The organism is Streptomyces sp. M-16 (genome assembly GCF_052114405.1).
Lineage (GTDB): Bacteria > Actinomycetota > Actinomycetes > Streptomycetales > Streptomycetaceae > Streptomyces.
This window is the reverse complement of record NZ_JBFRER010000052.1, coordinates 1-47,579: the sequence shown is the minus strand read 5'-3', so window position 1 is coordinate 47,579 and position 47,579 is coordinate 1. Positions and strand designations below refer to the sequence as shown.

Here is a 47,579-nt window from a genome sequence, read left to right as displayed (position 1 = left end):
CGCTGACGCCGGCCGCCCGGCGCGGCAGCGGGACAACGGGCGGCGGCGTCGGCCCGTGCGTCAGCCCGTGGGCGTGGGCATCGCCGTGGGCGCGGCCGTGCGGCGGGCGAGGGCGTCCGAGGCCCGGACCGTCATGGAGAGCGAGGCCACGAGCGTGAGCACCAGGACGGCGCCCAGGGCGAAGACGCTGCCGCTCCACACGGCGGCCGCGCTGCCCGCCTCGGTGCGGGCCGAGCCGCCGAGGAAGGGGACGACGGCGAGGACGGCCGTCCCCAGGGCGACCTCGCCCCAGACCACCTTCGGGAAGTGCCGCAGCGTCAGGTGCGTGAGCGAGGTCCGGTCGTCGTCGCGGCGGGCCTTGACGATGCGGGGCATGAGCCAGAACTGGTTGACGCCGCCGGCCGTGACCATGCCGAGGACCAGGAGGACCTTGACGAGGAGGAAGAGCCCGTAGGTCGTCGTCCACAGCTGGCTGACGGCCCCGACGTGCTTCCAGCCCATCCACAGCCCGGAGGTGAACACGGCGCCGACGCAGATCAGGGCGACGAGGGAGAAGCGCCGCCAGATGTCGGCCCAGAGCGCGCCGGCGTTCTCGCCCAGCCGGCCGCGGGAGGCGGAGAGCGCCGCGAGGAGCGCGAGGCCGCCGGTCCACACCACGCCGCTGATGATGTGGGCCTGACCGAAGACGAGGTCCAGGACCTTGTCCGCGTCCTTCGGCTCGATGGCCGGGACCGCCGCGATGAGGGTGATCGCGAGCGTCAGGGGCAGCGCGGTGAGGACCAGGGCGTCCGTGTGCCGGCGTGCCCTGGGGAGGAACAGGGCGATCAGGGCGGCCGCGGCGAGGAGCAGCGCGAGGTTCTGGACGAGGTAGAGCGTGCCCTGGGCGATCCACGCCCCCTTCCCGGCGGGCGCCGTGAGGAAGTCCGCGATCCTGCCCGGCGCGAGGGCGTCACCGAACGGCATGCCCTTGCCGGAGCGGGCCACCCGGGCGGCGAGCTGGAAGTAGCCCGCGACGAGCAGGACGACTCCGGCCCAGGCCAGGTAGCCGGCGGTTCTGTCTCTGGTCACCTCGGCGTCCTCGTGCGGGACATCGGTCCCCCGCAGGGCGGGGCGCACCGACGCGGCGTACGTCGCCGTCGCGCCGATGGTTGCGCAGAGGCCGGCGAAGTAGCCGCTCTTGGTGAGGACGCGCCACAGGGGAGGCGTGGTGTAGCCGGTCGAGGCAGCCAGGTGTATAAGATTCACAAAGGGCAGGCTAACCTAAGTTCCAGCGGTTTCCGGCAGGTGGGTTCAAGCCGTTGTCTGATGGGTCATCCGTATTCGTGCGGGGGCGGCAGTGTGTTCCGCGGCTGGATCGGTGTGGTGCGGTTTGGGCCGGAAACCTGCTGTCGAGAACGGATGTTCGGGCCGTAGTAATTGCTCCTGGCCTGACCGGCCGTCCATCACCCGAAGGAGTCACGACCCATGACCCGCCTCCGCACCACCGGCATGGCCCTGGCCGGCGCCGCAGCGATGTTCGCCCTGACCGCGGCCCCCGCCGAGGCGGCCCCCGGGGACGTCACGACCTCCTGCGCGAGCGTGGTCACGCCCACCGGCTACGTCGACGTGAGCTGGGGGTACAGCGCGAGCTGCGGCACGCAGAGCTTCAACCCGAACATCAAGCAGATCAAGCAGCTGACCGGCCTCCCCGTCGGCACGGTGGTCCAGGCCTGCGCCTCCACCTACCAGCCCGTCGGCTGGATCCAGACCGCCTCGTACTACAGCGGCAGCTGCGTCTACGCCGCGAACGGCGGCTTCAACAACAACGCGTGGACGTTGAAGCGCGTCTCCTGACCACCCACGCGCCGGCGCCCGCCCCCTCCCGTGACGGAGGGGGCGGGCGCCGATGCGCGGGGCGGGCGCGGAGCGGAGCGGCACCCGCTCCGCGCCGTCCCGGTCAGTCGCGGACGTCCGGGACCGGCTCCGCGCTGCTGCGCTGGAGCGCGGCCTTGGAACCGGCGGCCGGGCCGAGGGCCCAGTCGGACAGGGCCATGGAGTCGGCGTAGCGTTCCTCGTCGTTCAGCAGGACGCCGATGATCGTCTTGCCGTTGCGGTTCACCGAGAAGACGAGGCACTTGCCCGCCGCCGTGCCGGTGCCGGTCTTGACGCCGATCGCGCCCGGGTAGCCGTATCCGGTGGGGCGCGGTTGCACCAGGAGGTTGGTGTTGCTCCAGGTGCCGAGGGTGGAGGTGCCGCCGCTGCTGTACGACGTGGTCTTCACCAGGGTCTGGAACAGGGTGTTGGTCATCGCGTACCGGGTGAGCTTGGCGAGGTCGCGCGGGGTGGTGCGGTTGTTCCCGGTCGGTGAGATGCCGTCGAAGGTGTCGTAGAGGGTGTTGGTCATGCCCAGCGACTTCGCCTTGGCGTTCATCTTCGCGATGAAGTCCGCCTTGCGGGCGGCGATGGTGGAGCCCGAGCCGAACGTGTCCGCGAGCGCGTACGCCGCGTCGCAGCCCGAGGGCAGCATCATGGCGTACAGGAGCTGACGGACCGTCGGGGTCGCGCCCGCCCTGAGCTGGGCCGAACTCGCTCCTTCCCGGTAGACGTAATCGAGGTACTCCTGCTTGACGGTGACCCTCCGGTCGAGGTTCAGGCCGGGCAGGGTGGTCACCACCGCCGCCGTCATGATCTTCGTGGTGCTCGCCATCTGGCGCCTGGTGTCGGGGGCCTTGGAGGTGAGCGTGGCCCCGGAGGACGCGTCGAGGAGGAAGGCGCCTGCGGCGGTCAGGGGCGGCGAAGCGGCGGCGTGGGCCGGTACGGACACCGTGAGCAGGGCTCCGGCGACGACGGTGACGGCGAGTGCCCCGCGTGCGCGGCGGAGCAGATGTGTGATCAAGTCGGCCCCCGTGGTGGGAGAAGAGATGGAGGGGCGGAGCGCCGCTGCGCCCGCGCCCACCGGGAGGGTACGCAGTCGGACGCGGCCTTGGGCATACCGCTGCACCGGCGGATCCGGATCGGGCCCCCGCGGACGTCCGTTCGCCGAAAGGGCGACCGCTGTCCGCATGAACTTTCGGGATGTCCGAACCGGGGTGCCGGAAGCCCCCGTGCTCGACCGGTACTTCTGGTGCGTCGTGACGGTGGCTGCCCGGCAGCCGGTCCTGGAACCGAGGATGAGGGAACCGCACATGAAGAACCGACTCCTGCTCGCCGGATCCGCCGTGGTGGCGGGCGTCGGCCTGTGCGCCGCGACGGCCCCCGCCGCGGCGGCGCCGGCCCCGCTGGGCATCGGCGTGGCATGCGGTGACTCCGCGGGACTCGTCACCGCGGTCAACCGGGCGAACGCCCGGCCCGAAGGCGCCACGATCACCCTGGCGGAGAACTGCGCCTACCGCTTCGAGGACGGCTACGGGAACTCGGGTACCGCCCTGCCGGCCGTCACGGGCAAGATCTCCCTCATCGGCGAGCACACGACCCTGATCCGCTCCGTACGCGGGGGAGTCCCCCGCTTCCGGATCCTCGCGGTGAACGAGCGCGGCCGGCTCACCCTGAAGGGCGTCACCGTGACCGGGGGCCACGCCGACGGCGACGGCGGCGGCATCGCCAACGAGGGAACGCTGTGGGTGGAGAACAGCAAGGTCGTCGGCAACCGGGCCGGCGGGGACGGCGGAGGCATCTCCAACGAGGGCGGCGAGGTGACGCTCGTCCACAGCGAGGTGCTCACCAACGTGGCCACCTCCACCTCCACCGCCACTTCCGCATCGCCCGGATCCGGCCACGGCGGCGGCCTCGACAACGGCGGGACCGGCCTGCTCACGCTCAGGAAGAGCATCGTCGCGGGCAACACGGCCGACGGGGACGGCGGCGGCGTCCGGAACCGCGGCACGCTGATCGTCGAGTCCAGTCACTTCAAGCAGAACGAGGCCCGCGACGCCGGCGGCGCCATCGGCAACCAGGGCTCCGCCCGGATCGAGGACAGCAGGTTCCTGGAGAACCGTGCGGGCCTCGACGGCGGAGCCGTGGACAACGGCGCGATCGCGACGCTGGAAGTCCACGGGACGGCCTTCGTCGACAACAAGGCGGGCCGGGACGGCGGCGCCCTCGGCAACGAAGGCGCCGCGATGCTGGAGGAGAGCGAGGTCGAGGGGAACCAGGCCGGCCGGGACGGCGGAGGCATCCGCAACGTCCAGGAAGAGGGCTCCGTGTCCACCCGCCTGACGCTCGACCACACGAACGTCTCGGAGAACCGCGCCGCCCGCACCGGCGGCGGCACGCACAACTCGGCCGGGGCCGAAGTGGTCCTCACGGAGAGCGACATCACCGGCAACGCGCCGGCGAACTGCGCCGGCACGGTACCCGGCTGCTCCTGACGCCGGCCCGGGTGAACCGGCTGCTCCGGGCCGCCGGTCCGCCGGTCCGGGGCCGCCGTGCCCCGGCGCGGAACCGCGGGTTAACGTATCCCTTCATTCGAGGGGGACAGTGATGTCGCACAACACGGGGTGGGAACACCACCACCCGGGACAGCCCGCACCGCAGTGGGGAGGCGGCTGGATGCCGCCCCCGCCTCCGCCGCAACCGGGCGTCATACCCCTGCGGCCGCTCGGGATGGGCGACTTGCTCGGCGGAGGCTTCTCCGCCTTCCGCCGCTACTGGAAGCCCCTGACCGGGGTCATCCTCGGCGTACAGGGCATCGGGATCCTGCTGGTGGCCGCCGCGATCGGGCTCGCCGTCCTCGGCGCGGGCACCCGGTTCGACGCCGTCTTCGACCTCGGACCGGACGAGCGGCCCGCGGGCGCCGACGTGATGGCCCTGCTGGTGTACTTCGTACCGGCCGTGGTGCTCATGCTGGTCACCATGACGCTGGGCATGGGGATGATCGCCGCCCTGTGTCCCGCGCTGATCCAGGAGGCGGTGCTCGGCCGCCCCGCGACCTTCCGCGCGATGTGGCGGCGGTGCTGGTCCCGGCTGCCGTCCGTACTCGGCGTCGTCCTGCTCATCGGGCTGATCGCGGGCGGGCCGATCATCGTCCTCTACGCGGTCTGCTTCCCCCTGATCATCATGGGCGCGGACGGCTCAGGCCCACCGCCCGCCGTGTTCCTGTTGTTCCTGGGCGCGCTGCTCTGGACGCCCGTGTCGGTCTGGCTCACCATCCGGTTCAGCCTCGCGCCCGCCGTGGCCGTGTGCGAGGGGCTCGGCCCCGTCGCGGCGCTGCGCCGCTCCGCCCGCCTCGTCAGCGGCGGCTGGTGGCGCGTGTTCGGCATCTCGCTGCTCGCGTACCTCCTGGCGATGGTCGTCGGGTACATCATCCAGCTGCCGTTCACCCTGATCGGTATGTTCGCGCTGTTCCCGGCCATGTTGACGGCGGGCGACGAGGCCTCGGACTTCACCACGCTGATCGTCGGCATCGTCGTGTACGCGCTCTTCGTGCTGCTCGGCGTGGCGATCAGCGGGGTGTTCCAGTTCGGCTACCCCCAGCTGGTCCTGTCCCTGCTCTACGTGGACCAGCGGATGCGCAAGGAGAACCTCGCCGAGGGCCTCATCGCCTCGGCCCACGCCGCTCCGGCGCCCGGCCGGGGCTGACGCCGGGCACCGCCCCCGCCCGCCCGGAAGCACGGTCCCGGGCGGGCCGGTTCAGTCCTCCCCGTCGAAGCTCCAGGACTCGATGTCCCGGTAGTGGATCGGTCCCGGACCGCGCCCGATGTTGCTGCCGACCAGGTGCAGGCGTTCGGCCGGCCACGGGCGGCCGGTGAAACCGGTCAGCCCGGCGGCGGCCTCCACGGCGCAGGAGTGCGCGCCCCGCCGCGACCGGGCGAGCGTCAGATGGGGGCGCAGCGGCCGTTCCTGGAAGGCGATCCCGCACTCCCGGACCAGGGCCCGCACGTCGGTGGCGAGCCGGTGCAGTCCTTCGAGCTCCCCGTCGATCCCGGTCCACAGCACCCGCTCGTCGAAGTGACCGCTGCCGCGCAGGGCCAGCCGCAACGGCCGTCGGGCGGCCGCCAGCGCGGCGAGCGCCGGCCGCAGCGGCGGAACGGCCGCCACCGGGAGCTCTCCGAGGAACGCCAGCGTGATGTGCCAGTCCTCGATCCGGTTCCACCTCATGCGCGGGTGGGCGTGGTAGGCCGGACCCAGTTCCCGCTCCAGCTCTTCCTTCGCGTCGTCGGGCGGGGCGAGGGCGATGAACACGCGGACGGTCGGGGCCGGTCCCCGTCCGTCCGCCGGGGACTGCGTCGCGTGCTCGGGCGTTTCGGTCATCTTCTGTTCCGTACGTGCGGTGCGGCCGGGGCCGGTCAGCGCGGTGCCCCCGCGTCCCCACGCGGGGAGCCTACCGGGGCCCCCGGACCCCACACGTGCCGGGGCGGCCCGCCGGGGGAGCGGGACGGTGGCCGGGTCCCGCCGGTACCCCTTCCGTCCTCGGACGCCGACGGCTATTGCTTGACGCGACACGGCGGCGGGGGAGGACGGTGCACGATGACACGGCCGGCGAACACCAGCGGGAACGGCATGCGGCACGACGGAGGCGGAGGCGGAGGCCGGGAGACGGACCGGGAGACGGACCGGGCGGCGGCACCGGACGGGCCCGCGATGACGTCGTTCGACGAGATCTACGACCGGCCGGACCCGAGGGACTTCTTCCGCGGCCTCGGCCGCTGGCAGTACCGGACCCCGCACCACGCGCAGGACGTCTTCCGCCGCCTGACGGCCGCACGCCGACGGGCCGCGGCCTCCGGGCCCCTCGCCGTCCTGGACGTCTGCTGCTCCTACGGGATCAACGCGGCCCTCCTCAACCACGACCTGACCCTGGACGACCTCTACGCCCACTACACGTCGCCGCGGGCGGCCGCGCTCACCACCGCGGAACTGATCGAACGGGACCGGGCCTTCTACGCGGCCCGGCGCCGCCCCGACGCCGTGCCGGTGATCGGGCTCGACGCGGCCGCCGGTGCCATCGCCTACGCGTGCTCCGTCGGCCTCCTGGACGAGGGTTTCGCCGTGAACCTGGAAACGGAGCCGCCCGGCGCCCGCCTCCTGGCCGCCGTACGCCCGGTGGGGCTGATCACCGTCACCGGCGGTGCGAGCTTCCTGTCCCCCCGCACCTTCCGGCCGCTCCTCGGTGCCGCGCGGGAGGAGGTGTGGGTCGCCGCGTTCGTCCTGCGCACCGGCTCGTACCGGACCATCGCCGACGGGCTGGCACCCTTCGGGCTGATCACCGAGAAGGTGGCGGAACCCACCTACCCGCAACGCCTGTTCACGAGCGCCGCCGAGCAGCGGCACGCCGTCGACGCGGTGACCGCCCTCGGCGAAGACCCCCGCGGCAAGGAGGACGCCGGCTGGTTCCACACCGCCTTCCACCTCTCGCGCCCCTCACGGGACACCACGGCCGTCCCGCTGTCCACCTTCCTGCGCGACGTCTGACCCGGCGCCCGGCCCGCCGACGCCCCGGACGCACGATGGCATGATCGGCCCATGACCAGCGAAAGCGAACGGCGCGCCGGCCGCCGGACCCACGTCCTGTTCGATGTCGACGGCACACTGATCGACGCCCTGGACAACCAGCGCCGCGTCTGGGGGACGTGGGCGGAGCGCCACGGACTGGACCCCGACGAGGTCCACCGGGTCGCCCTGCGGACACGGCCCGTGGAGACCTTCGCGCAGGTCGCTCCGGACCGCGATCTGCGGGAGTGCCTGGCGGCCCTGCACGAACTGGAGGACGAGGACGTCCGGTCGGGCGTCTACGCGGCCTTCGACGGCGCGGCGGAGCTGCTGTCCCGCCTGCCGTCCGCTTCCTGGGCGTTGGTGACCTCGAACTACGAGCACCGGGTACGCGGTCGCTTCGCCCGGACCGGCCTGCCCGTCCCGGCCCTGATCGTGGACGCGGCCGCCGTGGAGGAGGGCAAACCCTCACCGGCCCCCTACCTCAGTGCCGCCGCCCGGCTGGGCGCCGACCCGCGGGACTGCCTGGTCGTCGAGGACGCCCCGTCGGGAGTGCTGGCGGGCCTGCGCGCCGGGATGACGGTGTGGGGCGTCAACACCCCGGCCGCGGTAGAGGGTGTGCACCGCCACTACCCGACCCTGCGCGAAGCCGTCCCCGACATCCTCGCGTTCGCCTCCGGAGCGTGCGGGGAGGCGCCGCGCCCCGCACGGTAGCCCGCCGGACCCGCCGGACCCGCCGGACCCGCCGGACCCGCCGGACCCGCCGGACCCGCCGGACCCGCCGGACCCGCCGGACCCGCCGGACCCGCCGGACCCGCCGGACCCGCCGCGCGGCGGCTCAGCCCGTGAAGAGGGCCGTGAGATGGGCGTCGAGGACGTCCTGGGCCGCCCGGGGGGTGAGGTGGCCGATCAGGACGTGGGCGGTGAGCCCGTCCGCCAGGGCGAGGAGGGTGCGGGCCTCGCGCCGCGGGTCCACGGGAACGGCGCGGGCGGAGCCCTCGACGGCCTCCGCGACGAGACCGGCGAAGGATTCCTCCAGCGCGGCGTAGCTCGCCTTCAGGGTGCCGGCCAGGGCCTCGCTGACCGCGGCCTGGGCGACGAAGGCGAGCCAGACCCGGGCCTCGGCGCGGTGTTCCTCCCGCAGCAGGGCGACCTCCGTGGCCGCGTGCCCCAGCGCGGTGGCGGCCGACTGGGCCGGGCTCCTGACGAGGCGGGCCCGCACGCGGCGTCCGATCCGCTCGCCGATGTGCCCGAGTGCGAACACGAGCATCTCCTCCTTGGTGCGGAAGCACCGCTGCACGGCGCCCATCGACACCTGTGCGCGGGCCGCGACGTCGCGCAGGGTCACGCCCTCCAGCCCGTGCTCGTCGGCGAGTTCACAGACGGCCTCGGCGACGATGCGGCGCCGGTCCGCGTGGTCCACCTGTCTGGGCATGTCCGCCGCCYTTCCGGGGAGGGGTCCTCTTCCACTCCGGACTTTATCCGATGCGATCGCATCGGTTCGCGGGTTAAGGTTCCGATACGCACGCATCGGAACGTGCGTGCCCACGTGAACGCGAAGGCCAACGGGAAAGGAGGCGTGCCATGCGGGACGCCCTGTGGAGGATGTCGGCCGGCGAGCAGGCGAAGGCGGTGCGCGACGGGGAGGTCTCGGCCCTCGAACTGGTCGACGGCCATCTGGAACGCATCGCCGAGGCCAACCCGAGGGTCAACGCCGTGACCCGAACCCTCGCGGACCGCGCCCGGGAGGCCGCCGAGCGGACGGACCGTCGCCGGGCCGCGGGCGAGGCGCTCGGGCCGCTCGCGGGCGTGCCGTTCACCGTGAAGGAGAGCACGCCGGTCGAAGGCGTACCGACCACCTTCGGCGTCGAGCGTTTCCGCGACCTCGTCGCCCCGGCCGACGCGATCCCCGTGGCGCGGCTGCGTGCGGCCGGCGCCGTCCCCATCGGGCACACCAACATCCCGACCCTGATCCTCGCCGGGATGCACACGCGCAGCGAACTGTTCGGGGACACGGTCAACCCCTGGGACCCCGCCCGGACCCCCGGCGGCAGCAGCGGGGGCGACGGGGTCGCCGTCGCCACCGGTATGGCGGCCCTCGGGCTCGGCAACGACTCCGGCGGATCGCTCCGCATCCCCGCCCAGTTCTGCGGGGTGGCCGCGCTGAAGCCGACCACCGGGCGCATCCCGGCCGACCGGCGCGTCCTCGGCCCGGACGACCCCGGCCCCGCGTCCCAGTTCCTGGTCACCGACGGCCCGCTGGCCCGCAGCGTCGCCGACCTGCGGCTGGCCTACGAGGTGCTGGCCGGCCCCGATCCGCGCGACCCGCAGGCGGTCCCCGTGCCCCTCTACGGGGAGCCGCTTCCCGGCCCCGTGAAGGTCGCGGTCGTCGCCGACCCGGGTGGACACGGTGTGCACCCCACGGTCCGCGCCGCCGTCGAGAGCGCGGCCGCCGCCCTGCGGGACGCCGGATACGACGTACGGGAGGTGCCGGACGTCCCCAGGCTGGACGAGGCCCTCGACGCGTACGGGCGGATCACCGTCACCGAGTTCGCCCCGGCCTGGCCGGTGGTGCGCGGGCTGCTGGGCGAGGGCGGGGACCGCTTCATCGCCATGGCGATGGAACGGACCCCGCCCGCGACCGCGGACGAGCTGGTGAAGCTGATGGGCACCTGGTTGGGCATCCGCCGCGCGTGGGCCGAATTCCTCGACGAACACCCCCTGTTGCTGGGACCGGTGTTCACCGAGCCGCCGGTCGAGCCGGGCCTGGAATCCCGTGACCGGGCCGGCCGGGACCGGGTGGCGACGGCCATGCGCCTGTGTACGGTGACCAGTTTCGTCGGCGTGCCGGCCGTGGCCGTCCCGACCGGGGTGACGGACGGGCTGCCGTGCGGAGTCCAGATCGTGGGGCGCGCGTTCCGCGAGGACCTGTGCCTGGCCGCGGCCGGGGCGATCGAGGAACGGCTCAGGGGCCTGACCCCGATCGATCCGCGCTAGGAAGCCCCGGCGGGGGCCGCGCTCCTACGGGTACCGGACCTGGCCGGGGCCGGTGCGGCCCGGACGCCCGTCCGTCGGGGAGGCCGTCGGGCCCCGGTGGGGCAGGCCGGTTCGCGAAGCCGGTCCGCCAGGGTGGCGAACGCGTGGTCGGACGTCCCGAAGAGGTCGGCGTCCGCCCGGAAGGTGACCGCGGTCCCGTGCCCGTCCGTCGCCTCCCGCCGGGCCGGCGGGGAGACGGGGACGCTTTCCCGACGGGTCCGGCGCCGGGCGGCCGCGGCCGGTCAGTACGGGAGGTCGACCGACACGTACGGGGCCAGCGCCCGCAGGAAGTCGGCCGCGTCGAACACGGCGCCCGCCGAGGCCACGCCCGTGGTCCGCGTCCGGCCGGTCAGGAGGCGCTGGACGGCCTCCACCGCCAACGGGGCGGTGACCGCGTAGATGTCCTGCCCTCGGGCCGTGGCCCGCCGCTCGACGCCATCCGCACGGACCAGCACGTCGACGGCGAAGAGCTGGTCCGAGCGCCCCAGCGCGTCCACCGCCTCGGGAGCGGGCGTGTCCGGTGCGGCCAGGTCCCCGGCCGCCTCGACGCTCATGTACGTGCGCACGTCCGGCACTTGAAGGTGGCTCGGCACGGTGACGACATCGGCCATCGTGAACTCCGCGATCACCGACCGCCGTCCGAGCGGCCCCGGGAAGTCCCAGTCCACCACCCGCGGCTCGTCGTCGTGGTACCGCAGCGCGCCGTCCGCAAAGCGCACCCGACGGCCCGCGCGGCGCTCGTGGGACACCGCGCCGGCCGCCCGCGTGCCCTCCGTGGGATGCCAGCTGCTCAACCCGTACGCCACGTGCACCTCGTCCGCCGCCGTCCGGTCACCCAGGGCCGCGGTCACCAGGAGGTCGCCCAGGCCGCCGTAGAACGCCATCGCCGGCACCACCGCCACCCCGGCCTTCCGGGCGGCCTCGGCGTGCTCGGCGAACGTGGCGGCGTTCGCCTCGATCTCCGCCGCCACGTCCACGTACGGGATCCCCGCGCGCAGCGCCGCCTCCACCACCGGGCCGGCCGTCACCGCGAACGGTCCGGCGCAGTTGACGACCGCCGCCGCACCCGCCAGAGCACGGTCCAGGGAATCCGAGTCGTCCACGGTGGCCGGCCGCACCACCACCCCGTCCCACTCGGCGGCCAGCTCCTCCAGGCGCGCCGCGTTCCGCCCCGAGACCACGGTGGCGACGCCGCGCCTCAGGAGTTCGGCCACGACGAAACGCCCCGTGTGCCCGGTCGCCCCGTACACCACCACTGCCGCCGCTGTACTCATGGTTCCCCCTGCTCTCGCTGTGCCGATGCGGTAAGTCTCGTCGCGGGGGTGGCCGGGGTGTGATGGTCCGGAACGACACCACCCGTACACTTTCGGACATGCCCACTGTCGCGCTGCTGGCCGCTGGTGACCTGCTCCACTTCGAACTGGGGGTGGCCTACGAGATCTTCGGGAATCCCCCGCGCGAGGCCACGGACGGCTGGTACGACGTACTGCTCTGCGGGCCGGGGCCGGTACGGGTCGGGCCCTTCCGGGTCGAGCCGGACCACGGGCTGGAGCGCCTGGCCGCCGCCGACACCGTGATCGTGCCCGCGTGCGCCGACATCGACGTACCGCCGTCGCCGGATCTGGTCGAGGCCGTACGCGCGGCCCATCAGGCGGGTGCCCGGGTGGCCTCCCTGTGCACGGGGGCTTTCCTGCTCGGCGCCGCCGGGCTGCTGGACGGCCGCCGGGCCACGACCCACTGGGCGCACGCCGCGGAGCTGAGCGCACGTCATCCCCGTGCCGTGGTCGACCCGGACGTGCTGTACACGGACAACGGCAGTGTCCTCACCGCGGCGGGGAAGGCTGCCGCCGTCGACCTCTGCCTGCACCTGGTCCACCTCGACCACGGCGCGCTCATCGCCAACTCCGTGGCCCGGCGCCTCGTCATGCCGCCCCACCGGCCCGGCGGGCAGGCCCAGTTCGTGGCCTCGCCGGTGCCGGTGAAGGGAGACCACGTGCTGGCGGGCCTGCTCGCCTGGGTCCTGGAGCGGCTGGACCGGCCGCTGACCGTGGCCGACATGGCCCGCAAGGCGAACACGAGCCCGCGCCACCTCGGCCGGCAGTTCCGGTCGGTGACCGGGCAGACGCCCCTGCAGTGGCTGCTGACTCAACGGGTACGGCGTGCGCAGGAGTTGCTGGAGGCCACCGCAATGAGCGTCGAGTCGGTCGCCCTCGCCACCGGGATGGGCACCGCGACCACGCTCCGCCGCCAGTTCAAACGCACCGTCGGAGTCCCGCCGGACACCTACCGCCGCTCGTTCCGCAGCGCCAACCCCGCGCAGACCTCATAGCCTCCCGTACGCCGTGCTTCATGTGAAATGGTGCAGAAGTGATGAGGTGATGAGAACGTCCCCAACGGTGGGCGTCCCGTGATGAGATGGTCCATCTCGGGTACCTCGCCCCGGGTCGGCACCCCGATTTCGTGACAGTGATCGTTGCTCTCTGGTGGGCGCCGGTTCCGACGTGTAGCGTCTGCGGCAGCTGTCGTGGTTCGCAGTACCTGCCCGCGCCCAGGCGTGGGCGCTTTGCTGTGCAGTGCAGGACCAGGGCGATCACCTCCGGGTCCGCGCGGTGCGGATCCGACATCGACTGAGAGGCACGGCCATGGCCAGCGGCATCGTGAAGTGGTTCAACTCCGAAAAGGGCTTCGGTTTCATCGCGCAGGACGGCGGCGGTCCGGACGTCTTCGCGCACTACTCCAACATCAACTCCACCGGCTACCGCGAGCTCCAGGAAGGCCAGGCCGTGACCTTCGACGTCACGCAGGGCCAGAAGGGCCCGCAGGCGGAGAACATCACCGTCGCCTGACCTCGGTCGCAGGCACACCCAGCCGCCCCGGAGCACCTGCTCCGGGGCGGTTTCGGTGCCGGGCCCTACCGGAGCCCGGTGACCGGCAGCTCCCGCAGGGCGCGGAACCTGAAGGTGCTGTGCCAGCGGAGCCGGTCCGGCCGGCAGGCCGGCCGCAGGCCGGGGAACCGGTCCAGGACCGCGCCCAGAGCCAGCGTGAGCTGCAGCCGGGCCAGGGGAGCCCCCAGGCAGTAGTGCATGCCCTGTCCGAGGGCGAGGTGGGCCTTGTCGGCGCGGTCGATGTCGAAGAGGTCCGGGTCGGGGTAGCGGTCCGGGTCGCGATGGGCGGAGGCCAGGGCGAACAGCACGGTGTCCCCGGCCGGGATCCGTACGCCGCCGATCTCCACCGGCTCCGTGGGGAACCGGCGGATCGCCGTCTGGTTGGGGCTCGTGTACCGCAGGAGTTCCTCGACCGCGTCCGCCATGCGCGCGGGTTCGGCCCGCAGCCGGGCCGACTGCTCGGGGTGGTCGAGGAGGGCGAGCACGCCGGCGCTGATGACGTGCTGGACGTTCTCGCTGCCCGCCCCCAGGATCAGGAAGGCGAGCGAGACGAGCTCCTCCTCGGTGAGCCGGTCCCCCTCGTCGCGGGCCGTGATGAGGTCCGAAAGCAGGTCGTCGCCGGGGCGGGCGCGCCGCACGGCGACGAGGTCGGCCAGGAAGCGGTGGACCTCGCCGATGGATCGGACCAGTTCCTCGCGGGAGCCCGGGGCGAGCATCGCGGAGATCCAGCCGGAGAACCGTTCCCGGTCGTCGGACGGGACGTCGAGCAGGGCGCCGATGACCCGCAGCGGCAGCGGGCGGGCGAACTCCGCCACCAGGTCGGCCTCGCCGCCGCCGTCGAGCAGCCCGGCGAGGTGCGCGGTCCGCTCGTCGACGGCGGCCCGGACGGTGTCGCGCAGCCGGTCCACGTGCCGGGGGGTGAAACCGTGGGCCACCAGCCGGCGCAGGCGCAGGTGGTCCTCGGGTCCGACGTTCAGCAGGTTGCCGTCGAGCGCCGGCGGCAGGGAGAAACCGCTGAAGCCCGTGGCCGAGTGCCTCTTGTCCACCGAGAGGCGCTGGTCGGACAGGCCCGCGCGGACGTCCGCCTCGCGGACCACCAGCCACGCCGCGGAGCCGTCGGGCAGCGCCACCCGGTGCACCGGTCCGGCGGCGCGCAGGGCCGCGTAGACGGCGTGGGGGTCGCGTGCGAAGGGTTCGCCGAACGGCTGCGGCAGGGTGACGTCTTGCGATATCCGCGTCATGCGCGTTCCTTACGTGCCCGGGGCGGCCGGCCGCGGCCGCCGGTCGGGGCCTCGGTCCGGATGATCATCTCCATCATCGACGACGCATCCTCCCGACCGTCTCCCGCGGGGCGGGGGAGGAGCGACGGGCCACCGGAACCCCTTCGCGCGCGGGCCGGGACGAAGGCGTACCCGGTGACGGCCGTCACGGTCCGGGCCCGGTGCGTGCCGCTGGAGTGGCCGATCGAGAACCGGCACCACCTCCCGCCCGGCGCCGGACGGCCGCCCGGCTACGCTGACGCCGTGGGCAGTGCGGGGGTGAGTCGTCGACGGGTGATGGGCGCCGGGTGCGGCGCGGTCGCGGCGGCGCTGGCCGGATGCTCCGGGGCGTCCGCCCCGGCGCGGCGGCTGCGGTTCGCCACCGGACCCGAGGGCGGCCCGTACAACGCGTTCGGGCAGGCCCTGGCGCGGGCGGTCGCGGCGTACGGCGACCGCGGGGGCGGCCCGCCGATCCTCCCCGTGACCACCGCGGCGAGCGTGGACAACCTGCGGCAACTGGACGAGGGCACCGTCGATCTGGCCCTCGCGATGGCCGACGTGGCCGAGGACGCCGTCCTCGGCCGCGAGTCGTTCCCCCGGCCGGTCACCGGCCTGACGGCGCTGGCCCGGGTCTACGTGAACTACACGCACCTGCTCGTACCGGCGGACGGCCAGGTGCGCGAGGCCGGAGCCCTCGCGGGGCGGCCGGTCGCGACCGGCGCCGCCGGGTCGGGGGCCCAGGTGGTGGCGGGCCGGATCCTGCGGGCCGCAGGTCCGGACGCGGCCGCCGCGGCACCGCTCGAACGTCCCCTGGGCCTGGCCGAGTCCGTACGCGCCCTGCGCGGCGGCGAGGTCGACGCGCTGTTCTGGTCCGGCGGCGTACCCACAGCGGCCCTGACCGGGCTGGCACACGAACTACCGCTCCGCTTCCTGCCGTTGGACGGCCACGTGGGGCCGCTCCGGGAACGCTACGGGCCCGTCTACACCGCCGTCACCCTTCCGGCCGGGGTGTACGGACTCACGGAGCCGGTGGGCACCATCGGGGTCGGAAACTACCTCCTGGCCCGCGACGACGTACCGCGCGACACCGTCGAGGCCCTGCTGCGCGTGGTGTTCGACCGGTGGCGGGACCTGCTGCGCGAGGTCACGGCCGGGGTACGGCTGGAGCCCCGGTTCGCGATCTCGACGGGCAAGGTGCCGCTCCACCCGGGCGCCGTCGCCTACTACCGTTCGGTGTACGGCTGACCGCTCACGGGGGCGGCAGCCGGAGCTCGACGGCCAGGCCGCGCGGCACGTTCGGGCCGGCCGTCAGCCGGCCGCCGCTGGTCCGGGCGAGCTCGTCAGCGATGGCCAGCCCCAATCCGCTGCCCCGCACGTTCTGGTGCTCCGGGGAACGCGTGAACCGGCGCAACAACGAGGGAAGTTGGTCAGGTGCCACGCCGGGGCCGTCGTCGGCGACGCGCACGACGGCGTCCCCCGCGGCGGACTGCCGGACGCTCACCTCGACGCGTCCGCCGCCGGGCACGAACTTCACGGCGTTGTCGAGGAGGGCGTCCAGTACCCGGCCCACCGTGTCCGGCAGGGCCCGCACCCCCAGGGTGTCCGGGAGGCCGTGCGCCGTCAGCTCCAGTCCGGCGTCGCGGAACACCGGATGCCAGGCCGCCACCCGGTCCCGCACCGCACGCGCGGCGTCCTGGTCGCGCAGCTCCGCCGTGCCGGACTCCACCCGGGCCAGGGCCAGCAGTCCGTCGAGCAGCTCTTCCAGGCGTTCCGCCTCGTCCAGGGCGCGCGCGTGCTCGGTGCGGCCGGGTCCGGGGGCGATGTACGGCTCGACGTTCTCCATCTGCAGTACCAGCGTGGCCAGGGGATTGCGCAGCTGGTGGGAGGCGTCGGCGACGAAGTCGCGCTGGCGGCCGAGGGAATCGGCCAGGGCCTGCGCCATCGTGTTGAAATGCCGCCTGAGGTGACGCAGTTCGGGCGGCCCGGTGTCGGACACCGCCCGGGCCTGGAGGCGGCCCGCGGTCAGCCTCCCCACCACCCGGTCGAGATCGCGGACCGGGCGCAGCAGCCAGCGCGCGATCCCGACCGCGACCAGGGCGGCCGCGGCGAAGGCGGCGAACGCCCCCGCGGCGATGAGGGACCAGCGGACCGTCACGTCCCGGCGGGCCGCTCCGGTGGGCAGCGTCATCAGCACGGCCCCGCTCACCCGCTCGTCGCGGCCCACCGGCTCGGCCACCACCACGGTCGCGGGCCCCCAGGGGCGGATGGCCGGCAGCCGGTCGGTGGACCGGCCGGTGAGCGCGCGGGCCAGGGCGTCCGCCGCCGGCGAGGGCGCCCGGCCGGAAGCACCCTCCGGGGAAGGGGCCGTACCGGCCCGCGCGACCGTCCCGCCGGCCGTGTCGACCACGGCCACCGAAGCTCCGTATAGCTGCGCGTACCGCTCGATCTCGTCGGACAGCTCGCGGCGGTCGGCGGCGGTGCGCATCCGTTCGGCGAGGTCCGCGAACCGTACGGCCTCCGAGCGGCGTTGCAGCAGCAGGTGTTCGGTCCGCCCGCGCGCGTAGGCGTCGGCGAGGGGCAGGCAGAGCAACAGGGTGGCCGCGCCCATGAGCACCAGCAGCACGGCGAGGAGCCGACGCCTCACCGGGCGCGGTCCGCCTCGCCGTGGGCCGCGTCGTGGGCCCCGTCGTCCGCCGGGCTCCACGCTTCGTCCCGCGGGCCGCCGTCGCCGTCGCCGCCGCCGGTGGCGGGGCGGCCGAGCCGGTACCCGTACCCGCGGACGGTGCGCACCAGCCCGGAGCGGCCGGTCTTGGCGCGGATGCCCGCCACGTGGACGTCCAGGGAGCGGGAGGCGCCGAGGAAGGCGTCCCCCCAGATCCGGTCCATGATCTCCTCGCGGGAGTGCACCTCGTCCGGGCGTACGGCCAGGAAGGCCAGGACGTCGAACTCGCGCCGGGTCAGCCGGACTTCGGCTCCCGCCACCGTCACCGTCCGGCCCGCCGGATCCACCTCGACGTCCCCGGCGCGCACGGGACGGTGGTGGTGGTCGCCGTGCCCGGCGTCGGCGTCCCGGCGGGCGGTGCGCCGGTCCGTGCGGCGGCGCACGGTGTCGATGCGCGCCATCAGCTCGGCCATCCGGAACGGTTTGACGACGTAGTCGTCGGCGCCGGCCCGCAGACCCTGCACGATGTCGCGCTCCTCGCAGCGCGCGGTCACCACGATCAGCGGGGCGTCGCAGACGGTGCGCAGCCGCCGCAGCAGTTCGAGCCCGTCCAGGTCGGGCAGGCCGAGGTCGAGCAGGACGAACTCGGCCTCGCGCAGGTGCAGCAGGGCGTCCAGGGCCCGGCCCACCCGGCGGACGGTGTGGCCGCGCTGGGAGAGGGCGGTGCCGAGGGCCTGGGCCATCCGGTCGTCGTCCTCGACGAGAAGCGCGTGCATGGCCGGTTCCCCTCACCCGATGACCCGTGCCGTGGCCGGGGACAGCAGCCTACGGGAGCGGCCGCCCCGGGTCACCGGCGCGCGTCAGCGTGCGGCCCCCACCGACGGGGCCCGGGAATCCCCGGTGCCCGGCCGGGCACCGCCATCGCCATCGCCATCGCCATCGCCATCGGCTTCGGCTTCGGCTTCGGCGCGGCTGAGTGCGGCATCGCGGGTGTCGGGCATCAGGAGGTAGGTCACCAGGGAGACCAGCGCGCACCCGGAGACGTACCAGAAGAACAGCTTCTCGTGGCCGCCGCTCTTGAACCACAGCGCCACGTACTCGGCCGTGCCGCCGAAGAGCGCGTTGGCGATGGCGTACGGCAGCGCCACACCGAGGGCCCGGACCCGGGTCGGGAACAGCTCCGCCTTGACCGCGGCGTTGATGGAGGTGTAGCCGGTGACGATCACCAGCGCCAGGAGGGACAGACCCAGGGCGGACCAGTACGAGGACGCCGACCCGAGGGCCGTCATGATCGGGTACGTGCCGAAGGTGCAGCCCACGGCGAAGGTGATCAGCAGGGGCCGCCGCCCGATCCGGTCGGACAGCATTCCGGCGAAGGGCTGCAGGGCCGCGAAGAGGGTGAGCGCGGTGAAGCTGACGAGGGTGGCGGTCGTCTTCGCCATGCCGGCGCTGCCGACCAGGTACTTGGTGAGGTACGTGGTGTACGTGTAGTAGGCCACGGTCCCGCCGAGGGTGAGTGCCATGACCAGTCCGGCCTGCCGCCGGTGCTGCCACAGGACCTTGAGGGTGCCCCGCGTGCTGTCGTCGCCGGCGTCGTCCCCCTGTGACGTCTGCTCGGTGAAGGCGTCGGTCTCCTGGAGACGCCGCCGGAGCCAGAAGACGACGACTGCGAACAAGGCGCCGAGGACGAAGGGGATCCGCCACCCCCAGCTCTCCAACTGGGCGGTGGTCAGCGTGTGCTGCATCGTGATGAGGATGCCCAGCCCGAGCAGCTGGCCGCAGGTCATCGACACGTACTGGAACGAGGAGCCCAGGCCGCGCCGGTTCCGGGCGGAGACCTCGGTGAGGTAGGTGGCGCTGGCGGCGTACTCGCCGCCGATGCTCATGCCCTGGAGCAGGCGCGCGAGCAGCAGCACCAGGGCACCGAAGTAGCCGGCCTGCCCGTAGGTCGGGGCGACGGCGATGAGCAGGGCGGCCACCGACATCATGGTGACGGTGAGCGTGAGCGCGCTCTTGCGCCCGCGCCGGTCGGCGGCGCGGCCGAGGATCCACCCGCCGACGGGGCGCATGAGGAAGCCGACGGCGAAGATCCCGGCCGTGTTCATCAGCTGCGTGGTCGGGTTGTCGCCGGGGAAGAAGGAGTCGGCGAAGTAGATCGCGAAGCTGGCGTAGACGAACCAGTCGTACCACTCCACGAGGTTGCCGAGCGAACCGCCGATCAGGGCCGTGCGCCGCTTCCTGCGGAGGTCGGCGCCCTGCGGCAGCGGCGGGGGCGGTGCGGGGACTGCGGTGGACGAGGGCATGACGCCTCCAGTCGGAGGTCCCCGGCAGGGGACGGGGGAGGGGCCCCGGCGGTGGGGAGTGCCCAGAGCATGCGTCCGCGGCCGCCCCCGTACAACGTCCGGCCCGCAGATCTAACGTGCCGCTAAGAAAGGACGGCACGGGACCGGCACATTCCGCGGGAGCAGACCCCCGGCCTCACATTTCGGGGGCCTGCGTCGTCGGACCTCCGAGACACCGACGACGGATCGACGAGGGGACCGGGCCATGGCCACACAGATGACGACAGGACGACGCGGCCTCCCGTTCGTGCGGACGGCGATCGCGCTGCAGACCTCGGCCATCTTCTTCCAGGCGGCCACCGCCGGGCTGTTGCTCGCCTCGTCGCACGGCGAGCTGCTGCACGGTGTCGGAGCGCGCGTGATGTACGGCGCGTCGATGCTGTACCTGCTCGCCGCCATCCTGGCCTGGCGGCCCGGCGGCGGCCCGTTGCGCCCCGTCCTGCACGCGTCCGGATTCCTCGTCCTGGCCTCGGTACAGGTGGTGCTCGGCATCGCGCACGTGCCGTCGGTCCATGTCCCCCTGGGAGCCCTGATGTTCGGCCTGAGCCTGCTGGACCTGGGCCGGGTCGTGACGGCCCGTCCGTAGGCGCCGCGCGGAATCGGGAGGATGCTGGTAACAGCGTTACCTTTGGGTTATGTTGTTACCCATGACCACGCTCTACCAGGACGCCCTCCGGGCCGGTCAGGAAGCCGCACGGACCGCCGTTCTCGACCGCGCCATCGGGCTGCTGGTCGAGGAGGGGACCGCCGCCCTGACCATCCGGCGGATCGCCACCGAGATCGGCACCTCGACCAAGGTCCTCTACACCATGTTCGGCGGAAAGGAGGGCCTGGCCGACGCCCTGTACCGGGAGGGCTTCGCACGGCTGCGCCGAGCCCAGGAACACGTCCCGCCGACCGACGACCCGTTGGCCCACCTGGACAACCTCGGCAGGGCCTACCGGGAGCACGCGCTGGCCGAACCGGCCTACTACCGCGTCATGTTCGAACGGGCCATCCCCCACTACACCCCCGGTGCCGAGGCCCTGGCCGTCGCCGGGACCGCCTTCGACGCCTCGGCCGCGGCCGTCGCCGCCTGCATCGACTCCGGGGTGTTCCGGCCGGACGGTGACGCCCACGAGATCTCGAAGCTGTTCTGGGCCGCCGCGCACGGCGCGGTGAGCCTCGAACTCGCCGGCCACTTCCCGCCCGACACCGCTGCCCGCCGCTACACCACCCTCATGGCCGCGCTCGGCCAGGCCTTCCTGGCCCCGCCGGCCCCGTCCACCGACCCGGAACGGACCCCTTGATGACACCCCCGACGACACGTACGACGACGCGTACGACGACCAACCGCTACCTCTCGGGGAACTTCGCACCCGTCACCGAGGAGACCACGGCCCACGACCTGCCCGTCACCGGCCGGATACCCGACCACCTCAGCGGCCGCTACCTGCGCACCGGCCCCAACCCGCTGGGCATCGAGGACGCCGCCGCCCACCTGTGGACCCTCGGCGAAGGCATGGTCCACGGCGTCCGCATCCGCGACGGCCGCGCCGAGTGGTACCGCAACCGCTGGGTCCGCTCCGCCTCCGTCGCCGACCGGCTCGGCGAACCGCGCCGCGGCGCCCCCGTCGACCCGCGGACGGACTTCGCCCCGAACGTCCAGGTGGCGGGCCTCGCCGGCCGCACGTTCGCGCTCATCGAGGGGGGCTTACGCCCGTACGAACTCACCTACGACCTGGACACGCTCGGCCCCTGCGACCTCGGCGCGACCCCCGAGGGCTACAACGCCAACGCCCACTCCCTCTTCGACCCCCGCACCCGCGAGCTCCACTCACTCGCCTTCCGCTACGGCTCCGAACACGTCCAGCACATCGTGATGGACGACACCGGCACCGTGCTGCGCGCCACCACCGTGCACACCCCCGGCAGCCCCTACATGCACGACTTCGCGCTCACCGACCGCCACGTGATCCTCTTCGACGCCCCGGTGGTCTTCAGCGCGGCCCACCTCGCCACCGGGGTCCCCTTCGTCTGGGACGACACCCATCCGGCGCGCGTCGGCGTGATGCCCCGCGCGGGCGGCCCGGTGCGCTGGTTCCCCGTGACCCCGAGCCTGGTCGGCCACACCCTCAACGCCTACGAGAACGGCACGGACGTCGTCGTCGACCTCGTCCGCCACCCCGAGGGCTTCGACATCCGCGACGTCGGCACCAGCCGCCCCACCCTCTACCGCTGGACCATCGACCTCGCCGCCGGGAAGGTCCGCGAGGAGCGGCTGGACGACCGCACCCAGGAGTTCCCCCGCGTCAACTCCCGCTTCACCGGGCTCCCGTACCGGTACGGCTACGCCGCCGCGGTCGAGCTGTACGCACCGCCGGCCGGCCCCGGAGACCAGCGCCCCGACGCGGGCTTCAGCAACGCGCTCCTCAAACACGACCTGTCCCGCGGCACCACCGAGGCGCACGAGTTCGGACGCTTCGCCGCGGTCGGCGAAGGAGTGTTCGTCCCCGCAGAGACGCCCGAGGCCGAGGACGACGGTTACGTGATGGCGTACGTCCACAGCCCGGAGCGCGGCGCCGCCGATCTGGTCATCCTCTCCGCACGGGACTTCACCGGGGAACCGCTCGCCCGCATCCACCTGCCCGTACGCGTCCCCCTCGGCCTCCACGGAAACTGGGTCCCGGACGAGGACCCGGACGAGGACCCGGACGCGCGGCCCGCCGCCCGGACGCCGGGGGCCGTGCGCGGCTGACCCAAAGGGCGGGCTCCCCGGCGCGGACTCCAGAACTGCCACGCGGCCCCCGGCCGGGGCGGTGTATGCAGGAGGGATGCACCTTGGGCGCCCACGTGCGAGCAGTCATCCGGCAGGGGAGCAGGGCAACGCGCTCCTGGCGGTCCCGCTCGCGCTGATCACCATCGTGACCGTGGTCGACATCCTGGCCCCGCCCGAGGTGCACCTCGGGCCCTTCCTGGTGGCCGCCCCGGCCGTCACCGCGTCGTTCGCCGGCCCCTGGACCACCGCGGCCGTCGGCGCCGTCGCCGTCGTCGCCCAGGCGGTGACGGCGACGGTGCGCAGCAGCCTGACCGACCTGAACCACACCTTCCAGATCATCGCCCTCATCCTCATCTCCGTGATCGTGACGCTCTTCGCCCACCTGCGGGAAGTCCACGAGAAGGAGCTGATCCAACTGCGCTCGGTCGCCGAGGCCGCGCAGCAGGTGGTGCTGCGGCCGCTCCCCGAGCGGATCGGCCCGCTGCGCCTGGCATCCGTCTACCTCGCCGCCGAGGCCGAGGCCGAGATCGGGGGAGACCTGTACGCAGTCGCCCGCACGGCCCGCGGAACGCGACTGATCATCGGTGATGTCCGCGGCAAGGGGCTGGAAGCGGTCGGGGACGCCGCCCTCGTCCTCGGGGCGTTCCGCGCCTCCGCCCACCAGGAGGCCGACCTGTCGGGGCTGGTCGCCTACCTGGACGGATCCGTGGCCCCGGGCCCGGAAGGGTCGCGGGTGCCCGACGGCTCTCCGGACGACCCGGGCGAGGGGTTCGTCACCGCCGCCGTCCTGGACCTCCCCGACCACGAGCGGGCCCTGCACCTCATCAACTGCGGCCATCCGCCACCGCTGCTGTTCCACGGTCCCCGGGTCACCGCGCTGGAGGTGGAGCATCCGGCACCGCCGCTGGGCCTGGCCGGGCTGGTGGACGCGCGGGCCACCGCGCAGACCTTCCCCCTGGCGCCCGGGGACATCGTCCTGCTCTACACGGACGGGGTCATGGAGGCCCGCGACCGGGACGGGACGTTCTACCCGCTGACGGAGCGGGCCTCGGCCTGGACCGGGACGGGCCCGCACGCCCTGCTGGAGTACCTGCGCGCCGACCTGCTCGGCCACGCGGCCGGCGGCGTCCTGGGGGACGACGCGGCCATGGTCGCCATCCAGCGGCTCGGGCCGCCCTGAGACGGACGCGGAACGGCCGCCGCCCCGGCGGAACGAAGTCCACCGGGGCGGCGGCCGCCGACGCGCGTACGACGGGTGACCGGCCGTACGGAGCCGGCCGGCCCTCCCGGGGGCGGTCCGTCGGTCCGTCGGCCGGTCGTCCGTCAGTCCGTGCCGGACTCCATCGCGGCACGGTCCAGCATCGTCTCCTCGTCGGTGGCCTCGCCACGGGAGGCGATCGCCTCGGCGCCGCCCTCGTCCATGGCGCCGATCAGCCCGGTCGCGGCCGCCTGCGCGGCACCGATCGGCGTCGGGTGGGTAGTGCCGACCAGGCCGAGCCCCACGTACTGCTCCAGGCGGGCGCGGGAGTCCGCGATGTCGAGGTTGCGCATGGTGAGCTGGCCGATCCGGTCCACCGGGCCGAACGCCGAGTCCTCGGTCCGCTCCATGGAGAGCTTGTCCGGGTGGTAGCTGAACGCCGGGCCCGTGGTGTCGAGGATCGAGTAGTCCTCGCCGCGCCGCAGCCGCAGCGTCACCTCGCCGGTGACGGCGGTGCCGACCCAGCGCTGCAGCGACTCGCGGATCATCAGCGCCTGCGGGTCCAGCCAGCGGCCCTCGTACATGAGGCGGCCGAGGCGCCGGCCCTCGTTGTGGTACGCGGCCAGGGTGTCCTCGTTGTGGATCGCGTTGACGAGGCGCTCGTAGACGATGTGCAGCAGCGCCATGCCGGGCGCCTCGTAGATGCCGCGGCTCTTGGCCTCGATGATCCGGTTCTCGATCTGGTCGGACATGCCCAGACCGTGCCGGCCGCCGATCGCGTTGGCCTCCATCACGAGGTCGACGGCGGAGGCGAACTCCTTGCCGTTGATGGTGACCGGGCGGCCCTGCTCGAAGCCGACCGTCACGTCCTCCGCGGCGATCTCCACCGACGGGTCCCAGAACCGCACGCCCATGATCGGGTCGACGGTCTCGATGCCGGTGTCGAGGTGCTCCAGCGTCTTGGCCTCGTGGGTGGCGCCCCAGATGTTGGCGTCCGTGGAGTACGCCTTCTCCGTCGAGTCCCGGTACGGCAGCCCGTGCGCGAGCAGCCACTCGGACATCTCCTTGCGGCCGCCGAGCTCGGTGACGAAGTCGGCGTCCAGCCAGGGCTTGTAGATCCGCAGGTGAGGGTTGGCGAGCAGCCCGTACCGGTAGAACCGCTCGATGTCGTTGCCCTTGAAGGTGGAGCCGTCGCCCCAGATCTGCACCCCGTCTTCGAGCATCGCGCGCACCAGCAGCGTGCCGGTCACGGCACGTCCCAGCGGCGTGGTGTTGAAGTACGGGCGCCCGCCCGACCGGATGTGGAACGCGCCGCACGCGAGCGCCGCCAGGCCCTCCTCGACGAGGGCGGCACGGCAGTCGACGAGCCGGGTGATCTCGGCGCCGTACGCGGAGGCGCGGCTGGGCACGGAAGCGATGTCGGGCTCGTCGTACTGGCCGATGTCGGCGGTGTACGTGCAGGGGACGGCGCCCTTGTCGCGCATCCAGGCGACGGCGACCGAGGTGTCGAGCCCGCCGGAGAAGGCGATGCCGACGCGCTCGCCGGCGGGAAGGGACGTGAGGACTTTAGACATGGGAAGATTATGCAGCACTGCGCATGGTCATGCAACGCGGCGTCGGGGTGGACTTTCCGGAACCGGTCCGCGGGGGCGGTGCCGGGCCCTTGCGTGCCTGGTCGGAGCCCTGGACGCAGGGGCCGCTCGTACATGCGTCCCCGCGACCGGCGCGCCGCGCCCACGGGGCCCCGCCGGCCCACCAGTGATCATCCGCGGCCGGCCCCTGCGGCGGCCCGGCGTCCATGCGGTGCGGCCACCTCGACGTCCCGCTCGACCATGCCGACCCGCCGAAGGGCGCATCGGCCACGAGGTGACCACCCCGGCCCCCACCCGTGACGGAGCCCCCGCGCCCCACCACCGCCGACGAGCCCGCCGCCGGACGGGGGGCGGCCCCGCGCGGGCGCCCGGCGGAGGCTAGCGTGGGCCCACGTGGCCGATGTCTTCGAACTCATGCTGGCGCTGGACCTGCGCGCCGACCCGCCGGAACCCGAACTCGCCGAACTCCGCTGGCACCTCGGTCTGGGCCCGCAACCGGAGGCGCTCCGCATCGTGACCGAGTTCCCCTGGGTGGTGGAGGACGACGAGGGGCGGCCGGTCGTCGAGAACCACCCCGAGCCCCTGCTCGCCCAGCGGGGCGAGGCGTACGCGATCGGCGGCGCCCTCGTCTCGCTCCTGCTCCCCCGGGAGCGCACCGGACGCGGCACCTGGGCCCTGACCAGCCGCCAGGAGATCCACCCCGACGGCTTCGAACGCACCGGTGAGCTCCTCGCCTGGCTCGCCACCTGGGCGGCCGACGCCCACCGCCGCCACGACGGCGGCGTCGACCTGGGCTGGACCCGCTTCCACGAGGAGCGCCCGCCCACCCCCCTGACGGTCCGGGACGGCGTGGTCGTCTGGCCCTCCTGAGCCACGGCCCGGGGGGACGGGCCCGTGGTCACGACGCGGACGCGGGCCCGCCGGGGTCGTTGGGGTGGGGCTCGACGGGGGTGACGGCGTGGGTCATCCACGCCCGCAGCGGCAGCGTGCCGAGCACCTCCTCCCGTAGCGCGGCCTCGTCGGCGGCCCGCCACAGGCCGATGCTCCGCAGCTCACCGACGGGGCGCCACAGTCGTACGAGGTGTCCTGCGGCGGYCAGCTCCCGGGCCCGGACCGCTTCGGCGGCGCGGCGCTCGTCCACGAGGGCCGGGTCGGTTCCCTCGGGGATGGTGGTGGTGATCTCGACCAGGAACTCGCGCATGCTCCCTCTTCCTCCGCGGGGCCGTCGGCCAACAGACTACGGCCGCCCCGGCCGGCGCGCGTGCCGTCGGGTACCGGCCGTCCGGGGGAGAGCCCCGCGTCGCGACCGCCCGCTCCCCGTCCCGCCTCCGCTCCCGTCCGGGCCCCCGCGGATCCGGTCGGTGCCGGCGCTCTTGACGGATGGTCTGGACCAACTTTACGTTGTGGCGCAACGGGCCGCCCGCGCCGCCGGACCCCTTTCCGCCGGCGACCGCTCCCGCGGCCCGCTCCGCACTCCGGCCCACCCCGCTCCTCCCCCCACTCAGCCCCGTCCTCCCGCCGCGGGCGCCCAGGGCACCCGCGCGGAACGGCACGAAGGGAGCCCACTCCATGATCCGCCGGACCATCCGCCTGCTCGGCGCGGGACTCGCGGCCGCGCTCCTCGCGCAGTTACCCGCCGCCGCGGCGGCACCGCCCCCCGCCGCGCCCGCAGCGGCCGACACCTGCCCGGTGAAGTCCAGGCCCGCGGGCAAGGTCCTCCAGGGCTACTGGGAGAACTGGGACGGCTCGGCCAACGGGGTCCACCCGCCCCTGGGCTGGATACCGATCACCGACGCCCGCATCCGCGCCCGCGGCTACAACGTCGTCAACGCGGCCTTCCCGGTCATCCGTTCCGACGGCACCGTGCTGTGGGAGGACGGCATGGACAGCACCGTGAAGGTGCCGACCCCCGCCGAGATGTGCCAGGCCAAACAGGACGGCCTCACCGTGCTGATGTCCATCGGCGGCGCGGCGGCCGGCATCGACCTCGGCTCCAGTGCCGTCGCGGACCGGTTCGTGGCGACGATCGTGCCCCTCCTGCAGAAGTACAACTTCGACGGCATCGACATCGACATCGAGACCGGCCTCGTCGGCTCCGGCTCCATCACCCGGCTGTCCGCGTCACAGGCCAACCTGATCCGCATCATCGACGGCGTGCTGGCCCGGATGCCGGCCGGCTTCGGCCTGACGATGGCACCCGAGACGGCGTACGTCACCGGCGGCAGCGTGGCCTACGGCTCGATCTGGGGCGCGTACCTCCCGATCGTCAAGAAGTACGCGGACAACGGCCGGCTGTGGTGGCTGAACATGCAGTACTACAACGGCAGCATGTACGGCTGCTCCGGGGACTCCTACTCCGCGGGTACCGTCGCCGGCTTCACGGCGCAGACGGACTGCCTCGACCGCGGTCTGGTCGTCCAGAACACCACCGTCAAGGTGCCGTACGACAAGCAGGTGCCGGGGCTGCCGGCCCAGCCGGGCGCGGGCGGCGGCTACATGCCGCCGAGCCTGGTCTCCCAGGCGTGGAGCCCCTACGGCGGCCGGCTCAAGGGGCTGATGACCTGGTCGCTCAACTGGGACGGATCCAGGAACTGGACCTTCGGCGACAACGTGCGGGCGCTGCAAGGCCGTTGACCGCGTGCCCCCCGGGCGTGACATTTGCCCGAGGGGGCTCCACGGTTGGAGAGTTGCACTATCTTACTTCCGTGGAGCAGCTGATCGCCGAAGATCCGGCGCGCATCGGTCCGTACCGTCTGATCGCCCGGCTGGGCGCGGGCGGGATGGGCCTGGTCTACCTCGGGCGCTCCGAAGACGGGCGCACCGTCGCCGTCAAGGTCGTGCAGGCCGAGTACGCCGGGCACCCGGAGTTCCGCCGGCGTTTCGCCCGCGAGGTGTCGGCGGCGCGCAGGGTGGGAGGAAGCTGGACGGCGGCGGTCCTCGACGCCGATCCCGAGGCCGCCGTGCCCTGGGTCGCGACGCAGTACGTGCCGGGACCCGACCTGCACACGGTGGTCGCCAGGGACTTCGGTCCGCTGCCCGAACACTCGGTCCACGTCCTCGCCAACCGGCTCGCCCTCGCCCTCGGGGCCGTGCACGGGGCGGGCCTGATCCACCGCGACCTGAAGCCGTCCAACGTCCTCGTCACCGTCGACGGCCCCCGCGTCATCGACTTCGGCATCGCCCGCGCGATGGACAGCCTGGGCGGGGACAGCCTGCACACGCGCACCGGCATGCTGATCGGCTCTCCGGGCTTCATGTCGCCGGAGCAGGTCCGCGGTCTGGCGCTCACCCCCGCCAGCGACGTCTTCTGCCTGGGCGCCGTCCTCGTCTACGCCGCCACCGGCCGGTTCCTCTTCGGCGCCCGGGACACGGGCCTCAACGTCCACCTCTTCCGGGTGGCCGAGGAGGAGGCGGACCTGACCGGTGTACCGCAAGCGCTGGCCGAACTCGTCGGCGCCTGCCTGGACAAGGACCCGGCCCGGCGGCCCACCCCGGCGGAGGTGGCCGCCCATACGGCGACGGACCCGGCGACGGAGTGGCTGCCGGGCCCGGTGCTGGCCCGACTCGGCCGTCATGCGGCCCGGTTGCTGGACTACGCCCCCGCGCGGCGCGCCGAGGCGGTGGCCCCGGCCGCCCCTGCCGCCCCTGCCCTCACACCCGTCGCGCCGCCGCCCGTGCCCGACCCGCGGGCGCGGTCCCCGCACACACCTCCCGCGTACGCCCCGGCCCTCCCGGTCCCGGCCGGTCCCCCGCCCGGATTCGGTCCGGCCCCGAGCCCGGTCGGCGTCCCGGTGCAGGGGGTGCCCGCCGCCACCGCCCGGGACCAGTCGGCCCCGCCCGCCGGACGGCGCCGGAGCCTCGTGGCGGCCTCCATGGCGCAGCTGGTGGTGGTGCTCGACGGAGCGGTGTTCCGGTCGGCCCGGGCCGACCTGGGCCTCTCCTCCGACGGCCTGTACGTGGTCTTCTGCGTCTACCTCCTCGCCCTCGGGGGGCTGCTCCCGCTCGGCGGACGCGTCGTGGACCTCGTGGGCCGCAGGCGGGTCATGCTCGTCGCCCTGGCCGGGTTCGCCACGGCGGCCGTGCTCGGCGGCCTGACCCGTGTCCCTGCCGTGCTGATCTGTGCCGCCGCCCTGCAGGGCGGCGCCGCGGCGTTCCTGCTGCCGGCCGCCCTCGCCCTGGTGGTCGCGGGCTCCACCGAGCCGAACGCGCGCCGCCGGGCCCTCGGGATCTACGCCGCGGTCGTCGGCAGCGGTTCCGCCCTCGGGGTACTGCTGGTGGGAGTGCTCGTCGAGGACGTATCGCGGCGTTGGTCCCCGTTCGCGGGCGCCCTCTTCGCCGTGATCGCGGCCGTCATCGCACGCGGTCTGCCGGCGGACCGTCCGGGCCGCCCCGGTGCCCGCCTCGACGTGCCGGGCGTGCTGCTCGGTGCCGGCGGCCTCGTCGGCCTCACCTTCGGCTTCGGCGAACTGGACCGCCGCCATGGGTTCGTGCCCCCCGTCACGGCCTCCCTCGTGCTCGGCGTCATCCTGCTCACGGCCTTCCTGAGGCGGCAGACCCGGACGCCGGATCCCCTCCTGCCGCCGTACCTCTTCAGGGCTCCGGGCCGCACCGGCTGCCTCTGGACCTCGGTCCTGGCCGGCGCGGGCCTCCTCGTCCTCGTCCCGGTGTTCGAATCCTGTCTGGGCCCCTACCTCGGCTACCGGCCGGAGATGGTCGGGGCCCTCCTCCTGCCGCTGGTCGCCGCCGTCGCCCTCGGCTCCACCCAGGTCTCCGCCCGCCTCCTGGACCGCGTCGCGCCCCGCGTACTGATCGTCGGCGGTCTGCTGACCACGACCCTCGGTCTCCTCTTCTTCGCCAGGGCGGGCGACGCGGGGTACGCCGGCTGGGTGCTGCCCGGCATGCTCCTCGCCGGCTGTGGCGCCGGCGCGGCCCTCGTGCCGGTTCTCGCCGTCATGACCGAAGCCGTCCCCGAGGAGCACTCCGGCGCGGCCTCGGCCGCCCTCGCCGCGGCCCAGCACATGGGCGTCTCCCTCGGCACCGTGCTGCTCGGCGGCCTCGTCCACGTCGACGACCAGGCGCTCGCCTCCCCCTTCACCGTCTGGTGGGCGTGCGGATTCCTGTTGCTGGCGGCCCTCGTCGCCGGGCTGACGATCAAGGTCAAGGCGCCCGGGGCGTCCGGGGGAGCGCAGGTCCGCCCCTGACCCGCGGGGAGCGCGGTCAGTCGACGCCGTAGCGGGCCGCGATGCCTGCCAGAACCAGGTCCAGGCCTTCCTCGAAGCCCTCGTCGTAGTCCTGGAAGAGGTCGGCGCCGGCGGTCGCGGCGAGCGGGTGGTCGGCCAGCCGGGCGGCGCGTTCGTCGATGTCGTAGCCCTCCCGGCGCTGCCCCGGCAGGGGTTCCACGCCCTGTTCCTCGGTGACGAAGCCCAGGGTGAAGAAGTAGGCCGTGGAGGTGGCGCGGACCGCCTGGGGGAGGGTGAAACCGGCGTCGACGAGGGCGCGCAGGTTCGCCTCCAGCTGGACCGCGTGCTCGGTGCCCGTGAAGCGGGAACCGCTGAAGACCTTCGCGCCGTCGCGGTACCCCAGCAGGGCCGCGCGCAGGCTCCGGTTGCCCGCCAGGAGCCGCTCCCGCCACGTGGCACCGGGGGCGAGCCGCGCGTCGGCGTCCGCGGCCATCCGGCGGTACATCTCCGTGGCCATCTCGTCGAGCAGCTCCTGCTTGCCCTTGAAGTGCCAGTACAGGGCGGGTGCCTGGACGTTCAGCTCCGTGGCGATGGCGCGCAGGGTGAGGCCGTCGAGGCCGGTCTCGTTGAGGAGCCGCAGCGCGGTCTCCACGACCTGCTTCTTGTCGAGTCGGGGAGCTTTCCGGGTCGTCACGCTTGACAGCTTAACAGCGTTAAGTCAATGCTGTGCGGCGACGGAACTTAACAGCGTTAAGGAGAAGGTCATGCACAAGGACGGATACGACGCACGGGACGTACTGGTCATCGGTGCGGGTCCCACCGGCCTCGCCCTCGCCGTGGACCTCGCGCGGCGCGGTGTGCGGGCCCTCGTCGTGGAACGGGCCGAGGGCCTCTTCCCCGGTTCGCGCGGCAAGGGCGTCCAGCCCCGTACCCGGGAGGTCTTCGACGACCTGGGCGTGGGGGAGGCCATCGGCGCGGCCGGCGGTCCGTACCCGGTCGCGGCGATCTGGCAGGACGGCGTGCGCCGGGGCGAGCACCGGATGTTCGACGGGAGCGAGGAGACGGGGGACTCGCCGTACCGCGAGCCCTGGATGGTCCCGCAGTGGCGCACGCAGGAGATCCTCGCCGCCCGCCTCGCGGAACTGGGCGGTGAGGTCGCCTTCGGCCGCGAGCTGGTGGGCATCACCCAGGACGCGCAAGGGGTGACGGCGGAGTTCGCCGCGGGCCCGCCGCTGCGCGCCCGCTACGCCGTCGCCGCCGACGGCGGCCGCTCCACCGTGCGGCGGGCGCTCGGCATCGGCATGGCCGGCGAGACCGTGGACCCCAACCCGGTCCTGGTCGCCGACGTCCGCGTCGACGGCCTCGACCGCGAGAACTGGCACGTCTTCCCGCCCGCCGCCGGCGGCGGCGGGTACCTCGCGCTCTGCCCGCTCGCCGGGACGCGGGACTTCCAGCTCACGGCGCAGTTCCCGGAAGGCGCGGACATCGACCTCTCCCCCGAAGGGGTCCGGGCCGTCGTCGCCGCCCGTTCGCACCTCGCCCCGGAAGCCGTGACGCAGGTGCGCTGGGCCTCGGACTTCCGGCCGCGCGCCGCACTGGCCGACGCCTTCCGGCAGGGGCGGATCTTCCTGGCCGGGGACGCCGCGCACGTCCACTCGCCCGCGGGCGGCCAGGGGCTCAACACCAGCGTCCAGGACGCGTACAACCTGGGCTGGAAGCTCGGCGCCGTACTGGGCGGACGCGCGCCCGAGTCCCTCCTGGACACCTACGAGGAGGAACGGCGTCCCGTCGCCGCCGAGATGCTCGGCCTGTCCACCCGGATCCACCGGGGAGAGGCCCGGCGCGGTGCGGCCACCCGCCAACTGGGCCTGGGCTACCGGGAGTCGTCCCTCGCGGTGGAGACCCGTACGGACCTGCCCGAGGACGCGGTGCGCGCGGGCGACCGTGCGCCGGACGGCGAAGCGGGCCACGGCGGACGGCTCTTCGACGCGTTCCGGGGCCCGCACTGGACCCTCCTGGCCGTGGGCACCGCACCGGGGGACGCCCTGCCGGCACTGCCCACCGTCCGCACGGTGCGGGCGCCGTCGCAGGCGGCGTACGGGGACGGCCTCTTCCTCGTCCGGCCCGACGGCTACGTCGGCTGGGCGGGCGCCACGGCCGCGGGCGCCACGCGGTACGCGGCCCGGACCGGCCTGTAGGCCGCCCCGTCCCGCCCCGGGCGCTATAGGCTGAACCGGTGATCATCCCCCTGCCGCCCGGCGAGTTCCGTGCCTACCTGTTCGACTGCGACGGCACCGTCGCCGACTCCATGCCCCTGCACTACCGGGCCTGGACGCAAGCCCTCGGCGAGTGGAACTGCACGTTTCCTGAGGACCTCTTCTACGCCTGGGGAGGCCGGCCGGTAGCGGACATCATCGCCTCGCTCAACGAGGCCCAAGGGCTGTCCATGCCGGTCGCAGCCGTCGCGGACCGCAGGGAACACCTCTACCGGGAACTCCTGCCCCAGCTCACGGCGGTCCCGGGAATCCTGGCGCACATCGAGGACTCCCGCGGGCGCGTACCGACGGCCGTGGTGTCCGGCAGCACCCGCGATTCCGTCACGGCGTCGCTGACCGTCCTCGGCCTCCTCGACTCGTTCGACGTGCTGGTGTGCGCCGGCGACTACACGAGGGCCAAGCCCGACCCCGAGGCGTTCCTCAGGGCGGCCGGTCACCTCGGCGTCCCGCCGGAGCACTGCCTGGTCTTCGAGGACACCGACCTGGGGATCCAGGCCGCAACGGCGGCGGGCATGGCGTCCGTACGCGTCCCGCAACCCCGCCTCGGGTGAGCGACGCGCCCCGACGCCCCGCACCGTAGGGCGCGCCGTCCCGTCGGACGCGTACCGGCTAGCAGGCGCTGAGCCACCAGACCCAGGCCCAGGGGGCGTTGCGGTCCTCGCTGTACCCGCCCGGTGAGGTCCAGCCGAGGTTCTTGTTCCGGTCGTAGAACTTCGCGTGGTCCACGGCGCTCTGGTTGTTGATCCACGAGCCGGTCGTGTTCCAGGTGATGCGGACCAGCGTGTCGCAGTAGTAGAGGATCACCTGGTCGCCCGTGAAGTCCGGCAGGCTGTACGCGCACACGTAGTTGTACGGGCACGGGACGGCGGACGCGCCACGGGTGTCGCGGGGCGCGTCCAGGTCGCGCGCCCGCCGCTCTCCGGGCAGCGCGAGGAGGAGCACCCCCGCCCCGCCCTTCAGGACGATCTTGTTGGCGGCCACCTGGGTGCCGCCCGTTCCGGCCAGGTAGGCATCGGCCCTGTCCTGGAGGCTCCTGGCCTGGGCGCCGCTCAGCCCGAGGCTCCGGGCCTGTGCCGAGAAGTCCCGGCCCGTGGCGGCTCCGGCCGTGCCGGTCGTGGCCACCAGGGCGAGGACCGTCATCACGAGCGCGATGACGGCCTTCGCCCACTCGGTGGGCCTGGGAGTCCTGTGCTCTGTCACTGGGTCACCTCTCCGAACGCGGACCTTCGGGTCGTGGGCGACCACTGTCACCCGCGCGGCCGGGTCCGGCGTTGTCGCGGAGCGCACGGTTTCCTGTCCCCGCGCGCACGGCGCGGGCCGCCACCCCGCGCGGCCGGTGCGGTCCCGCGCTCCGGGCATGGGGCGCGTGCTGCGGGGTAGGCGTGCAGCGACGGGCGTCCGAGGGAGGCGTCATGCCCCACGAGACCAGGGCCGGGCGGAACGAGACCGTGGAGGAGCGCGCGGACCGGCAGTGGCAGGACCTCCTCCAGGAGATCCGCGTCGCCCAGACCGGCGTCCAGATCCTCTTCGGCTTCCTGCTCACGGTCGCCTTCACCCCCGTCTTCGCGGGGCTCGCGCAGACCGAGAAGGCGATCTACATCATCACCGTGGTCCTGGGGTCGCTGGCGACCGGCGCGCTCATCGGCCCGGTGGCCTTCCACCGCCTCGTCGCGGGCCGGCGGATCAAACCGGAGGCCGTGCTGTGGGCCGCGCGTCTGATCTCCACGGGCCTCGTCCTGCTCCTGGCCACCTGCACCGCCGCGCTGCTGCTCGTCCTGCGGGTCGCCACCCACAACGCGCTCGTGCCCTGGATCGTGGGCGGGGTGCTGACCTGGTACCTGCTGTGCTGGTTCGTGCTGCCCCTGTGGGCGCGGATCCGCTACACGTCCGAGCGGTGAGCGCGCCCGCGCGCGGCGGCCGCGTCGGTGACGTCCAGGAACACCTGGTCCAGCCCGGGCCAGCGACCGCGCGCCTCGCACCGGATCCGTACCATCGCGTCCTCGACGGTCTCGCTGTCGTACCCCGGCGTCAGGTCGATCCGTGCGGCCAGCAGGACGGAGTCCGGCCCCAGCCGCATGGTGAGCATGGCGGCGACGGTGTCGATCTCCGGCTGCCGCACCAGGAACTCGCGCACCTGCCGCTGGAAGGCGGGGTCAGCGGCCTCGCCGACCAGCTGTACGCGGGCGGCCCGGCCCAGGGCGTAGGCGACGTAGACGAGCAGGAGGCCGATCAGGACGGACGCGCCCGCCTCGTACGCGATGTTCCCCGTCACCAGGTGCAGGGTGATGCCGGCGATGGCCAGGAGGACGCCGACGCAGGCGGTTCCGTCCTCTGCCAGCACGGTCCGCAGGGCGGGATCGCGGCTCGCCCGGATCTCGGCGGCCATCCCGCGCCCCTCGGTCCGCGCGGACCGGCGTACCTGGAGCAGTGCCCGGCCGAGGGAGGCCCCTTCGGCGGCGAGGGCGAGGAGAAGGACGAGCAGACCGATGACGTAGCCGTCGTGTGACTCGGAACCTCCCGAGCGGAAGGCCTGGACGCCCTGGAACACCGAGAAGCAGCCGCCCGTGACGAAGATGCCGACGGCGGCGAGCAGGGACCAGAAGAACCGCTCCATGCCGTAGCCGAAGGGATGACGCGCGTCCGCGGGACGTCTGCTGCGCCGCAGGGAGGCCAGCAGGAAGACCTCGTTGAGGCTGTCCGCGATCGAGTGGGCCGCCTCCGACAGCAGGGCCGGCGAGCCCGAGACGATACCGGCGACGACCTTGGCCAGGCAGATGACGAGGTTGGCCGCGAGGGCGACCCACACGGTCCGGCGCGTCTCGCCGTCCCGGGCGGCCGCGTCCGCCGTTGCGGCGGGATCAGGCGTCCCGGCGGCGTCAGGCGTGCCGACCGGGTCCGCCGACACCGCCGGATCCGCCGTCGCGGCCGCCTCCGTGCCGCGGGCCGCACCGGTTCCTGGCCCTGCATGCGGCTTCCCGCCGGTTGTCTGCGCCATACAGAGCGGCTGCTCGGTGGCGGCGCCCGCAAACCTGCGGATCCCGGAGGGGCATGCGGTGCGGAGCCGGGGGTAGGCGCCGGGCACAGCGGCAGCGGCCGACGCGGCCGCCTCGCCCTCGCCGTCGGGGGCCACGGAACGGCCCCGCCGACGGTTTCCCTGCGGTCCGAGGAGCGGCCATGCCCCGTGGTTCCAGTCCCAAGCGTGAACGCCAGTACGAACACATCAAGGAGAGCGCGGAGAAGCGCGGTGAGAGCACCGAACGCGCCAAGGAGATCGCCGCCCGCACGGTCAACAAGGAACGGGCACGCGCCGGGGAGTCGAAGACGGCCAGTGAACTCTCGCTCCGGGACATGTCCTCGGCCGAGCGCGGCGGGAAGCACTCCCACAGCGGCGCGCGGGGGCCGACGTACGACCAGCTCTACGCGGAGGCCGAGCGCCGCAACCTGCACGGCCGTTCCACCATGGACAAGGCCGAACTGAAACGCAGGCTCGGCCACTGACCGCGCCCCTTCACCGGCGGAAACCGTTGGCGGTCCGTCCCGGCCGCGGGGATCATGGACGATCACGCGCCACCCCGGGGAGGACCCTGCATGACCCGTGAGCCGTTCGTCCGCCGCGTGCTCGGCGACCGTCCGTTCGCCGAGATCGGAGAACCGGCCCTGGCCCTCGTCCACGAGACCTCGCGGCTGGTCGCCGTCGGCGGGGACGTGGGCTCCGTCCAGTGGAGCGGCGGCGCGACCGCGGACTCCGGCTGGACGGGGCACAGGGCCGGGGTCTACGAGCGGGACGGCCTGCGGTGCCGGCACCTCGCCCGGTCCCGCTACCCAGTGCGCTCGCTCGCCTTCCACCCCGTCCTCCCCCTCCTGGCCGTCGGCACGGGACGTTACGACGGCGGCTACTCCTTCGAGGGCGAACTGCTGCTCCTCGACACCGACACCGGCGACGTGGTGTCCGCCCTGGGCGACCGGCGGGAAGTGCTCGGCGCGACGTGGCTGAGCGGGACGGCGCTGCGCCTGGTGATGGCACCCGAAGACGACGGGGAGAACCCTCTCGCGCACGAGCAGGGGCACGTGGCCGTGGTCGAGCGAGCCGACTGGGGCGCGGTGGGGAAGGGGTCGATCGGCTCCGAGGAGCTGGACGACGCCCCCGCGGAGCCGGCCGCCCGGACCGATCGCGGCGCGGAGGCCCGAGGGCTCCTGACGGACCTCGCGGCGGCGACCGGCCGCACCTGGTCCCTACGCCGCCGGGTGTGGGCCGTCGAAGCCCTGGAGGACGGCCGCGCCCTGGCGGCCCTGGACGGGGTCCGTGCGGAGTCGTGGCTTCCGTCGGGGGAGCGGCAGTGGGCGGTCGAGGACGGGGCGGGCGGGCGGCAGCTCCTCCCGGCCTCCGACGCCACCTCCCTGTGGACCAACGTCGAACGCGGCCCTTCTCGCGCGGGACGCGGGAAGCGGCCGTCCCCGGGGACCGCCCGGATCACCCGCATCGCCCTGGACACGGGGCAGGTGCTGGAAACCCTGCTCCCCGACGAGCCCGCGGTCCTGCTCGCGGGGGGCTCCCGGACGGTCCTGCGGACGGTGGACGGGCCCCGGAAGCCCCCCGCACGGCTGGTGATGCTGGATCGGGCCGGCCCGGTGGCCGGGCCGGAGGTCGGCGGGTTCGACGTGTTCAACCATCCGTTCCCGGTCCGTCGCGCGAGCGGTACGTACGCCCTGGTGGGAACGGACCCCGACGAACCGCACCGGGACAAGTGGGTCGTGGCGGCGAGCGCCGACGGGACACCGCGCCGGCTCTTCCCGCACTCCTGGGTTCCGGGGGAACACCATTTCGGCGGCCCCGCGGCCGAGATCGGACGGTCCCTGGTGTACGCGGGCGAGGTCCACCACGGCCACGGTCCGCAACCCGGAGGGGCCTACGTCGTACGGCGGTCGCTGAACGGAGACGTGCGGTGGCAGTACCGCACCGACAGCCCCGCGACCGCGCTCGACACCGACGGGGAGACGGTCTACGTGGCCTACACCTCCGGCACCCTGGTGGCCTTGGACGCCGAGGAAGGGTCCGTGCGGTGGCGCCGGGAGCTGGAGGTCGACGGCGTGCCCACCGTGGCGCTGTCCCTCGTCGTGGCACCGCAGGGCCACGTGCTCGTAGGAACCGTCGACGGCCGGCTCCTGGAGTGCGCCGGTTCCCCCGCGGGACGGCAGGGTGCGGCGTGAGCGCCGTCGGCGGGGCGTACGAGCCCGGACCGGGCCCCGGGCCGGCTCCGGCCGCGCCCCCCTTCGACCCGGAACTGGGCAGCGCCCTCGCCGCGTTGGGGGACGCCGTGCGGGAGCCGTTCACCCCCGGCAACCTCGTGGCCCGGCAGGAGCGGGACGCCGCCGCCCGGCCCAGGCCGTCGCTGCGGGACCTGCGGGCCGATGGCGGCTTCGAGGTGGACGAACTGCGCGTGCCGGGAGCGGCGGGCGACCCCGACGTGACGCTCGTGAGTGCCCGCCCGGCAGGGACGGCGGGCCCGCTGCCCCTGCTGTACTACATGCACGGCGGCGGCATGATCATGGGCAACGCGTGGTCCGTGCTCCCGCAACTGCTGCGGGCGTGGGCCCTCCCGCTGGGGCTGGCCGTCATCTCGGTCGAGTACCGCCTCGCGCCGCGGGCGCGCTACCCCGGACCGCTGGAGGACTGCTACGCCGGGCTCGTGTGGGCGGCCGCGCACGCCACCGGGCTGGGCATCGACGCCGACCGCATCGTGATCGGCGGAAAGAGCGCCGGGGGCGGACTCGCCGCGGCGCTCGCCCTCCTCACCCGGGACCGGGGCGGACCCGCCCCGATCGGGCAACTGCTCCTGTGCCCCATGCTCGACGACCGCGACCGGACCTTCTCCAGCCACCAGATGGCCGGCGTCGACACCTGGGACCGCACCTCCAACACGACCGCCTGGCAGGCGCTGCTGGGCGACCGGCAGGGGTCCGCCGACCTCCCGCCCTACGCCGCTCCCGCCCGGGCCACGGACCTCTCCGGGCTGCCGCCGGCCTATGTCGAGGTCGGCTCGGCCGAGACCTTCCGGGACGAGGACGTGGCCTACGCCAACGCGATCTGGCAGGCCGGCGGCGAGGCCGAACTGCACGTGTGGCCGGGGGCCTTCCACGGCTTCGACACCCTCGCACCCCGGGCGGCCCTCAGCCGGGACGCCCGCGAGGCCAGGACCCGCTGGCTGCGCCGCACCCTCGCGCGGCACGCACCCGCGTCCGAAGGGCCGTAGACCACCGCGGGGTCCGGGGCCCGCACGCCGCAGGGGCGGCCGACGTGGTGGTCGGCCGCCCCCGCGGTGGTGCCGGCGTGTCAGTGGGCGCCGAGGTGGGCGAAGTCGGCCCACTCCTTCTCGCCCTCCTTGGCGCAGGCAGAGGTGTAGACGGGGCCGAACGCGGCCGGGATGGCGGCGGCCGACGAGCAGTTGGACGCGAAGGCGGAGTGGCCGCCGGAGAACTGCTCCAGGTCGACGCCGTCGTTCGCCAGGGCGGCGCCGGCCCCGCCCAGCAGGATGCCGGCGGCCAGGACAGAGGCGGTCAGGGCAGAGCGCATACGCATGACTACTCCTACAAGATCACTGGAAGACGTGCCGATGAGGTGGCGCGTCGGCCGGTTCAACATCATCGGAGGGGCACGGGATACGGCATGTCACTCCAATGCAGGGCATCCGCAAACCCCGCCGCCGTCGCGCGAAGGGTCACTGCGCCGCCGTCGCGGCCGGAATGTCGATCCGGGCGGCCCTGCGGGCCGGCCAGAGCGAGGCGAGCAGCGCCCCCGCCAGCGCGATGAGCACGCCGACGGCCAGGCGCCCCCAGGGGAGGACCAGCGTGTAGCCCGCCACGCTCTCCTGGAGCGTGCGTCCGAGCGCCCACCCCAGGAACACGCCCAGGACCGTGCCGAGCGTCGCGCCGAGTCCGCCGAGGAGCAGCGCTTCCAGGCGGATCATGCGGCTCACCCCGGAGCGGTCCACGCCGAGGGCGCGCAGCGTGCCGATCTCCTTGCGACGTTCGAGGACGGACATCGCGAGGGTGTTCGCGACGCCCAGCGCGGCGATCGCCAGGGCCATGCTCAGCAGCGCGTAGAACACGTTGAGCTGGTCGCCGATGTCCCCGCTGTCCTGGGCGCGGATGCCGGCCCGGTCGAGGACGGCCAGGGCGGGGTTGTCGCCGAGGGCGCGGGTGACCTCGCCCAGTGACGCCCGGCCCGCTCCGCCGGGCGTGGCGACGAGGAGGCCGGCGGTGCTCGGGGTGGAGTCGTACCGGGCCACGAGGGAGTCGGGTGCGGTGATGCTGGGCAGCAGGTTGCTCTGCTCGTCCGCCCGGTAGACGGCGCCGATGGTGACGCTGCCGCGCCGGCCGTCCCGCTCCAGGGGGAGGGTCTGCCCGACGCGCCAGCCGGCCGGACCGGCCTTGAAGTCGGCCACGGCGATCCTGCCCTCGGCGAGCGAGTCCAGGGAACCCTCGACCACGTCGTACCGCAGGAGCCCGCCGATGGTGGCCGGGTCCACGCCGGTCAGGACGGAGGAGACACCGCCCAGACGGTAATCGGTGGACTGGTCGAGCGGGCTGAACCGGGCGCCCGGAAGCTTCTTGAGGGGCGCCGCGGTGTCCGGGGTCATCCGCATGCCGCCCTCGGCGGGCTTCACCAGGTAGTCGGCGGTGAAGTCGTGGGTGGTCGCGCGGTCGAGGTACCGGGTGGCGGAGGCGCCGAGGACGGACAGGCCCGAGGCGAGGGCGAGCGCGATGGCGAGCGCCGCCGCCGTGGCACCCGTACGCCGGGGGTCGCGCACGGTGTTGCGGGCCGCGAGGGTGCCGTGCACCGGGTGGAGGCGGGTCAGCAGCGGCCGTACGAGGGCCACGAACGGCCGGGCCAGCAAGGGGATCAGGCCGATCGCGCCGGTCAGCGCGAGGGCCGCGCCGACGCCGATGACGGTCCGGGCGTCCCGCCCCGGGTCGAGGGCCCCGTAGACGGCGGCGCCGACACCGCAGAGCAGCAGCGCGGCGCAGAGGCCGGTGCGCAGGGAGCCGGTCCGCGCCGGCTCCGCGGGCTCGGCCGCGCCGAGCGCCGCCACGGGCGGGATCGCCATCGCCCGGCGCATCGGGAGCCACGCGGCGGCCATGGGCAGGAGGGTTCCGACCAGCAGGGACGTGAGCACGGTGCCCGGGGTGAGGACCAGCGGGGCGGCCGGGGCGTCCTCGGCGGCGAAGACCGTCGCCAGCAAGGCCGCGACCCCGGTGCCGACGGCGAGGCCGGCCGCCGAGGCGAGCGCGCCGACGACGAGCGACTCGGCCAGCAGCACGCGGCGCACCTGGCGGCGCGAGGCGCCGACGGCCCGCATCAGGGCCAGTTCCCTGGTGCGCCGGGAGACCAGCATGGTGAAGGTGTTGGAGATGAGGAAGGTGGCGACGAACAGGGCGACGGCGGCGAAACCCACCAGGATCTGGCTCATGGTGTCGCTGTCGTGGGTGGCGAGGTTCGCCTGGATCCGGGCGAGCCGGGCTCCGGTGGCCGCGCCGGTGCCCGGGGGCAGCGCCGACTCGACCCGCCCGACGAGTTCCCGTACGTCGGTGCCGGGCGCCGCCGTGACGTCGGCGTTCCGGTAGCGGCCGGGCTGCAGGAAGAGCCGCTGGGCGGTGGCGTCGGTGAACAGCGTCAGGCTGCCCCCGGCGGGCCGGGTGGTCCCGTCGGTGCGGAAGATCCCACTGAGCGTGTACGAGGCGGCGCCCTGGTTCGTGCCGACGCGCACGGTGTCCCCGATGCGGTAGCCGCCCTTGGCGGCCGTGGTCTCGTCGAGGGCTATCCCGTCGTCGCGGGTCGGGCCGGAACCCCGGGTGAACCGGTAGGCCGGGTCCTTGCCGTCGGCGCCGGGCGCGAAGTTGCCGCCCTTGTGGGACGGGCCGTGGCCGAGGAGGCGCCCGTCGCGGTCGGCGACGGCGGCGAAGCCGTCGACCCGTCCCGTGGCGGCGGCGACGCCCGCGACCTTGGCCAGGGCCGCCACGGTGGCGGCGTCGACACCGGGCGGACCACCGCCGTCCGGGCCGGGACCGGCGCCGCGGGAGTCGTCGGGGAAGACGCTGACGGCGATGCGCTCGTAGCCGCCGGTCGCACGGGCGCTGGCGGCGCGGCTCATGCTGTCGCCGTAGATCAGACTGCCGGAGATGAAGGTGACGCCGAGCATGACCGCGAACGCGGTCATCAGCAGGCGGGCCTTGTGCGCGGACACGTTGCGCAAGGCGGTACGGAACATGGGTGCGGATCCTGGGGGGCGGGCTCGGCGGACGCGAGCGGGTGGCTGGTGCGGAGCGGGGAGGAGCGCGGATCAGCCGGTGTGCGTACGGCTGTCGAACGCCTTCATCCGGTCCAGGACGCGTTCGGGGGAGGGACGGGCCATCTCGTCGACCAGGCGGCCGTCGGAGAGGAAGACCACCCGGTCGGCGTACCCGGCGGCGACCGGGTCGTGGGTGACCACGACCACCGTCTGGCCCAGCTCCCTCACCGAATCGCGCAGGAAGCCGAGGACCTCCGCCCCGGCCCGGGAGTCGAGGTTCCCGGTGGGTTCGTCACCGAAGACGATGGCGGGGCGGGAGACCAGCGCCCGGGCCACGGCGACGCGTTGCTGCTGGCCGCCGGACAGCTGCCCGGGGCGGTGGCCCAGGCGCTGGGAGAGACCGACCATCGACACCACGCGGTCCAGCCACTGCCGGTCGGGCCGCCGTCCGGCGACGGTCAGCGGAAGCGTGATGTTCTCCAGCGCGGTCAGGGCCGGCAGCAGGTTGAACGCCTGGAAGATGAATCCGACGCGGTCGCGCCGCAGCCGGGTGAGCTGCCCGTCGTCCAGGTTCCCCAGTTCGGTCGTGCCGATGCGGACGGAGCCGGAGCTGAAGGAGTCGAGCCCGGCCGCGCAGTGCATCAGGGTGGACTTGCCGCAGCCTGACGGACCCATGATCGCGGTGAACTCGCCCTCCCGGAAGGAGACGCTGACGCGGTCCAGGGCGACGACGCGGGTGTCGCCGCTGCCGTAGACCTTCGACAGGTCGGTGGTGGCGGCCGCGACGGCGGCCCCGGTCGTCGGGCGCGGAGCGAGCGGGTCGGACTGGAAACGGGGGACGGCGGTCACGGGGACTCCTCTTCGGGTGCGCTGCGGTGCGCTTCGAAGGGTGTCCGGCGAACGTATCGGCGCCCGGGCGGCCGTGTACGGGCCGCCGCTCCGTTGTGTATCGGCCGTGTAGCGGGCCGGCCCGGCCCCGGCGGGGCGGGCGCCGGGGGCGGCGGCCCGCCGGGGCCGGCCGGGTGTCAGGCCGGCAGCAGCACCGTTGCGACGGCGCCGCCGTCCGGGGCGTTCTCCAGCCGCAGCTCGGCGCCCAGGAGCCGGGCCTGGCCCAGGGCGATCGTCAGGCCCAGGCCGTGCCCGGAGCCGCGCTCGGCCGCACCCGTGTGGAAGCGGCGGGGGCCGCCCAGGAGGAGGTCCCGGGGGAAACCGGGGCCGTGGTCGCGCACGACGACGGTACGGCCCTCGACCGTGACCTCGACCGGGGCGGCGCCGTGCCGGTGGGCGTTGACGACGAGGTTGCCGACGATCCGTTCGAGGCGGCGCGGATCGGTCTCCACCGTCTCCACCGTCTCCACGGTTTCTCGCGTTCCCCGTGGTTCCGCCAGTTCCGCCGATCCGACTGGTTCCGCCGGCTCAGTGGTCCCCGCGGTCTCCGTCGTCCCCGCCGTACGGGCCGCCGCCCCGGGGCCGGTGACGGTGACCCGGGTGTCGAGGCCGGTGCGTGCCACGGCCTCCGAGACGACCGCCCCGAGCGGCACGTGGGCGCGCACCGGTTGTTCGGCGCCGGCGTCCAGCCGGGAGATCTCCAGCAGGTCCTCGACCAGTCCGCGCAGGTCGCGCACCCGGGCCCGGAGCAGGTCCTCCGTCTCGCCGGGCGGTAGCAGGTCGACGGCCGCCAACAGGCCGCCGACCGGGGTGCGCAGTTCGTGGGCCACGTCCGCGGTGAACTGGCGCTCGGTGCGCAGGCGTCGGCTGAGGCTGTCGGCCATGAGGTCGACGGTGGCGGCGATGTCGGCCACCTCGTCACGGCCCTTGGTGGGCCCCGTCCGGGCGTCGAGGTCACCGGAGGAGATCCGCCCCGCCGTCTCGGAGACCCGCCGCAGCCGGCGGGCGAGCAGCCCGGCCCCGTAGAACGCCACGGGCGTGGCGGCCGCGAGGGCGGCCAGGGAGGCCACCGCCATGGTCACATCGAGGCGTTGCAGGTCGTGGAGCTCCGGGCCCATGTTCACCTGGACGGCCAGCACCCGGCCGTCGGGACCGTCGGTCCGCACGGCGGCCCAGACGCTCGGGCCCAGATTGCCGTCGACGTGTCCGTCGTACGCCGTGTGCCGGGTGGTGTCGGTGAGGTGGCGCAGGGAGGAGGGAAGCCCGTCCGGGTCGAGGGCCGCGCCGTTCGTGAGTGTTCCCGTGCGCCGGTGGACGTCCATGGCGGCGTAGAGGGAGTTGAGGGCCTGCGCTCCGGCCCGGTCGCGGATGTCCCCCGCGGTCCACACGTGCACGATCGCGCCCACCGTGGCGACGACCAGGCAGGCGGTGGCCGCGGCCAGTGCGGCGATCTTCCAGCGCAGGGGTACGCGGTCCGGCCGTCGCCGGGGGAGCGGTCGCACCGCTCTCAGCGCCTGAACTTGTAGCCGAAGCCGCGCACCGTCTCGATCCGGTCCCGGCCCACCTTGCCCCGCAGGCGCTGCACGCAGAGGTCCACGACGCGGCTGTCGCCGTCCCAGCCGTAGTCCCAGACCTCGCGCAGGAGGGTGTGCCGGTCCAGCACGATGCCCGGGTGGGCGGCGAACTCCAGCAGCAGTTTCAGTTCGGTCGGGGTGAGCGCCACCGGGCTTCCGGAGAGGGAGACCTCCAGGCCGCCGGTGTCGATGGTCAGGTCCCCGAAGACGAGCGACCGTCCGTCGCAGGCAGGTGCCCCGGTGTCCGGGGCCGGCGCGGGCTGGCGTGCGGGCTGCGGCGCGGGCGCGTAGGTCGCCCGCCGCAGGAGTGAACGGATGCGCGCCACGAGCACATAGGTGTCCACGGGCTTGACCACGTAGTCGTCCGCCCCGGCCTCCAGACCGGCGACGACGTCCAGCCCGTCACCGCGGGCGGACATCATCAGGACCGGCACCAGGCTGGTCTCCCGGACCCTGCGGCAGAGCCCGATCCCGTCGAGACCGGGCAGCATCACGTCCAGGATCAGCAGGTCGAAGTCCTCGTCGCGCAAGAGCTCCAGGGCGGTCAGCCCGTCGGCGGCGGTCCGCATCCGGTAGCCGTAGCGTTCCAGGGCGACGGCGAACGACCGGCGCATGAGCTCGTCGTCCTCCACCAGCAGCACGCGCACGGGAGGCGCGGGGGCCGGAGCGGGGGTGGACACGGACACGGGCGGACGGCTCCTGTCGGGACGGATGCGGTCGGCGACCGGGAGGCGGCGACCTGAAGGGAACGATAGGGCAGACACCGGACGTGGTCCGCGCATCCCACGGCGGGCGGCCCCGATTCGATGGACGACCAAGCGTTTCCCGATACACGCCCGATACAAAACCGGTCCGGCGGCGGACGCGGGCCCCGTGCCGGACCACCGTCGCCGGATACGCGCGGTCAAACTCCTTTCGCCGCCCGCGCGGTGGCTCCACCCGGGGACCGGTGCGGGTGGGCCGGCGGGTCCGCGCGGTCCGTACCCGCCCGGAGTTGCGGGGCCGGGAGGGAGGCATGGGCTGGATGTGAATGGCGCGGATACCGGGATTTCCACTAGTCGAATGCGATCGACTCAGTGGAAGACAAAGCCTCTCCTGGGATTCCCACGGATACTTCCCGACCACGCTGCGCACCTCGGACGGGCGGGAAATCGCGCTGGAAGAGACCTCATTGGTCTGGTGGCGAAGGGTGCGAGCCGCTCAGAAGGCCACCGAGGACAACGCGGACGCATTCGAGCGGAACCTCATCAACAACGATTGTCGTGGGGCGCTCACAGGAATTCTCTGTACGGCCTTCCACGGAAAGTGGATCTCCCATCCCGAGGCGACCGACCGGGCTTCGGACGAGCTGTACCAGATGGCTGTCGCCCAGCGGTCGGGATTCCGGGTTCCCAGAACCCCGGTCACCCAGTCGCGCGATGAGGTGGCGGATTTCCTGGGACAGGTCGGTCGCGTCATCGTGAAACCCGTGGTGGGTACGTCGGGGCCGTTGCTCTTCACCCAGTACCTCGAAGACCCGGCCTCGATCGCGATGGAATCCTTCGAGGCGTGCCCTGCGATCTACCAGGAATACATCGAAGGGGACGAACACGTACGTCTGAACTGTTTCGGTGACCGCATGTACGCGGCTCTCCTGAAGACCGAGAAACTCGACTGGCGCGCGGACCTCACCATCCCGATCTCCGTGTGGCCCGTTCCCGACGAGACGGCGGAGAAGGTGGTGGCGGTCCTGCGGGGGCTCGGCCTGCGCATGGGCGCCATCGACATCAAGCTGACCCCGAGCGGGGAGCCGGTCTGGCTCGAAGTGAATCCGCAGGGTCGGTCCTCTTCCTGGAGCCGCTCCCGCGCATACCGCTGGCCGAGTACTTCCTGGACTTCCTGCTCGACGAGGCGCGTGCCCACGCGTAGCCCGGGAGGCCAGCTCGTCGTCTGGCGCGCGGTGATGGGTGCCGGAGCCGCACTCCTCGTACCGGCCACCATGGCGGTGGTCGGCTGGACCTTCGAGCCCGCACAGCGGCCGGCGGCCTTCGCCGCGCTGTCGTCCTTCGCCGGTGTCGGGATCGCCGCCGGGCCGATCCTGGCCGGCGTGCTGCTCGCCGCGTTCTGGTGGGGCTCGGTGTTCCTCGTCAACGTGCCCGTGGCCCTCCTCGGCCTCGGCTTCATCGCCCGTTACGTGCCCAACTCCCGCAGCCCCGAAGTCCGCCGGCTCGACCCGGCCGGGCTGGTCCTGTCGACGGGCGGCCTCGGCCTCCTCGCGTACGGCCTGATCCGCGCCGGCCAGGACGCCTCCTTCGGCCGGCCGGCCGTCTGGGGGAGCGCCGCCGCGGGCATCGCGCTGATCGCGGCCTTCGTCGTCGTGGAGCTACGGATGGCGCACCCCGGTTTCGACCCCCGGCTGCTGGCCCAGCGCCGTTTCGCCACCGGGAACGTCACCCTCATGATGGTCTTCCTGGCCCTGACGGCCGGATCGTTCTACCTCGCCTTCTACCTCCAAGGCGCCCGCGGGTAATCGGCGTTGCAGGCCTCGCTCCTCGGCCTCCCGGGAGCGCTCGGAGTGGTCGTCGGCTCGCCGGTCGGCGTCCGGCTCGTCGGCCGGAGCTGTGTCAGGCTCGTCTCCTCGGTCTCGCTGGCCGTCGCGGCCCTGGCGATGGGCTGCGTGTCCCTGTTCGACGCGACCACACCGATCGCCTGGTACTCGGCGGTCATGCTCGTCCAGGGCACCGCGGTCGGCATGGTGATCGCCCCCGTCACCGGCGCGGTCCTGGGCTCCCTGCCGCTTGAGCGCTCCGGCGCCGGCAGTGCGGTCAACAGCACCCTGCGCCAGACGGGGRGCGTGCTGGGCATCGCGGCCGGCGGCACGATCACCGCGATCGTCTACCGCCGTTCCGTCGACGGTTCGCTGACCGGCCTCCCGGATCCGCTGCGGCAACAGGCGCGCGTCTCGGCCGAGCTCGCCCGGCACCTGGCGGCCGTCACGCACGACACCCGGCTCGCCGCCGCGGCCGACGGCGCCTTCCTCCACGCCATGCACGTCGGCGCGCTCTGGACGGCGGGATTCGCGCTCGCCGGCGCGGCGGCCCTCGCTCTCGGCTTCCGGCCCGGCCGTCGCGGCGGGGGGCCGGTGAGGGGGAAGGGCGGGGGAGCGCGGTCGACGCCCGCCCCGGCCCCGGCCCCCGCTCCCTGACCGCCGCAGGCCGGCGGGCGAAAACGCAGGCGGCGTGCCGCGGCCGGGTGG

At 73.9% G+C, this 47,579-nt stretch carries 43 protein-coding genes; 24 read left to right on the top strand and 19 right to left on the bottom strand.

Features of this window, described 5'->3' with window-relative positions; genetic code table 11:
* Nucleotides 1–60: 60 nt before the first annotated feature.
* The gene (locus tag AB4039_RS23535) at nucleotides 61–1,245 is read right to left on the bottom strand and encodes a CopD family protein (RefSeq protein ID WP_442271745.1); all 1,185 of its coding nucleotides are present in this window, start codon (nucleotides 1,243–1,245) and stop codon (nucleotides 61–63) included.
* 219 nt (nucleotides 1,246–1,464) lie between these two features.
* Between AB4039_RS23535 and AB4039_RS23530 the strand changes: the two genes are divergently transcribed.
* Complete coding sequence (locus tag AB4039_RS23530) at nucleotides 1,465–1,833, top strand: hypothetical protein (protein ID WP_266844859.1); 369 nt, start codon at nucleotides 1,465–1,467, stop codon at nucleotides 1,831–1,833.
* A gap of 103 nt (nucleotides 1,834–1,936) precedes the next feature.
* Here AB4039_RS23530 and AB4039_RS23525 read toward each other — a convergent pair whose 3' ends face one another.
* Nucleotides 1,937–2,875 carry a serine hydrolase gene (locus AB4039_RS23525; RefSeq protein WP_266844858.1) on the bottom strand — a complete coding sequence of 313 codons (939 nt, stop codon included), beginning with the start codon at nucleotides 2,873–2,875 and terminating at the stop codon, nucleotides 1,937–1,939.
* Nucleotides 2,876–3,164: 289 nt separating this feature from the next.
* On the opposite strand from AB4039_RS23525, the gene AB4039_RS23520 reads away from it, so the two are divergent.
* Together AB4039_RS23520 and AB4039_RS23515 are read left to right on the top strand one after the other, a co-directional pair.
* Entirely contained in the window at nucleotides 3,165–4,346 is a 1,182-nt protein-coding gene (locus AB4039_RS23520; protein ID WP_266844856.1) for a hypothetical protein, read from the top strand.
* 112 nt (nucleotides 4,347–4,458) lie between these two features.
* The gene (locus tag AB4039_RS23515) at nucleotides 4,459–5,556 is read left to right on the top strand and encodes a hypothetical protein (protein ID WP_266844855.1); all 1,098 of its coding nucleotides are present in this window, start codon (nucleotides 4,459–4,461) and stop codon (nucleotides 5,554–5,556) included.
* A gap of 51 nt (nucleotides 5,557–5,607) precedes the next feature.
* On the opposite strand, the gene thpR is transcribed toward AB4039_RS23515, so the two are convergent.
* Complete coding sequence (thpR, locus tag AB4039_RS23510) at nucleotides 5,608–6,228, bottom strand: RNA 2',3'-cyclic phosphodiesterase (RefSeq protein WP_266844853.1); 621 nt, start codon at nucleotides 6,226–6,228, stop codon at nucleotides 5,608–5,610.
* A 216-nt stretch (nucleotides 6,229–6,444) separates the two neighbouring features.
* Here thpR and AB4039_RS23505 point away from each other — a divergent pair, with 216 nt between their 5' ends.
* Together AB4039_RS23505 and AB4039_RS23500 are read left to right on the top strand one after the other, a co-directional pair.
* Complete coding sequence (locus tag AB4039_RS23505; protein ID WP_442271744.1) at nucleotides 6,445–7,389, top strand: hypothetical protein; 945 nt, start codon at nucleotides 6,445–6,447, stop codon at nucleotides 7,387–7,389.
* A 51-nt stretch (nucleotides 7,390–7,440) separates the two neighbouring features.
* Nucleotides 7,441–8,121 (top strand): HAD-IA family hydrolase, encoded by a 681-nt coding sequence (locus AB4039_RS23500; protein ID WP_442271743.1) that lies wholly within the window; start codon nucleotides 7,441–7,443, stop codon nucleotides 8,119–8,121.
* A gap of 124 nt (nucleotides 8,122–8,245) precedes the next feature.
* Here the strand turns inward: AB4039_RS23500 and AB4039_RS23495 are convergent, their stop codons facing one another.
* Nucleotides 8,246–8,842: a TetR/AcrR family transcriptional regulator gene (locus AB4039_RS23495; protein ID WP_266844849.1), complete on the bottom strand. Its 597-nt coding sequence runs from the start codon at nucleotides 8,840–8,842 to the stop codon at nucleotides 8,246–8,248.
* A 149-nt stretch (nucleotides 8,843–8,991) separates the two neighbouring features.
* On the opposite strand from AB4039_RS23495, the gene AB4039_RS23490 reads away from it, so the two are divergent.
* Nucleotides 8,992–10,404: an amidase gene (locus AB4039_RS23490; RefSeq protein WP_442271742.1), complete on the top strand. Its 1,413-nt coding sequence runs from the start codon at nucleotides 8,992–8,994 to the stop codon at nucleotides 10,402–10,404.
* A gap of 281 nt (nucleotides 10,405–10,685) precedes the next feature.
* Here the strand turns inward: AB4039_RS23490 and AB4039_RS23485 are convergent, their stop codons facing one another.
* Complete coding sequence (locus tag AB4039_RS23485; protein WP_442271741.1) at nucleotides 10,686–11,717, bottom strand: saccharopine dehydrogenase family protein; 1,032 nt, start codon at nucleotides 11,715–11,717, stop codon at nucleotides 10,686–10,688.
* A gap of 98 nt (nucleotides 11,718–11,815) precedes the next feature.
* Between AB4039_RS23485 and AB4039_RS23480 the strand changes: the two genes are divergently transcribed.
* On the top strand, nucleotides 11,816–12,772 hold the full coding sequence (locus AB4039_RS23480) for a helix-turn-helix domain-containing protein (protein ID WP_266844845.1): 957 nt from the start codon (nucleotides 11,816–11,818) through the stop codon (nucleotides 12,770–12,772).
* Nucleotides 12,773–13,085: 313 nt separating this feature from the next.
* Nucleotides 13,086–13,289 carry a cold-shock protein gene (locus AB4039_RS23475; protein WP_030230186.1) on the top strand — a complete coding sequence of 68 codons (204 nt, stop codon included), beginning with the start codon at nucleotides 13,086–13,088 and terminating at the stop codon, nucleotides 13,287–13,289.
* A 65-nt stretch (nucleotides 13,290–13,354) separates the two neighbouring features.
* Here AB4039_RS23475 and AB4039_RS23470 read toward each other — a convergent pair whose 3' ends face one another.
* A complete protein-coding gene (locus AB4039_RS23470) occupies nucleotides 13,355–14,569 on the bottom strand; it encodes a cytochrome P450 family protein (RefSeq protein WP_442271740.1) in 1,215 nt (404 codons plus the stop codon).
* A gap of 174 nt (nucleotides 14,570–14,743) precedes the next feature.
* On the opposite strand from AB4039_RS23470, the gene AB4039_RS23465 reads away from it, so the two are divergent.
* Nucleotides 14,744–15,832: a TAXI family TRAP transporter solute-binding subunit gene (locus tag AB4039_RS23465; protein ID WP_442271739.1), complete on the top strand. Its 1,089-nt coding sequence runs from the start codon at nucleotides 14,744–14,746 to the stop codon at nucleotides 15,830–15,832.
* Nucleotides 15,833–15,836: 4 nt separating this feature from the next.
* On the opposite strand, the gene AB4039_RS23460 is transcribed toward AB4039_RS23465, so the two are convergent.
* The 3 genes from AB4039_RS23460 to AB4039_RS23450 form a co-directional block, all read right to left on the bottom strand.
* Nucleotides 15,837–17,231, bottom strand: coding sequence for a HAMP domain-containing sensor histidine kinase (locus tag AB4039_RS23460; RefSeq protein WP_442271738.1), 1,395 nt, complete (start codon nucleotides 17,229–17,231; stop codon nucleotides 15,837–15,839).
* The gene (locus tag AB4039_RS23455; RefSeq protein WP_442271737.1) at nucleotides 17,228–18,025 is read right to left on the bottom strand and encodes a response regulator transcription factor; all 798 of its coding nucleotides are present in this window, start codon (nucleotides 18,023–18,025) and stop codon (nucleotides 17,228–17,230) included. Before AB4039_RS23455 ends, AB4039_RS23460 begins: the two co-directional genes overlap by 4 nt.
* An 84-nt stretch (nucleotides 18,026–18,109) precedes the next feature.
* Nucleotides 18,110–19,552, bottom strand: a complete 1,443-nt coding sequence (locus tag AB4039_RS23450; RefSeq protein WP_442271736.1) for an MFS transporter — start codon at nucleotides 19,550–19,552, stop codon at nucleotides 18,110–18,112.
* Between the two features lie 244 nt (nucleotides 19,553–19,796).
* On the opposite strand from AB4039_RS23450, the gene AB4039_RS23445 reads away from it, so the two are divergent.
* The 4 genes from AB4039_RS23445 to AB4039_RS23430 all read left to right on the top strand — a co-directional run bounded on the left by AB4039_RS23445 (nucleotide 19,797) and on the right by AB4039_RS23430 (nucleotide 23,529).
* Complete coding sequence (locus AB4039_RS23445) at nucleotides 19,797–20,177, top strand: hypothetical protein (RefSeq protein ID WP_442271735.1); 381 nt, start codon at nucleotides 19,797–19,799, stop codon at nucleotides 20,175–20,177.
* Nucleotides 20,178–20,238: 61 nt separating this feature from the next.
* Complete coding sequence (locus AB4039_RS23440; RefSeq protein ID WP_266844834.1) at nucleotides 20,239–20,880, top strand: TetR/AcrR family transcriptional regulator; 642 nt, start codon at nucleotides 20,239–20,241, stop codon at nucleotides 20,878–20,880.
* A complete protein-coding gene (locus AB4039_RS23435) occupies nucleotides 20,880–22,328 on the top strand; it encodes a carotenoid oxygenase family protein (RefSeq protein ID WP_266844833.1) in 1,449 nt (482 codons plus the stop codon). The genes AB4039_RS23440 and AB4039_RS23435 overlap by 1 nt, the downstream gene beginning before the upstream one ends.
* A gap of 76 nt (nucleotides 22,329–22,404) precedes the next feature.
* Nucleotides 22,405–23,529, top strand: a complete 1,125-nt coding sequence (locus tag AB4039_RS23430) for a PP2C family protein-serine/threonine phosphatase (protein ID WP_266844831.1) — start codon at nucleotides 22,405–22,407, stop codon at nucleotides 23,527–23,529.
* A 143-nt stretch (nucleotides 23,530–23,672) separates the two neighbouring features.
* Here AB4039_RS23430 and argG read toward each other — a convergent pair whose 3' ends face one another.
* On the bottom strand, nucleotides 23,673–25,121 hold the full coding sequence (gene argG, locus AB4039_RS23425; RefSeq protein WP_266844830.1) for an argininosuccinate synthase: 1,449 nt from the start codon (nucleotides 25,119–25,121) through the stop codon (nucleotides 23,673–23,675).
* 411 nt (nucleotides 25,122–25,532) lie between these two features.
* Between argG and AB4039_RS23420 the strand changes: the two genes are divergently transcribed.
* Nucleotides 25,533–26,009 carry a hypothetical protein gene (locus AB4039_RS23420; RefSeq protein ID WP_442271734.1) on the top strand — a complete coding sequence of 159 codons (477 nt, stop codon included), beginning with the start codon at nucleotides 25,533–25,535 and terminating at the stop codon, nucleotides 26,007–26,009.
* 28 nt (nucleotides 26,010–26,037) lie between these two features.
* On the opposite strand, the gene AB4039_RS23415 is transcribed toward AB4039_RS23420, so the two are convergent.
* Nucleotides 26,038–26,340 (bottom strand): muconolactone Delta-isomerase family protein, encoded by a 303-nt coding sequence (locus tag AB4039_RS23415; RefSeq protein ID WP_442271733.1) that lies wholly within the window; start codon nucleotides 26,338–26,340, stop codon nucleotides 26,038–26,040.
* Nucleotides 26,341–26,708: 368 nt separating this feature from the next.
* Between AB4039_RS23415 and AB4039_RS23410 the strand changes: the two genes are divergently transcribed.
* Nucleotides 26,709–27,773 carry a chitinase gene (locus AB4039_RS23410; RefSeq protein ID WP_266844826.1) on the top strand — a complete coding sequence of 355 codons (1,065 nt, stop codon included), beginning with the start codon at nucleotides 26,709–26,711 and terminating at the stop codon, nucleotides 27,771–27,773.
* Between the two features lie 71 nt (nucleotides 27,774–27,844).
* Complete coding sequence (locus AB4039_RS23405; protein ID WP_442271732.1) at nucleotides 27,845–30,340, top strand: MFS transporter; 2,496 nt, start codon at nucleotides 27,845–27,847, stop codon at nucleotides 30,338–30,340.
* A 16-nt stretch (nucleotides 30,341–30,356) separates the two neighbouring features.
* Here the strand turns inward: AB4039_RS23405 and AB4039_RS23400 are convergent, their stop codons facing one another.
* Nucleotides 30,357–31,013, bottom strand: a complete 657-nt coding sequence (locus AB4039_RS23400) for a TetR/AcrR family transcriptional regulator C-terminal domain-containing protein (protein WP_266844824.1) — start codon at nucleotides 31,011–31,013, stop codon at nucleotides 30,357–30,359.
* Between the two features lie 70 nt (nucleotides 31,014–31,083).
* On the opposite strand from AB4039_RS23400, the gene AB4039_RS23395 reads away from it, so the two are divergent.
* Complete coding sequence (locus AB4039_RS23395) at nucleotides 31,084–32,517, top strand: FAD-dependent monooxygenase (protein WP_442271731.1); 1,434 nt, start codon at nucleotides 31,084–31,086, stop codon at nucleotides 32,515–32,517.
* Between the two features lie 38 nt (nucleotides 32,518–32,555).
* Nucleotides 32,556–33,146, top strand: a complete 591-nt coding sequence (locus AB4039_RS23390; protein WP_266844821.1) for an HAD family hydrolase — start codon at nucleotides 32,556–32,558, stop codon at nucleotides 33,144–33,146.
* 58 nt (nucleotides 33,147–33,204) lie between these two features.
* Here AB4039_RS23390 and AB4039_RS23385 read toward each other — a convergent pair whose 3' ends face one another.
* Nucleotides 33,205–33,795, bottom strand: coding sequence for a peptidase inhibitor family I36 protein (locus AB4039_RS23385; protein WP_266844819.1), 591 nt, complete (start codon nucleotides 33,793–33,795; stop codon nucleotides 33,205–33,207).
* 212 nt (nucleotides 33,796–34,007) lie between these two features.
* Here AB4039_RS23385 and AB4039_RS23380 point away from each other — a divergent pair, with 212 nt between their 5' ends.
* Nucleotides 34,008–34,493, top strand: a complete 486-nt coding sequence (locus AB4039_RS23380) for a DUF6328 family protein (protein ID WP_266844817.1) — start codon at nucleotides 34,008–34,010, stop codon at nucleotides 34,491–34,493.
* On the opposite strand, the gene AB4039_RS23375 is transcribed toward AB4039_RS23380, so the two are convergent.
* Nucleotides 34,475–35,590, bottom strand: coding sequence for a cation diffusion facilitator family transporter (locus tag AB4039_RS23375; protein WP_266844816.1), 1,116 nt, complete (start codon nucleotides 35,588–35,590; stop codon nucleotides 34,475–34,477). The genes AB4039_RS23380 and AB4039_RS23375 overlap by 19 nt on opposite strands.
* 179 nt (nucleotides 35,591–35,769) lie before the next feature.
* Here AB4039_RS23375 and AB4039_RS23370 point away from each other — a divergent pair, with 179 nt between their 5' ends.
* The 3 genes from AB4039_RS23370 (at nucleotide 35,770) to AB4039_RS23360 (ending at nucleotide 38,846) form a co-directional block, all read left to right on the top strand.
* Nucleotides 35,770–36,093: a plasmid stabilization protein gene (locus tag AB4039_RS23370; RefSeq protein WP_266844815.1), complete on the top strand. Its 324-nt coding sequence runs from the start codon at nucleotides 35,770–35,772 to the stop codon at nucleotides 36,091–36,093.
* Between the two features lie 90 nt (nucleotides 36,094–36,183).
* Nucleotides 36,184–37,803: a PQQ-binding-like beta-propeller repeat protein gene (locus tag AB4039_RS23365; RefSeq protein WP_442271730.1), complete on the top strand. Its 1,620-nt coding sequence runs from the start codon at nucleotides 36,184–36,186 to the stop codon at nucleotides 37,801–37,803.
* Complete coding sequence (locus AB4039_RS23360) at nucleotides 37,800–38,846, top strand: alpha/beta hydrolase (protein ID WP_442271729.1); 1,047 nt, start codon at nucleotides 37,800–37,802, stop codon at nucleotides 38,844–38,846. Before AB4039_RS23365 ends, AB4039_RS23360 begins: the two co-directional genes overlap by 4 nt.
* An 80-nt stretch (nucleotides 38,847–38,926) precedes the next feature.
* Here the strand turns inward: AB4039_RS23360 and AB4039_RS23355 are convergent, their stop codons facing one another.
* From AB4039_RS23355 to cseB, 5 genes are all read right to left on the bottom strand, one after another.
* On the bottom strand, nucleotides 38,927–39,172 hold the full coding sequence (locus AB4039_RS23355) for a hypothetical protein (protein WP_266844811.1): 246 nt from the start codon (nucleotides 39,170–39,172) through the stop codon (nucleotides 38,927–38,929).
* Nucleotides 39,173–39,311: 139 nt separating this feature from the next.
* Nucleotides 39,312–41,861, bottom strand: a complete 2,550-nt coding sequence (locus tag AB4039_RS23350) for an ABC transporter permease (RefSeq protein ID WP_442271728.1) — start codon at nucleotides 41,859–41,861, stop codon at nucleotides 39,312–39,314.
* A gap of 72 nt (nucleotides 41,862–41,933) precedes the next feature.
* Complete coding sequence (locus AB4039_RS23345; RefSeq protein WP_266844808.1) at nucleotides 41,934–42,731, bottom strand: ABC transporter ATP-binding protein; 798 nt, start codon at nucleotides 42,729–42,731, stop codon at nucleotides 41,934–41,936.
* A 176-nt stretch (nucleotides 42,732–42,907) separates the two neighbouring features.
* The gene (locus AB4039_RS23340; RefSeq protein ID WP_266844806.1) at nucleotides 42,908–44,272 is read right to left on the bottom strand and encodes a sensor histidine kinase; all 1,365 of its coding nucleotides are present in this window, start codon (nucleotides 44,270–44,272) and stop codon (nucleotides 42,908–42,910) included.
* Between the two features lie 5 nt (nucleotides 44,273–44,277).
* Nucleotides 44,278–45,030: a two-component system response regulator CseB gene (cseB, locus tag AB4039_RS23335; protein WP_442271727.1), complete on the bottom strand. Its 753-nt coding sequence runs from the start codon at nucleotides 45,028–45,030 to the stop codon at nucleotides 44,278–44,280.
* A gap of 503 nt (nucleotides 45,031–45,533) precedes the next feature.
* Between cseB and AB4039_RS23330 the strand changes: the two genes are divergently transcribed.
* Nucleotides 45,534–46,853 carry an MFS transporter gene (locus AB4039_RS23330; protein ID WP_442271726.1) on the top strand — a complete coding sequence of 440 codons (1,320 nt, stop codon included), beginning with the start codon at nucleotides 45,534–45,536 and terminating at the stop codon, nucleotides 46,851–46,853.
* Between the two features lie 6 nt (nucleotides 46,854–46,859).
* Nucleotides 46,860–47,528 (top strand): hypothetical protein, encoded by a 669-nt coding sequence (locus AB4039_RS23325; protein ID WP_442271725.1) that lies wholly within the window; start codon nucleotides 46,860–46,862, stop codon nucleotides 47,526–47,528.
* Nucleotides 47,529–47,579 lie beyond the last annotated feature (51 nt).

What these genes read in the sequence shown, in the direction of transcription:
- AB4039_RS23530 (WP_266844859.1), top strand. Translation starts at nt 1,465, where the DNA reads ATGACCCGCCTCCGCACCACCGGCATGGCCCTGGCCGGCGCCGCAGCG.
- AB4039_RS23520 (WP_266844856.1), top strand. Translation starts at nt 3,165, where the DNA reads ATGAAGAACCGACTCCTGCTCGCCGGATCCGCCGTGGTGGCGGGCGTC.
- AB4039_RS23515 (WP_266844855.1), top strand. Translation starts at nt 4,459, where the DNA reads ATGTCGCACAACACGGGGTGGGAACACCACCACCCGGGACAGCCCGCA.
- thpR (WP_266844853.1), bottom strand. Translation starts at nt 6,228, where the DNA reads ATGACCGAAACGCCCGAGCACGCGACGCAGTCCCCGGCGGACGGACGG.
- AB4039_RS23505 (WP_442271744.1), top strand. Translation starts at nt 6,445, where the DNA reads ATGACACGGCCGGCGAACACCAGCGGGAACGGCATGCGGCACGACGGA.
- AB4039_RS23500 (WP_442271743.1), top strand. Translation starts at nt 7,441, where the DNA reads ATGACCAGCGAAAGCGAACGGCGCGCCGGCCGCCGGACCCACGTCCTG.
- AB4039_RS23495 (WP_266844849.1), bottom strand. Translation starts at nt 8,842, where the DNA reads ATGCCCAGACAGGTGGACCACGCGGACCGGCGCCGCATCGTCGCCGAG.
- AB4039_RS23490 (WP_442271742.1), top strand. Translation starts at nt 8,992, where the DNA reads ATGCGGGACGCCCTGTGGAGGATGTCGGCCGGCGAGCAGGCGAAGGCG.
- AB4039_RS23485 (WP_442271741.1), bottom strand. Translation starts at nt 11,717, where the DNA reads ATGAGTACAGCGGCGGCAGTGGTGGTGTACGGGGCGACCGGGCACACG.
- AB4039_RS23480 (WP_266844845.1), top strand. Translation starts at nt 11,816, where the DNA reads ATGCCCACTGTCGCGCTGCTGGCCGCTGGTGACCTGCTCCACTTCGAA.
- AB4039_RS23475 (WP_030230186.1), top strand. Translation starts at nt 13,086, where the DNA reads ATGGCCAGCGGCATCGTGAAGTGGTTCAACTCCGAAAAGGGCTTCGGT.
- AB4039_RS23470 (WP_442271740.1), bottom strand. Translation starts at nt 14,569, where the DNA reads ATGACGCGGATATCGCAAGACGTCACCCTGCCGCAGCCGTTCGGCGAA.
- AB4039_RS23455 (WP_442271737.1), bottom strand. Translation starts at nt 18,025, where the DNA reads ATGCACGCGCTTCTCGTCGAGGACGACGACCGGATGGCCCAGGCCCTC.
- AB4039_RS23450 (WP_442271736.1), bottom strand. Translation starts at nt 19,552, where the DNA reads ATGCCCTCGTCCACCGCAGTCCCCGCACCGCCCCCGCCGCTGCCGCAG.
- AB4039_RS23445 (WP_442271735.1), top strand. Translation starts at nt 19,797, where the DNA reads ATGGCCACACAGATGACGACAGGACGACGCGGCCTCCCGTTCGTGCGG.
- AB4039_RS23440 (WP_266844834.1), top strand. Translation starts at nt 20,239, where the DNA reads ATGACCACGCTCTACCAGGACGCCCTCCGGGCCGGTCAGGAAGCCGCA.
- AB4039_RS23435 (WP_266844833.1), top strand. Translation starts at nt 20,880, where the DNA reads ATGACACCCCCGACGACACGTACGACGACGCGTACGACGACCAACCGC.
- AB4039_RS23430 (WP_266844831.1), top strand. Translation starts at nt 22,405, where the DNA reads ATGCACCTTGGGCGCCCACGTGCGAGCAGTCATCCGGCAGGGGAGCAG.
- argG (WP_266844830.1), bottom strand. Translation starts at nt 25,121, where the DNA reads ATGTCTAAAGTCCTCACGTCCCTTCCCGCCGGCGAGCGCGTCGGCATC.
- AB4039_RS23410 (WP_266844826.1), top strand. Translation starts at nt 26,709, where the DNA reads ATGATCCGCCGGACCATCCGCCTGCTCGGCGCGGGACTCGCGGCCGCG.
- AB4039_RS23395 (WP_442271731.1), top strand. Translation starts at nt 31,084, where the DNA reads ATGCACAAGGACGGATACGACGCACGGGACGTACTGGTCATCGGTGCG.
- AB4039_RS23380 (WP_266844817.1), top strand. Translation starts at nt 34,008, where the DNA reads ATGCCCCACGAGACCAGGGCCGGGCGGAACGAGACCGTGGAGGAGCGC.
- AB4039_RS23375 (WP_266844816.1), bottom strand. Translation starts at nt 35,590, where the DNA reads ATGGCGCAGACAACCGGCGGGAAGCCGCATGCAGGGCCAGGAACCGGT.
- AB4039_RS23370 (WP_266844815.1), top strand. Translation starts at nt 35,770, where the DNA reads ATGCCCCGTGGTTCCAGTCCCAAGCGTGAACGCCAGTACGAACACATC.
- AB4039_RS23365 (WP_442271730.1), top strand. Translation starts at nt 36,184, where the DNA reads ATGACCCGTGAGCCGTTCGTCCGCCGCGTGCTCGGCGACCGTCCGTTC.
- AB4039_RS23355 (WP_266844811.1), bottom strand. Translation starts at nt 39,172, where the DNA reads ATGCGTATGCGCTCTGCCCTGACCGCCTCTGTCCTGGCCGCCGGCATC.
- AB4039_RS23350 (WP_442271728.1), bottom strand. Translation starts at nt 41,861, where the DNA reads ATGTTCCGTACCGCCTTGCGCAACGTGTCCGCGCACAAGGCCCGCCTG.